This window comes from Alloalcanivorax gelatiniphagus, from assembly GCF_005938655.1.
GTDB classification, from domain to species: Bacteria; Pseudomonadota; Gammaproteobacteria; order Pseudomonadales; family Alcanivoracaceae; genus Alloalcanivorax; species Alloalcanivorax gelatiniphagus.
On sequence record NZ_VCQT01000045.1, the window covers coordinates 221,270 to 277,564 of the forward strand.

The following is a 56,295-nucleotide window of genomic DNA, read 5'->3' on the forward strand; positions in this document are numbered from 1 at the left end:
CGATTTCCGCGTAGCTCACATCGCGGCCCGCCTGCACCAGCGCGTTGACGATCTCGCGGCTGCGCTCCGGCGCGAACCGCCAGTCGGAGTTGAACGACATCACCAGGAACTTGCAGCGGGTCTGCTCCATGGCTTTTTCCAGGGAGTGGTCGTAGTCCCGGGCCGGGTCGAAATAGTCCAGCGCCTTGGTCATCAACAGGTAGGTGTTGGCGTCGAAGTTGCGCGAGAAGGTCTCGCCCTGGTGGCGCAGATAGGATTCCACCTGGAATTCCACGTCGAAGCCGAAGTGGAACCGTCCGGAGCGCAGATCACGGCCGAACTTCATGCGCATGGCGTCGTCGCTCAGGTAGGTGATGTGCCCGACCATGCGCGCCAGGATCAGCCCCTGGCGGGGGTAGGTGTCATGCAGGTAATAGCGCCCGCCGTGGAACTGGGGATCGGTGAGGATCGACTGGCGCGCCACCTCGTTGAAGGCGATGTTCTGCGCCGACAGCTTGGGCGCCCCGGCGATCACCACCGAGTGGCGCAGACGCGCGGGGAAATCGATGGCCCACTGCATCGCCTGCATGCCGCCCAGGCTGCCGCCCACCACCGCCGCCCACTGATCGATGCCCAGGGCGTCGGCCAGGCGGGTCTGGCTTTTTACCCAGTCCTTCACCGTCATCATCGGGAAATCCGGGCCCCACAGCTCGCCGGTGTCCGGGTTGCGGGACAGCGGGCCGCTGGAGCCGTGGCAGCCGCCCAGGTTGTTGGGGCAGACCACGAAGAAGCGGTTGGTGTCGATGGGCTTGCCCGGGCCGATGCAGCTGTCCCACCAGCCGGGTCGCTTGTCGTCCTCGCCGTGATAACCGGCGGCGTGGTGATGGCCAGACAGGGCATGGCAGATCAGGATCGCGTTGGACTGATCCGCGTTGAGCGTGCCATAGGTCTCGTACACCAGATCGTAGGCGGGCAGCACACGCCCGCATTCCAGCTCAAGCGGCTGGTCCACGTGCAGGGTCTGGGGCTGGACCAGGCCCACGGAGTCCTGGGGAATCGATTCGGGCATTTCGGCTAACCATCCAAAGGTGGGCAAAGTCTATCGACCGCCCCCCGGCCGTGCAACGCGGCCGGCCGCTTTCCGGGGCGTGGTTGTTTTGCAGTTTTTTAAGGGGTGTTGCCGGGACCCTGGCCGGGAAAGGTCTAGCATGGGCCATCATGCACGCAACAGGAGTACGTCATGAACACCCAAGCCTTGAATGGAAAGCGGGTGGCGATCCTTGCCACCGACGGTTTCGAGGAATCCGAATTGTCCGTGCCCAAGGCCTCCCTGGCCGGCCACGGGGTCGATGTGGACGTGATCGCCCCGCAAGGCAAGGCCGATGGCATCCGCGCCTGGGCGGAAACCGACTGGGGCGAAACCTATGAGGTGTCGCGCACCCTGGACCAGGCCAGCGCCGCGGACTACCACGCCCTGGTGCTGCCCGGCGGTCTGTTCAACCCGGACGCCCTGCGCCTCAATGAAGACGCCCTCAAATTCGTGCGTGCCTTCTTCGACAGCGGCAAACCGGTGGCGGCGATCTGCCACGCGCCCTGGGTATTGATCAACGCCGGTGTGGTCGAGGGGCGCAAGATGACCTCCGTGGCCTCGGTGGCCCAGGACCTGAAGAACGCCGGCGCGCACTGGGAAGACAGCGAAGTGGTGGTGGACAACGGTCTGGTCACCAGCCGCACGCCCAAGGATCTGGACGCGTTCTGCAAACGGCTGGAAGAGGAACTGGCCGAAGGCCGGCATGATGGCCAGCATAGCTGACCCTGGAGAGGCCGGGGCGCCGACCGGCGCCCCGGGCCGGCGCTCAGAACAGCGGGCTGTAGGCCCTGTCGTCGGCCTCCTGGACCGGGCGCACGCTGGCGTTCAGCACCCGGTGCACGCGCTGGCACTCCGGCTCCCGGTCCACATCCACCAGAATCAGGTATAAGCCACGGCGGATGTCCTTCATGTACGGCTTCAGATGTCGGTTGGCCTGGGAAATGCCCCACATGCCGCCGGTCCAGGCGCCCTGGGCGCCGAAGAACAGCACGCACAGCATCACGCCGAACACGCCGATATCCACGCCCCAGGGGTCGATGCCACTGAGCGCCCAGCCCGCCAGCAGGCCCAGGGCGGCGCCGAGCAACGCGCCATAGAAGCCGTTGCTCATCAGATTGGTGTCCTCCCAGGGCGTGGAGGCGTGGATGCCTTCGGCCTGGAGGCGGCCATTGTCGCGGCTCACCACCCAGACGCGGCTTTCGTCGACGCGGGCCCGTTTGAGACCGTTCAGAGCAACCTTCACCTGATCCAGGCTGCGTACCAGGTAATACACGCGGTACATGGTGATATCCTCCTTGGAATGATGCCGGTGACCCGTTGCCGGGGCCGGCGCCTTCCTGAGTGCTCTGATCTCCTTATGGTTTCACCATGGGCGCCGGAGTACCGGGAAACAAGGGGTTTTTACGAGGTTTTAAGGGGAGACGGATGAGCAATCCGGACACACGGGTGCGCTCCGGCGATGACCGGGCCACCCTGTCGCGGCTGTACGCATTGGTGGCCAATGACGAGGACGCACGCACCTGCACGGACATCAGCGAGCAAGCCTGCCGGGAGGTGCCCGGCAATTTCTTCAAGATCATTCTGGCCAATCTGCTTTCCAAAATCGGCGACCTGCTGATCAACCCGAAGACCGTGCTGGCCTGGCTGATCGGCGCGGTGGGCGCCCCCGCCGCCCTGGCCGGGGCCCTGGTGCCGATCCGTGAATCCGGTTCGCTGATCCCGCAGTTGTTGATCGGCGCCTGGGTGCGCCGCCATCCGGTGCGCAAGGGATTCTGGGCCCTGGGGGCGGTGTTGCAGGGCCTGTGCGTGTTCGGCATGGCGCTGGCGGTGTGGCACTGGCAGGGGCTCGCCGCCGGGCTTGCCATTGTCGGCCTGCTGGTGATCTTCAGCCTGGGGCGCGGGTTCTGCTCCGTGGCCATGAAGGATGTGCAGGGCAAGTGCATTCCCAAATCCCGCCGTGGCCGCCTCACCGGCCTGGCCTCCACCCTGTCCGGCCTGGCCACCCTGGCGGTGGGGGTGTTTTTGTTCGGCTCCGATCAGGAGCCGGGCCTGCTGTTCTACACGGTGTTGCTGGCGGCGGCGGGGCTGGCCTGGTGGTTGGCGGCGGCGGTGTTCGCCCGGGTGGATGAATTCGAGGGGGAAACCGCCGGTGGCGGCCACGCCTTCCGGGAAGCCCTGGCCAGCCTGAGCCTGTTGGTGGACGACCCGCCATTCAGGAACTTCGTGATCGCCCGAGCCCTGCTGATGACCTCGGCGCTGGGCTCGCCCTTCCTGGTGGTGCTGGCCCAGGAACGGGGCCAGGGCGCGGCCCTGCTGGGCGGCTTCCTGATCGCCTCCAGCCTGGCCAGCACCCTCAGCGCCACGGTCTGGGGATACATGGCCGACGCCTCCAGCCGCCAGGTGATGATGCGCGGTGGCGGGCTGGCGGCCCTGGTCTGTCTGGGCGTGGCGGCGGTGGCGCTGTGGGCGCCACAAAGCGATCGCCTGGCCTGGTTCTACCCGGTGGCCTTCTTTGTGCTGTCGGTGGCGCACTCCGGGGTGCGTATCGGTCGCAAAACCTATCTGGTGGACATGGCCGGTGGCACCAAGCGCACCGATTACACGGCGGTCAGCAACACCGTCATCGGCGTATTGCTACTGGTGGTGGGCGGCATCAGCACCGGCGTTTCGGTGACCGGCGCCCAGTGGGCCCTGGTGTTCCTGGGATTGATGGGCGCCCTCGGCACCTTCTGGTCCTGGCGCCTCAAGGAAGTCTGATCGCGGCTCAAACCAAACGCGATAACCGCCGGTCCCACGCCCCTCTGCGTTCTGTAGGAGCGGCTTCAGCCGCGATACCACCGGCCCGACGCCCCTCCGTAGGAGCGGCTTCAGCCGCGATAAACCACCCGCCGGCCCGCCACTAATACGATCAGAAGTGCGCGCACAGGGTGAGCCCCCGCGAATCGCACACGGGCTCCTCCTTGATGCGCCGCCGTCGCGGCGATTCAGGTGGACCCCATCGCCCCCACGCCGGCCAGCGGCGAAATCGGGATTTACCTTTTATAACGTTTTTGTGTAAGTTTCGGCGCTCTTAAATAAAAAACGATGTTGGAGGGATCCCAATGAAAAAATCACTTTTGCTTGCTACCACCGCCGCCCTGGCCTTTTCGCCGCTGGCCGCCCAGGCCGAATCCAGCTTTCTGTTCGGTGCGGCCGTCGCCCGTGATCAGAGCAACGCGGACGACTTTTTCGAGGATGCGGTGAGCGGCGCGGTCGATGCCGACTCGCCGGACGCGGAAATGGGCGGGGATGTATACGTGGGCCTGGCGGCCAACGATATCTTTACCTTCCGGTTCGGCTACCGGAAATTCGGTGACGCGGAAGCCGATGTCCTGGGCGGCATCGGTAAATTCGAGGTGGAAGCGGACGGTTTCTACGTGGCCGCCGACGCCATGTTCCCGCTGACCCCGTCGTTTTACCTGGGCGGCACCCTGGGCATCCAGAACGCGGACATTACGTTCCGCGTGCGCGGCCCGGGTGGCTCTGACAGCATGGACGACGACGCCCGGGACTTTTTCTACGGCCTGCGGGCGGCCTGGCTGCTCAGCGAACAGGCCGGGGTGACCGCTTCCTACAGCCGCTACTCCTTCGAGGCGGATGACGTCAGCGAAGACCTGGAATACGACAGCCTGGCCGTGGGCCTGGAATACCGCTTCTAGTCACCCCGCCGCCTGATACGGCGCCGTGGCCCTCGCTACGGCGCCGTTCGTTCAAACAGCAAATCCCACACTCCGTGGCCCAGGCCGGCGCCCCGGCGCTCGAACTTGGTTTCCGGGCGCCAGGCCGGCCGGTCCGCGAATTGGCCCGCGCCGGCCCGGTTCTTGAAGCCATCGGCGCCGGCCATCACTTCCATCATGTGCTCGGCGTAGTTTTCCCAGTCCGTGGCCATGTGCAGCACCCCGCCGGGGCGCAGCTTGCGGCCCACCAGGGCCACCCAATCCGGCTGCACGATGCGGCGTTTGTGGTGCTTCTTCTTGTGCCAGGGATCGGGGAAATACAGCTGCACCCGTTCCAGGCTGCCGTCGGCAATGCACAGCTTGAGAATATCCACGGCGTCATCGCAGTAGCTGCGCACATTGCCCAGCCCGCGCTGCTCGATTTCGATTAGCAGCGCGCCGACGCCGGGGCGGTGCACCTCGATGCCGATAAAATCCTTGTCCGGTTCCGCCTCGGCCATGGCCGCCAGGGAGGCGCCCATGCCGTAGCCGATTTCCAGCACCCGGTCCGCGTCCCGGCCGAACACCGCCACCGGGTCCAGTTCACCCTGGCCCCGTTCCAGGCCGAAGCGCGGCCACAGGGTGTCCAGGGCGCGGCGCTGGCCGGCGGTGAGGCGGCCTTCGCGCAGCACGAAACTGCGCACCCGGCGCATCACCTTGCCGGTTTCCGGGTCCTTGTCCTGGTGCAGAAAATCGAGCATGTGGGGCGATCCTTTCGATTCAAGGCTTGGTCAGGACACCAGGCCTTCGGAGGGCGACGACGGGTTGGCGAAAGCGCGCTTGGGCATGCGCCCGGCCAACAGGCCCTCGCGGCCGGCTTCGATGGCTTTCTTCATGGCGCTGGCCATCAGCACCGGATTGCGGGCGTGGGCGATGGCGGAGTTCATCAGGATGCCGTCGCAGCCCAGTTCCATGGCCAGGGTGGCGTCACTGGGGGTACCCACGCCGGCGTCGACGATGATCGGCACCTTGGCCTCTTCCATGATCAGCAGAATGTTGTGCGGGTTGAGCACGCCCAGGCCGGAGCCGATCAGGGAGCCCAGCGGCATCACCGACACACAGCCCATGTCTTCCAGTTCCTTGGCGACGATCGGGTCGTCGTTGGTGTAGACCATCACGTCGAAGCCGTCGTCCACCAGCTGCTGGGCGGCGCGCACGGTATGGGCGATGTTCGGGTACAGGGTTTTCTGGTCGCCCAGCACTTCCAGCTTCACCAGCTTGTGGCCGTCCAGCAGTTCCCGGGCCAGCTTGCAGGTGCGCACCGCGTCCTCGGCGTTAAAGCAGCCGGCGGTGTTGGGCAGGATGGTGTATTTGTCCGGGCTGACGAAATCGAGCAGGTTGGGCTCGCCGGCCTCCTGGCCCAGGTTGGTGCGGCGCACCGCCACGGTGACGATCTCCGCGCCGCTGGCTTCCACGGCCTGGCGGGTTTCCTCGAAATCCTTGTATTTGCCGGTGCCGATCAGCAGCCGGGACTGGTAGGTTTTGCCTGCGATATGAAGCGGGTCGGACATGGTGGGTTCCAGCGTTGGTTCGGTGATTCGGTGGTGTTCATTGTAGCGGGCGGGCGCCCGGTGTTCCCGGCGTTGTGGCTGTCCATTCTACCAGGCCGTGCCCGCCATTCCTGGCGCGGCGCCGTGCCGGTCGGAGCGCCCGGCCCGGACTTCCTGTCCGGTGGGTAAATCGCGCGGTGAGGCGCGATTTACCCACCGCCAATAGCGTGCACGATCTCCACCACGTCACCGTCGTTGAGACGGTGCTGGCCGTGCTCGCTCTTGGGCACGATGTCCCGGTTCACTTCCACCGCCAGCCGGCGGCCCTGCAGCTGCAATTGAGCCACCAGGTCCGCGACGGTGGTGCCGTCCAGGGTCAGCGGGTCGCCGTTTACGGTCAGGGCAGTCATGGTCGTGCTCACTATCCGTGGTTGGGGGTGGGGTGCCGATCAGCCGTGGGCGCGCCACAGGGACCAGGCCAGCCACAGCCAGCCGATGATCAGCGCGGTGCCGCCCAGCGGCGTGATCGCGCCCAGCCATTTCTGGCCGCTCAGCACCAGCGCATAGAGGCTGCCGCTGAACACCAGCGTGCCGGCGAACAGAATCCAGCCGGCGGTGACCACGCCGGCGCCGGCCTGGCGGGCCAGCAGGCCCACCAGCAGCAGCGCCAGCGCGTGGTAGAAATGGTATTGGCTGGCGGTGCCCCAGACTTCGAGCATGCCGGCGTCGACCCGGTTTTTCAGCCCGTGGGCGCCGAACGCCCCGAGTGTGACCGCCAGGGCGCCGTTCAGGGCCCCCAGTACAAGCAGGTATTTCATGGTCACCGCTGTGTTGATGGGTGGAGCGCCGATTGTACTGGAAATTGGCGCCTGGCGGGCGTCCTTCAAGCCCTGGGATCGGGGTTTAGCGGGAAGCCTCGCTCCAGCCAGGGCGCGGCTCAGGGCGCCGGGCCCTTGGTAGGAGCGACTTTAGTCGCGATGACGATGGCACCCAGAGGATCGCGGCTGAAGCCGCTCCTACAGCAATCCCCAACCCACACAGCTCCGCGTCCCGGATAGAGATCCCCCGCATCGATTTCCCGCCAAAGCGCGATGAACCAAAAAAAAGCCCCGGCAGGGGGGCCGGGGCAAGGGGTACTCGGCTTCGCCGGCCGCCTCAGGCGGCGATGGCGTTGCGAAGCTTTTTCAGCGCGTTGTTTTCAAGCTGGCGAATCCGCTCGGCGGACACGCCATATTCATTGGCCAGCTCCTGGAGCGTGGCTTTCTGGTCGGCCAGCCAGCGGCGTTCGAGAATGTCGCGGCTGCGTTCGTCCAGGGTCATGATCGCGGAGCCCAGCTGGCGGGAGCTGCGCTCCTGGTCGTCCTGCTCGGCCACCAGATCCGCCGGGTCGCTGTTATCGCTGTGCAGATAAGCGGCCGGTGACGGGATCGGGTTGTCCTCGTCGTCGTTGGTGGGGCCGTCGAAGCTGGCGTCAAAGGCGCCCAGGCGCCCTTCCATTTCCTTCACCTGGGCCGGGGTTACGCCCAGATCATCGGCCACCCGTTGCGCTTCCTCGGTGGTGAGCCGGGCAAGACGCTTTTTCTGGCCGCGCAGGTTGAAGAACAGCTTGCGCTGGGCCTTGGTGGTGGCCACTTTCACGATGCGCCAGTTCTTGATCACGTACTCGTGAATTTCCGCCTTGATCCAGTGCACCGCGAAGCTCACCAGGCGCACGCCTTTTTCGGGATCAAAGCGTTTCACCGCCTTCATCAGGCCCACGTTGCCTTCCTGGATCAGATCGCCCAGCGGCAGGCCGTAGCCGGTGTAGCTGCGCGCGATGTGCACCACGAAGCGAAGATGGGCCAGCACCATGTTACGGGCGGCGTCGAGATCTTCCTGGAAGTACAACCGCTCGGCCAGCTGCCGCTCTTCGTCGACGCTGAGCACCGGCACCGAGTTGACCGCGCGGATATACGCATCCAGGTCATGTCCTGGAACCGCCAGCGGCAACGCCTGGGCCTGTTGCAGTTGTTGGGTTGTCATTTCCCTTCTCCCTGGTTCTATTGGGACGGATATTAGCACTCGGGTAATAGGAGTGCTAATAGCCTGAATAGTTCCCTGCCATTCGTTTCATCAATGGCCCCGGGGGCAGTATCGATGGGAACGGGCACCGTTTCGGTGATGCCCATCAACATCGACTGTGAATCCCGGGAGGAATTCCCACTTTAGGGAAAAGAAGGGCCCGCGAGGGTAAAGAAACGCAAAACCGGCCCCCGGGCGGGGGCCTAGAACTGGGGTTCGATGTCGCCCAGGTGACGGCTCACCGCCAGCCAGGCCCCGAGCAGCCCCAGGGTGCCGCTGAACAGCGGTAAAACAAACACGGTGGATGGGCTCATGCCGGTAAGCGAGTGTTCACTTTCGTAGAGCCGCAGCAGCTCGTCGATGGGGCCGCCCAGCCACCACAGCGCCAGGCTCACCAGGATCAGCGCCAGCACGCCGCCGGCGAAGCCCACGCAGAAGCCGCTGTACAGGAACGGGCGGCGCACGAAACCGTCAGTACCGCCGACGATCTTGATCACCACGATCTCCTCCCGGCGGCTTTCGATGGCCAGCCGAACGGTGTTCACCACCACCAGCACCACCGCCAGGGCCAGGCCCAGGGTAAGCACGCTGATCATCCGGTCGCCCAGCTCGATAATGGCGTGCAGGCGCCGCACCCAGGCCACGTCGAGCTGGGCGTTGTCGACCTCCGGCACCGCGTTGAGCCGTCGCTGCAGGGCCTCCACCTGGCCTGGCGCCACGTTCTCCGGATAGACCACGATCAGCGGCGGCAGCGGGTTGTCGGGCAAGGCTTCCAGCACGTCGCCGAAGCCGGACAGGGTCTTGAATTCGTCCAGGGCCTGGGCGCGGGTGATCACCTCGGTGCGCGCCACCGTGTCGAACCCGTCCCACTCCCGGGCCAGGGCCCGCTGGCGGTCCTCGGCGGTGTCCAGTTTGAGGAACACGGACAGGTGCGCCTGGCCGTCCCAGCCCTTGGTGATGACGCGGGCATTGTCCATCAGCACCGCCAGCCCGGCGGGCAGCGCCAGGGCGATGGCGATCACCAGCACCGTCATCAGGGCGGCGGTGGGTGCCGCCGCCATGCGGCCCAGGGCATCGCCCAGGGAATCCCGGTGATGCTGGCGCCAGGCGGTGAGGCGGTCGCCCAGGGAGGTGCGGGTGCTGCGCGCGCCGGCGGGCCGGCGCTGGCGAGTGTTACGGGCCACGGCGGTCCTCCCGGGGGCGGGCGAAAAGGGCCAGGTCCTGGTCGCGCTGGGAGACGCCTTCCTCGCCATCGTGGATCAGCCGGCCCTCGCGCAGGGTCAGAAGGCGGTGCCGGTAGCGGGCGATCAGCGACAGGTCGTGGGTGGCGATCAGCACCGCCACGCCGACCCGGGCGAAATCGTGGAACAGGTCCATGATCTCGGCGCTCAGCGCCGGGTCCAGATTACCGGTGGGCTCGTCGGCGAGCAGCAGCGGCGGCTTGTTGACCACCGCCCGGGCGATGCCGATGCGCTGCTGCTCACCGCCGGAGAGCATGATCGGGTTGAGCTTTTCCTTGTCCAGCAGCCCCACCTTGTCCAGGGCCGCGCGCACCCGCTTGCCGATATCGGCCCGGGCGAAGCCGGCGATCACCAGCGGCAGGGCCACGTTGTCGAACACACTGCGGTCGAACAGCAACTGGTGGTTCTGATGCACCATGCCGATCTTGCGGCGCAGGAAGGGGATATGCCGGCTGCCCACCCCGGTCAGGTTCTGGCCTTCCACGAACACCTGCCCCTGGGTGGGCCGTTCGATCATCATGATCAGCTTCAGCAAGGTGGACTTCCCCGCCCCGGAATGCCCGGTCAGGAAGGTCAATTGCCCGGCGGGCAGCTCAAAACTGATCTGCCGCAGGGCGTCCTTGCCGTTCGGGTAGCGTTTGCCGACCCGGTCGAATTTGATCATGTAGGTCCTTGGGACAGTTGAAAGTTACAAGTTAAAAGTTACAACGCGAGGCAAGGGCGTAGCGCTCTCAAACGTTTCGGCTGCGCGCTGCGAGCGGGCGCGGGCACGGCCTTTCCGACCCGGCCGCCGTGCCCCGCGCCTTGTAACTTTTAACTTTCAACTTGTAACTCACCCGGCCACATCTTCGAACAACGCCTGCACGAACTCCTCGGCGTTGAAGGGGCGCAGGTCCTCGAGCTGTTCGCCGACGCCGATAAAGCGGATCGGCAGGCCGGTGCGTTTGGCCAGAGCGAACAGGATACCGCCTTTGGCGGTGCCGTCGAGTTTGGTCAGCACCAGGCCGGTGACGCCGGCGGTGTCGCGGAATTCCTGGGCCTGGTTGATGGCGTTCTGGCCGGTGCCGGCGTCCAGCACCAGCAGCACCTCGTGGGGGGCCTCCGGGGACAGTTTTTTCATCACCCGGGTGACCTTGGAGAGTTCTTCCATCAGGTTGCCCCGGGTGTGCAGCCGGCCGGCGGTGTCGGCGATCAGCACGTCGGCGCCCCGGGACTGCGCCGCCTGCACCGCGTCATAGACCACGCTGGCGGAGTCCGCGCCGGTGTGCTGGGCCACCACCGGGATGTCGTTGCGCTCGCCCCATACCTGCAGCTGCTCCACGGCGGCGGCGCGGAAGGTGTCGCCGGCGGCCAGCATCACGCTCTTGCCCTCGGCCTTGAAGCGGCAGGCCAGCTTGCCGATGGTGGTGGTCTTGCCGACCCCGTTCACGCCCACCATCAGGATCACATAGGGTTTCTTGCCCGGGTCGATTTCCAGGGGCACGTCCACCGGCTCCAGCAGCTTGCGCAGTTCTTCCTGCAGGGCTTCATAGAGGGCGTCGGCGTCCACCAGTTCCTGGCGGCCCACCCGTTCGGTGAGGTTGGCGATGATGGTGTCGGTGGCTTCCACGCCCACGTCCGCCACCAGCAGCTGGGTCTCGATCTCCTCGAAGATCTCGTCGTCGATTTCCTTGGCGCCCACCAGCAGGTCCGCCAGGCCCTTGCCCAGGTTCTTGCTGGTCTTGCTCATGCCCTGCTTCATGCGGGTCCAGAAGCCGCCGCCCTCGTCGGCGGCGGCCGGGGCCGGCGCCTCGCGGGGCGGCGCTGGCGGCGCGGCGGGCTCGGACCGTACTGGTTCAGACCGCACCGGCTCGGGTCGGGCCGGCTCGGAGGGCGCGGATTCAGGGGCCCGCGGCTGGCCGGCGTCGGCTTCCGGTGGGCTGTCGGCATCGGGCTCCGGCCGGTCGCTGGACGGCGCCGGGTCCGGCCTGTCCTCTGGCTTGCGCCGGAACATGCGCGAGAAGAAGCCGCCTTTCTGTGCTTCCTCGTTGCGATCGTCGTCGCGGGCGTCGTCGGTCATCGGGTCGGATCCTGTGGGGTCGAATGCGGGGCGGTCGGTATGCTACCACCATGGGGCCGGGCAAAAAACGCCGGCCGGCCGGTGGCTGCTAATGGGCCCCGGCCGGCGCCCCGCGTCCGGCCACGCCCCGGCGGATGATAAACACCAGCGGCACCATGCACAGGAACAGAATCGCCATGAATTTGAACACGTCCAGGTAGCCCAGCATGCTCGCCTGGTTGAGCAGGTCATGGTAGAGCAGGCCGTGGCTGGTCAGGTCGCCGGCGCCGGTGGCCTGGCCGATCTGGTGCATCTGGTCCTGGTAGGCTGGGTTGTAGGGCGTGATCTCCTCGGCCAGCCGCGATTGATGGAACTGGCTGCGCCGGGCCAGCAGGGTGGTGGACAGGGAAATACCGATGCTGCCACCCAGGTTGCGGGCCAGGTTGATGATCGCCGAGGCGTCGTTGGATTTTTCCATGGGCAGGCCGTCGTAGGCGGCGGTGCTGATCGGAATGAACAGGAAACCCAGCGCCGACGCCTGCAGAACCCGGGCCATCATGATGGTGTGGTAATCCGCCTGCAGGCTGAAGCCGGTCATGGTGTACAGGCCGATGCCGCTGACCAGGAAGCCGAACCCGATCAGATAGCGGGTCTGCACCTTGCCCACCAGGCGCCCCACCAGGGGCATCAGGCAGATAATGGCGATGCCCCCGGGGGTCAGCACCAGCCCCGCCTGGGTGGCGGTGTAGCCCATCAGCTCCTGCACATACAGCGGCAGCACCGCGGTGCTGGCCAGCAGCACGAAGCCGAGAATCATCATGAACAGGTTGGCCACCGCGAAGTTGCGGTTGCGGAACAGGTGCACGTCGACGATCGGGTTGCGGTCGTACCACTCCCAGATCAGGAAGGCGATCAGGCCCACCGCCGCCAGGCAGCTCATGGTCAGGATAAAGCCGGAATGCCACCAGTCGTCCTGCTGGCCCCGGTCGAGCATGATCTGCAGGGCGCCCAGGCCCACCACCAGCAGGCTGAAGCCGATCAGGTCCACCCGGGGCCGCTTGCCGCCCCGTTTGTCCCGGGCCTGGCGCATGTAGTCCGGGTCGCGGATCAGGGCCTGCACCAGGGGAATCAGGATCAGCCCCACCGGCAGGTTGATCAGAAACACCCAGCGCCAGGAGAAATGGTCGGTGATCCAGCCGCCCAGGGTGGGGCCGATGGCCGGTGCGAACACCACGGCGATGCCGTACATGGCGAACGCCATGCCCCGTTTCGCCGGCGGGAAGGCGTCCGACAGGATCGCCTGGGACACCGGTTGCAGGCCGCCGCCGGTGATGCCCTGCAGGCAGCGGAACAGGATCAGCGTCCCCAGGGTCGGCGCCAGGCCACAGGCCAGGGAGGTGACCGTGAAGCCGGCGATGCAGATCATGAAGAAGCGTTTGCGGCCGAGCAGGTTGGACAGCCAGCCACTGATCGGCAGCACCACCGCGTTGGTCACCGTGTAGGAGGTGAGCACCCAGGTGGCCTCGTCGTGGGTGGCGGACAGGCCGCCGGCGATGTGCAGCAGGGCCACGTTGGCGATGGAAATATCGAGTACTTCCATGAACGCGGCGATGGCCACCACCGGCGCGATCACCCAGGGGCTGACGCCCTTCTTGCCCCCCGGCGTGGCGCCGGCCGGCGCGGAGTCAACGGGCATGGCGATTCTCCTCGTTCATGCCGGGCTCAGGACGCCGGGGCGTCGTCGCCCCGGTTGGCGGCCAGGATGCGGGCGATCATGGCGTCCACTTCACTCTGGTCCCGTTGGTACACCGAGGTTTCAAAACGGGCGCCGCTGACCGGGCTTTCCGCCAGCATCTGGCCGTCCCGGCCCCGGGTTTCCACGGTGGCCTCCATGGACAGGCCCACGCGCAGCGGGAAGCCCTCCAGGTCCTCCGCGTCCAGGCGGATGCGTACCGGCACCCGCTGCACCACCTTGATCCAGTTACCGGTGGCGTTCTGCGCCGGCAGCAGCGCGAAGGCGTTGCCGGTGCCGGCGGCCAGGCCGGCCACCTTGCCGTGGTAAAGGTGGTCGTCGCCGTACAGGTCGGCGGTGAGCTCCACCGGCTGGCCGATACGCACGTTGTTAAGGTCGGTTTCCTTGAAGTTGGCGTCCACCCACACCTGTTCCAGGGGCACCACCGCCATCAGCTTGCTGGCGGGCTGCACTTCCTGGCCCACCTGTACGCCGCGCTGGGCCACATAGCCGTCGGCGGGGGCCAGGATGCGGGTGCGCTGCAGGCGCAGCCAGGCCTGGCGCAGGCTGGCTTCCGCCTGCTGCACCTGGGGGTGATCGTCCAGGGTGGTGCCGGCCACCGCCGCGCGGCTGCCGGCCAGTTGGTGGCGCGCTTCCTGGTAGGAGGCGCGGGCGGTTTCCAGTTGCGTTTCCGCGTGTTGGAAATCCTGGGTGGAGATGCCGCGTACCCGCTTCAGATCCCGGGCCCGCTGGTAGTCCCGGCGGGCCTGTTCCAGGGACGCCTTGCGCAGGGTCACGGTGGCTTCCAGGCGGTTCGCCTGGTCGAACAGCTGACGCACCTGGCGCACGGTCTGGGCCAGATTGGCCTTGGCCTCTTCCAGGGCCACCCGGGCGTCGGTGTCGTCCAGGGTGATCAGCAGGTCCCCGGCCACCACCCGGTCGGTGTCTTCCGCGTGGATCGAGACCACCGTGCCGCTGATTCGGGGGGAAATGCTGACCACGTTGCCGCCCACGTAGGCGTCTTCGGTGGTGATGTGGAAGCGTGCCCAGAGGAACCAGTAGGCGCCGTAGCCGGCGGCGGCGATCACCACCACCACGGCGAGGATCAGCAGCAGGCGTTTGCGTTTGCCCGCATTATTGTTGTCGACGTTGTTATGGTCGGTGTTGCCGTTGGGGTCTTGGGTGTCGGGGGCGTGACCGGTGTGGTCCGGGTCGGTGTGCGTGTCTTGCTCGGCCATGAAAGGTCTCCGGCGATCAGGGGGCGGCCGGCGCGGCGGCCGTCCGGTCGTTCCGTTCAGGGGTGGCGTCGCGCTGGGGAGCGTCCCACCAGCCGCCGCCCAGGGCGTGGTACAGGGCGGCGGTATCCACATAGCGCTGGCGCACCGCGTCGATGCGCGACAGCAGCGCCTGGTTGTAGCGTTGCTCGGCGCTGAGCACGTCCAGGTAGCCGGCGGCGCCGGCCCGGTACTGCTTGCGCACCAGCGCCAGGCTGTCCCGGTTGGCTTCCAGGGAATGGTCGCGGGCCTCCAGGGCATCGGCATCGCGCTCGATGGCGTCGAGCACGTCGGCCACCTGCACGAAGGCGCCCAGCACGGTATCCCGGTAGCGGGCGTATTCCGCTTCCCAGGCCGCTTCGGCGGCTTTTTTGTTGGCGCGCAGGGTGCCGCCATGGAACAGCGGCGCGGTGATGTTGGCGCCCAGGCTCCAGACCTTGGCCGCCGGCTCGAACAGGGCGTCGCCGTGGTTGGCCAGCGTGCCCAGGCTGGCGGTGAGGCTCAGGCTCGGATAGAGCCGCGCGGTGGCCAGGCCCACCTGGGCGTTGGCGGCGTGCAGGCGCTCCTCGGCGGCCAGGATGTCCGGACGCTGGCGCACCAGTTCCGAGGGCAGGCTCAGTGGCAGGTCCGCCGGCAGGTTCAGGTCCTTCAGGGACAGGGGCGGGGCCTGGAAGGTGGCCGGGTCGGCGCTCACCAGTTGCGCCAGGGCGTGTTCGGTGACCGCCAGTTGGTGGCGCAGGGCGGGCAGGCCGGCGCGGGTGTCGGCCAGTTGCGCGCGGGCGCGCAGCACATCGGCGAAGGCCACCGAGCCGGCCTGCTCCTGGTCGCCGAGCAAGCTGGCCTGATCGCTTTGCAGGTTGACGATGGCCTCGCTGGCGGCGACCCGGTCGCGCAGCGCCGCCAGGCGCACGGTGGTTACCACCACGTTGTCCACCAGCGTCAGCATGCTGCCGCGCAGCAGGTTTTGCGCGTAGGCCACCTGGGCCGCCTGGGCCTCGGTCTCCCGGTCGGAGGCGCCGAACGGGTCCAGGTCGTAGCTCAGGGCCAGGCGCGTTTCATAGAGATTGAAGACGCTGTTGAACATGGGATTGTCCTGGCCGATCCGGGCGCCGTTGGAGCGCTGGCGGGTGGCGCCGCCGGACAGGTCCAGGTCGGGCAGATCGGCGCCGGACACCGCTTCCAGCTGGTGGGCGGCCTGGCGCAGGCTGGCCTGGCTGGCGCGCAGCGACGGGCTGTTTTCCATGGCCTGGTGGATCAGGTCGTTGAGAACCGGTGAGCCGAACAGCCGGTACCAGTCGGCGGCGATGGGCGCCCCGTCGGTAAAGCGCTGGGCCTGGCCGCCGGGGCCGTCGACATGGGCGGTGTCGCCCTGCGGGGCGGACACCTGATAGTCGCCGGCCAGATCGTCCGCCGGGGACCGGAAATCCGGCCCCAGGGTGCAGGCGGCCAGCGACAGCGCCGCCAGCACGGCGGTGGCCAGCTGGCGCCAGCGGCCGGGTGCGGAAGGAAAGTTGGGCATGAAGGCCTCCCCATCAAGTCGGGCAACATTCTTGAGCAGTCCAATGACAAAATCAATCGATTGAATTAATATCGGCTGCTCCCGAATATCCGGAACCCAGCATGGCCCAGCAAAGCGCCGGGTCGGGCCAGCGCCCGGCCTCCGAACCGTCACGCAGCGAAGCCACCCGCAAACGGCTGGTGGACGCCGGCCTGCGGCTGTTCAGCCGCCAGGGCTTCGACGCGGTCAGCACCCGCGCCCTGGCCAACGCCGCCAAGGCCAACCAGGCCGCCATCCCCTACCATTTCCAATCCAAGGAAGGGCTGTACCAGGCGGTGGCCTGGCGCATCGTGGAAATGGTGCGCCCGGCCATGGAACCGGCGGTGCTGGAAGTGCACCAGCGCCACGCCGGCGGCGTCACCGACCTGGTTCAGGCCCGCGAGGACGTGGCCCTGCTGGTGGGCGCCCTGCTCGATAAAATCCTCAGCCAGCGCCACAAGTACGAGATCGGCTACTTCCTGCTGCGCGAACAGATGCAGCCCACCGCCGCCATGGACATTCTCTACGACGAACTGATCGAGCCGGTCCACGAGCTGCTGGCGCGGCTGGTGGGGCCGCTGCGTGGCAAGCCGGCCACCGATCCGGACGTGATCATCGAGGTGCAGGCCCTGTATGGTGAGGCCATCGTGTTCGGCGTGCACCGGACCACCCTGATCCGGCGGCTGGGGGTAGAGGCGCTGGACGAAGATCACCTGGCGCGCATCGTGCGGGTGGTGCGCGAAACCCTGCTGCGCCAGTTTCCTCTGTAGCCGGAAGCCGGCGCGGGGGAAACTTCCCGGCGCCGCGCCAGTCCTACCCGGTGACCCGGCGGCGGCTCGCGTCGGCGGGGCCTTACCATCATAATCGCCGGTTCCCTGACCCCGGTTGTTCAGAGGAAAGCGCATGAAAGTATTGTGGATCGCCCTGGCGTTGAGTGTTCTGACGGTCTCCGCGCGGGCGGACCTGCCCACCCATGAGTTCCAGCTCGACAATGGCCTGAAGGTGCTGGTGCGCGAGGACCACCGCGCGCCGGTGATCACCGTGATGATCTGGTTCAAGGCCGGCAGCATCGACGAGGCGCCCTACGAAACCGGCGTTGCCCATCTGCTGGAACACATGATGTTCCGCAACAGCAAGCATCTGGCCCCCGGGGAATTCGCGCGGCTGGTGGCCCGCTACGGCGGCGCCAACAACGCCTTCACCAGCTACGACTACACCGCCTATTTCCAGCAGTACGAAGCCTCGCGGTTGCCGCTGGCCCTGGAGCTGGAGGCCGAGCGGCTCAAGAATCTGCGCATCGAGGACGACGACTTTTACCGTGAGCTGCAGGTGGTGATGGAAGAGCGCCGCCAGCGCACCGACGACCAGCCGTTCGCCCTGGCCCAGGAGAAATTCCAGGCGGTGGCGCGGCCCGGCACCGGTTACGCTCACCCGATCATCGGCTGGCGCGACCAACTGGCCCAACTGAAACCGGAACAGGCGCGCAGCTGGTACCAACGCTTCTACGTGCCCGGCAACGCCACCTTGGTGATCGCCGGTGACGTGACCGAATCCCAGGTGCGGCCGCTGGTGGACAAGTTCTTCGGCGACATGGCCGCCGGCGAAACGCCGCCGCGCCCCAAACCGACCCTGGACCCGCCCGCCGGCGAGCGCCGCATGACCCTGCATCTGCCGGTGCGGGTGCCGGCCCTGTTCATGCAATACAACGTGCCCTCGCTGACCACCGCCGAGGACCCGGCCACTTTCTATGCGCTGACCATGCTGGCCGGGGTACTGGACGGCGGCCTCAGCGCCCGGGTGGAAAGCCAACTGGTGCGCGGCCAGCGCCTGGCCGCCGGTGCCGGCGCCAGCTATGACGGCCTGCAGCGCGGCAACGGCACTTTCAGTTTCTCCGCTTCGCCGAATCCGGGCGTCACGCTGGAGCAGCTGGAGCAAGGCTTTGAGGAGCAGGTGCGCCGGATCGCCGAGCAGCCGCCGAGCGCCGAGGAAATGGACCGGGTGCGGGCCGGCGTGCTGGCCGGGCAGGTGTTCCAGCGGGATTCGGTGATGGGCCAGGCCATGGAGCTGGGCCGCCTGTCGGTGCTGGGCGTGGACTGGCGCCTGTCCGAACAGTTCGACGAGAACCTGGAGAAAGTAACCCCGGCGCAGGTGCAGCAGGCCGCCCGGGACTGGCTGGTGGCTGAACGCAGCGCCGTGGCCTATGTATATCCGCCGGAGCCGCCCGCCGAGGCGTCACCATCCACCCGTCAGGAGGCGTCGCAATGATCGTCTGGAAACCCTTCGCCGCCGCCCTGTGCGCCCTGGCCCTGGCCGGCTGCGCCAGCTTTCCGACCACCGCCGCCCGGGTCGAACAGGCCAAGCCGGCGGCCCCGGAACTGACCATTCAATCCTGGACCACCGACCAGGGCGCCAAGGTGCTGTTCGTGCCCTCCGACGCCCTGCCGATGCTGGACGTGCGCCTGGTGATGAACGCCGGCGGCGCCCGTGACGGCGACCAGCCCGGCCTGGCCTCCATGACCAGCGCGCTGCTCGGCGAGGGCGCCGAGGGGCTGACCGTGGACGATATCGCCCGGGGCTTCGAGGACCGGGGCGCCAGCTTTTCCACCGGCAGCTACCAGGACATGGGCGTGATCAGCCTGCGCACCCTGTCGCGCCCGCAATGGCGGGACGACGCGGTGAATCTGCTGGCCCGGGTGATCGGCTCCCCCAGCTTTCCCCAGGACGCCCTGGACCGGGTTCGCACCCGCGCCCTGCAGGGCCTGAAAATGGACCGCCAGGTGCCCGGGCCCCAGGTGGAAAAAGCGTTCCAGCAGGTGGTCTTCGCCGGCCACCCCTACGGCCACCCGGAGTCCGGCACCCTGGAGAGCCTGCCCGGCATCACCCGCGCCGACGTGCAGCGCTTCTACCAGCGCTACTACGCCGCCGGCAACACGGTGATCGCCCTGGTCGGCGACGCCAGCCGCGAGCAGGCGGAGGCGATTGCCGCGCGCCTGAGCGAGGCGCTGCCGGAGGGTGGCCCGGCGCCGCGACTGCCCCGTGCCCAACGCCTCACGGAGCGCACCGTGGAGCATATCGACTTCCCCTCCAACCAGACCCATATCCTGATCGGCAACCAGGCCACCTGGCGTGGCAATCCGGACCATGTGGCCCTGTACGTGGGCAACTACATCCTCGGTGGCGGCGGCTTCGCCTCCCTGCTCACCCAGCAGGTGCGCGAGGAGCACGGCTATGTGTACGGCGTGTCCAGCTACTTCCAGCCGATGGCCGGCGGCGGCCCGTTCCGCCTGCAATTGCAGACCGCCAACGACAACGCCGACCAGGCCCTGGGGCTGACCATGAAAATCCTGCGTGACTTCATCGCCAACGGCCCCACCCAGGAGCAGCTCGACAACGCCAAGGCCAACATTCTTGGTCGTCGGGCACTGGAAACCGCCGACAACAGCGATATCATCGGCCAGCTCGGCGCCATCGGTTTCTACGACCTGCCGCTGGATTACCTCCAGCGCTTCAATGAGCAGGTCGAAACGGTCACGGTGGCGGACATTCGCAACGCGTTCCAGCGTGCCCTGGACGCCGATAAGCTGGCCATCGTCAGTATCGGCCCGCGCGCGCCGGACGTGCCGCAAGGCGCACAGGATGAAACCCAGGGGCAAAACCAGTAAGGGTCAGGTTCGCATCATCGGCGGTGAGCGCCGCGGGCACCGGCTGCATTTCGTCGACCAGCGCGGCGATCTGCGGCCGTCCTCGGACCGTATGCGCGAAACGCTGTTCAACTGGCTGCAAGCGGATGTGCCCGGCGCCCGGGTGCTGGACCTGTTCGCCGGCTCCGGCGCCCTGGGCGCCGAGGCCCTCAGCCGGGGCGCGGAACACGCCGCCCTGGTGGAGCGCAAACGCGAGCGCTGCGCTGACCTGAGCCGGCAACTGGCGCCTCTGTTCGGCGACCGGGTGAAGGTACACTGCGCCGACGCGCTCAAATGGCTGCCGCGCTGCGCCGACCGCTTTGACCTGGTGTTCATCGACCCGCCCTATGATCTGGGACTGGCGACCCCGGCCTGCGCCGCCCTGGAAGACCTGGGCCTGCTCGCCAACGACGCCCTGATTTACGTGGAATCCCGCCGCCAGGCGGACCCGCCGGCGGTACCGGACGGCTGGGAGTTGGTGCGCGAAAAGGACGGCGGTGACGTCCGCGCCCGGCTTTACAGAAAAGAGTAGCTGCAAGCCACAAGCTGCAAGCCGCAAGACCGGGATACGCCAGCGGTCCGGCCAGGCTTGTCGCTTGTGGCTTTTCGCTTGTTGCTGAATTTGGAGGTGAATTTTGGGGCTTGCCATAGGCGCGGTGATCGCCGGGCTGATTTTGCTGATCTGGAGCGCCGACCGGTTTGTCGACGGTGCTTCCGCCACCGCCCGCCATGCCGGCATGCCGACCCTGCTGATCGGCATGCTGGTGATCGGTTTCGGGACCTCCGCCCCGGAGATGGTGGTCTCGGCGCTGGCCTCCCTGGACGGCAATCCCGGGTTGGCGTTGGGCAATGCCTATGGCTCCAACATCACCAATATCGCTTTGATTCTCGGGCTCACCGCCGTGATCAGCCCGATCGCGGTGCACTCCACCGTGCTGCGCCGGGAGTTGCCGGTGCTGGCGGTGATCACCCTGGTGTCCGGCTACCAGCTGCTGGATGGTCAGGTGAGCTTCCGTGACGCCCTGGTGCTGCTGGCGGTGTTCGTTGGGCTGATGGGCTGGTCCGTTTACCAGGGCATGAGCGGCAAGGGCGACCCCCTGGGTGGCGAGGTGGAAGCCGGGCAGGAAGCTGAGCCCATGCCCCTGGGCAAGGCCCTGTTCTGGCTGCTGCTGGGGCTGGTGCTGCTGGTGGTCAGTTCGCGGCTGCTGGTGTGGGGCGCGGTGACCATCGCCACCTCCCTGGGGGTCAGTGATCTGATCATCGGCCTCACCGTGGTGGCGGTGGGCACTTCCCTGCCGGAACTGGCTTCCAGCCTGGCCGCGATTCGCAAGAACGAACACGATCTGGCGCTGGGCAATGTGCTAGGCTCGAACCTGTTCAACACCCTGGCGGTGGTGGGCATTGCCGGCGCCATCACGCCGGTGCCCACGGAGCCCGCGTTGCTGTATCGGGACTGGGTGGTGATGGCGGTCCTGACCCTGGCCCTGTTTGTGTTTGGCTACGGCTTCCGGGGCGCCGGCAGCGGCCGCATCAACCGCCTGGAAGGCGGCGTGCTGGTGGCCGCCTATCTGGGCTACACCGGTTATCTGATTTTCACCCTGGTGGTGGCCGCCGGCGCGGCCGCCTGAGCGGTTGCGCAAGCCGGCCGCGCGGATAAGGAGAACCAATGCGTTCGCCGCTTGAACAAAAGTCCTTCCTGGCCTTGTTGCTGGTGGTGAGCATCGGCTTCCTGTGGCTGCTGAAGCCGTTCTTCGCGCCGATTTTCTGGGCCTGCGCGGCGGCGCTGATTTTCTTCCCGATGCAGAAGAAACTGCTGACCAAATGGCCCGGCCGGCACAGCCTGGCGGCCCTGGCCACCCTGCTGGTATGCACGGTGCTGGTGGTGATTCCGGTGCTGGCGGTGGCGACTTCCTTCGTCACCGAGGGCGTGGCCACCTACCAGAAACTGCAGCAAGGCAATCTGGACCCGCAGAAATACATCGACACCTTCCGCACCGGTTTCCCCTCCGCTTACCACCTGCTGGAACGGGCCGGCGTGGAATTCGGCAACCTGGGCCAGCAACTGATCGAAGGCATCAAGAGCGCCGGCCAGTTTCTCGGCAAGCGTGCCCTGGCGGTGGGCCAGAACACCTTCCAGTTCTTCATCGACCTGGGCCTGATGCTCTACCTCACCTTCTTCCTGCTGCGCGACGGCCCCAAGCTGGTGAACATGCTGATCCGGGCGCTGCCCCTGGGCGATGACCGGGAGCGGCTGCTGTTCAAAAAATTCGCGGAAATCACCCGCGCCACCATCAAGGGCAATCTGGTGGTGGCGGCGGTGCAGGGCTTGCTCGGCGGCCTGATTTTCTGGTTTCTCGGCATCCCGGCGGCGGTGCTGTGGGGCGTGGCCATGGCGTTGCTGTCCCTGATTCCGGCGGTGGGCGCCAGCCTGATCTGGCTGCCGGTGGCGCTCTATCTGTATGCCGTGGGCGAGATCGGCGACGCGGTGATTCTGACCCTGTTCGGTGCCCTGGTGATCGGCCTGGTGGACAATCTTCTGCGCCCAATTCTGGTTGGCCGGGATACCAAATTGCCCGATTATGTGGTGCTCTATTCCACCTTGGGTGGTCTGTCCTTGTTTGGCATCACCGGTTTCGCCCTGGGCCCGCTGATGGCCGGCCTGTTCGTGGCGTTCTGGCAGATTTTCATCCAGGAATTCAACACGGAACCGGTGCCGGAAGAGCCCGGTCCCGATGATCAACAGCAAGAACAGGGAAGTAATCCCGGGAGACAACCATGAATCTGTTCTATGTCATGCCGGTTCTGGTGGCGGCGGCGGTGGCAAGCAGTTGCGGCGACGACGAGGATGGCGGCTTCGGCGGTTCCCTGCGTTCCGACGCTTCGGTGTTCTATTACAACCAGATCACCAGCAATGGCGCCGCCGATCAGAGCCTGTTGACGGTGGATGTCTCGCTGACCGGGGAAGATGACAGTGACAGCGCTTCCGGTATCGGCTATTCGCGCGGTGATGAAGGGCCGGAACTGCGGGTCCGTATCGATGACGCCAATGACAACGATGACAACAGCGTGTCGTTGGCGGGCGAGAACAGCAGCGGTCGGCTGTTCCGCACCCGGGTCGATTTGGTGAACAACAAGAACTACACCGCCGTGTCCTACGGTGATACCGGTTTCAATACCGATATCGCGCTGTTTGAACAGGATGGCGGTGAGGTGAGTTCCGGTGCCCGTTTCCGGGTTATCAACACGGTGGACCCGGAAGATCTGGACGCCAGAGGTTTCTCTCTGCGTTACAACGACGCCGGCACCGGCAATTACTTCTCCACTGGCTTGCGCCTGGGGCAGGCCACCGAATACCAGAGCACCAATGCCAGCAGCCTCAATCTGGTGGTGGCGCGGACCGGCGTCAATCCGGAGGAACGGTTCGCCCGGGTGAATTGCTCGCTCAGCGGTTCCCGAACCTATGATGTGATCCTGGCCTCCGAGGATCCGTTGAATCCACCGCTCAGTGAGAGTGAAGCGGATGGTGCCCTGGTGTTGTACTGCCATCCTCAAGAGAGGAACTGAAGGTAACGGAACCGAGCAACCATTCCCGTCATTGTGTTTCCCGCGCCAGCGGTTAGCATGGCCCGGATCCGTTAGCCGGGGGAACCGTCTTGCCCGCCATTCATACCCGCGAGCCGGCGCTGATATTGCGCGCCGGCGCGCAAGCCCGACAGCACCTTCTTGATCACGGCCTGCGCGCCGAGGACGTGGACATCGTGCCCGGCGCCGCCGGCGGACCCAAGGCGGTGGGCCTGGCCGGCCTGGACCGGGCGGTGTTCGGCGACTTCCTACCCCGGGCGCCGCGCCGGCGCACCCTGATCGGCGCCTCCATTGGCAGCTGGCGGTTCGCCGCCGTGGCCGGCGCCCGGGACGGCCGCGAGGCGGCGCACCGGCTGGCGCGGCTGGCTGATCTCTACACCTCCCAGCGTTTTCCCAAGGGTGTCACACCCCGGGAGGTGTCCCGCCGCTGTGAGAAGATGCTGGCGGATCTGCTCGCCGACAGCGACGACCGTATCCTCACCAACCCGGATTACCGGCTGGTGGTGGTGGTGATCCGCAGCCGGGGCGTGATCCGGGGCGACCGGCCCCTGGGACTGGGGCTCGGCCTGGCCGGGGTGATCGGTGGCAACCTGGTCAGCCGCCGAGCCCTGGGCGCCTTTATGGAACGGGGCCTGGCCTACACCGGCGAACCGGAGCTGCCCCTGGAAGCGCTGCGCGACTTTACCACCCACGCCATCCCCCTGGATGTGCAAAACCTGCGCGCGGTACTGCTGGCCAGCGCCGCCATCCCCATGGTGCTGGAAGGGGTGCGCGACATCCCCGGCGCGCCGCCCGGGGTGTACCGGGACGGTGGGCTGCTGGATTACCACCTGGACCTGCCCTACCGCAGCGAGGGGCTGGTGCTCTATCCCCATTTCACCGACCGGGTGATACCGGGCTGGTTCGACAAGCCGCTGCGCTGGCGCAATGGCGACCCGGGCCGGCTGGCCCGCACCCTGCTGGTGGCGCCGTCGGCGGACTACCTGGCCCGCCTGCCCAACGGCAAGCTGCCGGATCGCTCCGACTTCAAGCGCTACCTGGGCGACGACCCGGGCCGGGAGCGAACCTGGCGCCAGGCCATCGACGAAAGCCGGCGCCTGGGCGACGAGTTTCTGGAGCTGGTGGAAACCGGCAAGCTTGCCGACCGGCTTATGCCTTTGTGATTGTCGCGACTAAAGTCGCTCCTACGGCGGGTCGAAAGCGCCTGTAGGAGCGACTTCAGTCGCGATCTCTCCCGCCGCCGTCATCCCCCCGACCCGACGCCGATCACGTCCCCCTTCCTGTGTTAGGCTTGCCGCTCCCGTTACCGCCGGAGCCCCAGTGCGCCACGCCGACGCCTCCCTGACCCGTCAAATCTGGCAGCAGACCTGGCCCATGACCCTGGGCGTGATGTCGTTGCTGGGCTTCAACCTGGTGGACAGCGTGTTCGTGGCGCGCCTCGGCACCGAGCCCCTGGCCGCCCAGTCGTTCACCTTTCCCCTGGTGTTTCTCACCATCGGCGTGCAGGTGGGCATGGGCATCGCCATTGCCGCGCTGATCTCCCGGGCCATCGGCGCCGGCCAGGGCCATCGCGCCGGCCGGCTGGGGGTGCTGGTGCTGATCGGCGGCGGCGCGGTGATGGCGGCGCTGTTGTGGCTGCTGTGGGCGATTCAGGACCCGGCGTTCGCCCTGCTCGGCGCTAGCGAACGGCTGCGCGATGTGATCCGGCCGTTCTGGAGCGTGCAGGTGTTGGCCTCATGGACCGGTGCCATGGCCTACTTCGGCTACAGCCTGTTCCGTGCCCACGGCAACACCCGTTTCCCCGGCACCATGATGATACTCACCAGCCTGGTGAACCTGGCCCTCGATCCGCTGCTGATTTTCGGTTTCGGGCCGGTGCCCGCCCTGGGCCTGGAGGGGGCCGCCTGGGCCTCGCTGGCGGCGTTCGCCACCGGTGGCCTGACCACCGCCTGGTTCCTGCGCGGGCGCGGCTGGCTGGAGCGCGACGGGGTACTGGCGGAGGCCCGGGCGTCCGCCGGGCCGTTCGCCCACATTGCCGGCCCGGCCATGGTCAGCCAGTTGATGCCGCCCCTGGCGGCGATGCTGGCCACCGGCCTGGTGGCGCGGCTGGGGGAATCGGCGGTGGCCGCCTGGGGGCTGACCAGCCGGCTGGAGAGCTTCTCCATCGTGCTGGTGCTGGGCATGACCATGGCGCTGCCGCCCTGGCTGGGCCGCTGTTACGGCGCCGGCCGCTGGCAAGAGGTGGAGCGGGTGATGGCCGCCGCCGCCCGCATGGTGGTGATCTGGCAACTGGTGCTGGGGGTGCTGGCGGCACTGTGCGCCGCGCCCCTGGCGGCGCTGCTGGTGGAGAGCCCGGCGGTGCGTGACGCCCTCACCCAATTGATCCGCTTCCTGCCGCCCAGCTACGGCCTGCTGGGCGTATGCATGCTGGTGGTGTCGGCCAGCAATGCCCTGGGCTGGCCCATGCGCGCCATGCTGATTTCCTTCCTGCGTTTGTTCGCCTGTTACCTGCCGCTGTTGTGGCTGGGGGCCTGGCTGGGCGGCCTCACCGGCCTGGCCATCGGCGCCGGCGCCGGCAACCTGCTGGCCGGCGCCATGGCCTGGGCTTTCTACAAGAAAGGCCTGCGCCGCCACCTCGAGACCTCCCCGTAGGAGCGGCTTCAGCCGCGATCACCGGTGGGTGTGATGATCAACGCCGGATCGCGGCTGAAGCCGCTCCTACCGGGAGGGCGGTGCCGGCGTGCGCTTGGCTTGTGGCGGTGGACTGGTTATGGTCTCCGCGAAAATCAATTCCAATAAAGGACCTCCGGGTCCCTTTTTCAGCGAGGGAGAGTGTATGTCTGTTTCATTGTCATGGCGGAAACCGCTGGCGGCGGCGCTGTTGCTGGCCACGGCGGGAGCCCAGGCGGCCAGCGGGCTGAACGAACGGGTGGCGGAACTGGCCGAAGCCCAGGGGGACCAGCTCGAGAGCACCTTCAAGCACCTGCACGCCAATCCGGAACTGGGTTTCCAGGAAACCGAAACCGCCAAGATGGTCAGCAAGCGCCTCAAGAAGCTCGGCTACAAGGTGCACACCGGCATCGGCGGCACCGGCGTGGCGGCGGTACTGAAAAACGGCGACGGGCCGGTGGTCATGTTCCGCAGCGACATGGATGGCCTGCCGCTGCAGGAAGACACCGACCTGGATTACGCCAGCCGCAAACAGGTGACCCTGGACGACGGTAGCAAGGTGCATGTGGCCCACGCCTGTGGCCACGATGCCCACGTGAGCTGGTTGCTGGGCATCGCCAAGGTGATGCGCGATACCCGGGACGACTGGTCCGGCACCCTGGTGCTGGTGGCGCAGCCGGCGGAAGAACTGCTGGAAGGCGCCCAGGCCATGGTCGACGACGGCCTCTATGACCAGGTGCCCAAGCCGCAACTGCTGATCAGTGCCCACGTCTTCCCGGCCTGGCCCTCGGGCACGGTGGCGGTGCGCGCCGGTCGTCGCATGGCCGGCAGCGACCAGCTGGATGTCACCCTGCACGGTGTCGGCGGCCACGGCTCCACGCCGCAGCTCACCATCGACCCGGTGGTGATGGGCGCCCGCTCGGTGATGGCCTACCAGACCATCGTCAGCCGCAACGTGGACCCGCAAAAACCGGCGGTGCTCACCGTGGGCGCCAGCCAGATCGGCGAAGCCAATAACGTGATCTCCGCCAGCGGTGTGCTGAAACTGAACCTGCGCTGGTACGAAAAATCGGTGCGCGATCAGATGATCGAAGCGATCAAACGGGAAACCAACGGCATCGCCCTGGCCGCCGGCGTGGCCGACGACAACATGCCGGAGTACACCTTCAAGGGGTACTCCGAGCCGGTCTACAACGACGAAGCGCTGGCCAAGCATGCCCAGCAACTGCTGGCCGCCGGTCTTGGCAAAGGCGCGGTGATGCCCGGCTTCCCGCCGGTGATGGGCTCCGAGGACTTCCCCATGCTGGTGGCCGGCATCGAGGACACCCAGACCCTGTTCATGGAAGTGGGCGGCGGGCCCGCGGACGTGGTCAAGAACTACATGGCCACCGGCAAACTGCCGCCGATGAACCACAATCCCAAGTTCGAAATCATCGACCCCCGCCGGGTGATCACCACCGCCATCGAGGCCAACAGCCTGCTGCTGCTGGACGCCCTGGCGCCGCAATAACCGACGGACCCGGGCCGGGCGGTTTCCGCCCGGCCGCATCCACGGCTCTTGCCGTTACCGTAGGAGCGGCTTCAGCCGCGATCCGGCGTTTGATCATCATGCCAACGCCGGATCGCGGCTGAAGCCGCTCCTACAACCATCCCCGCGAACCATCCCCGCGAACCATCCCCGCGAACCATCCCCGCGAACCATCCCCGCGAACCATCCGTGCTTTCAGACGCTGCGCAGATGATGCGCGTGGTAGCGCAGGTGGTCGTCGATAAAGCTGGCGATAAAGAAGTAGGAATGGTCGTAGCCGGGGCGCAGTTCCAGGGTCAGCGCAATGCCGGCCTCCTGGCAGGCCGCTTCCAGCGCTTGCGGACGCAGCTGACCGTCCTGGTAGAAGTTGTCCGCCTCACCCTGATCCACCTTGATCTCACCCACCCGGGCGCCGGCGGCGATCAGTTCGCAGGCATCCCACTGTTTCCAGCTTTCCCGGTCATTGCCCAGGTAGCCGCCAAACGCCTTTTCGCCCCAGGGGCATTGGGTCGGGTTGGCGATGGGCGCGAACGCGGACACCGAAGTGTAGCGGTCCGGGTTCTTGAGCGCGCAGATCAGCGCGCCATGGCCGCCCATGGAATGCCCGCTGATCGCTTGCCGGCCATTGAGCGGGAAGTGCTCGTGCACCAGCGCCGTCAACTCCTCGGTGACGTAGTCGTACATCCGGTAGTGCTTGTTCCAGGGCGCTTGCTCGGCGTTCAGGTAGAAGCCGGCACCGGAGCCGAAGTCGTAGCTGTCGTGCTCACCGGGCAGGTCGGTGCCGCGCGGGCTGGTGTCCGGACACACGAACGCCAGACCCAGCTCCGCCGCCACCCGCTGGGCGCCGGCTTTCTGGGTGAAGTTCTCGTCCGTGCAGGTCAGCCCGGACAGCCACCACAGCAGCGGCACCTCATGCTCCTCCGCCGCCGGCGGCAGAAAGATGGCGAACACCATCTCGCAACCCAGCACCTTGCTCTGATGCTTGTAGCGCTTCAGCCAACCGCCGAAGGATTTGTTGGCCGAAACCAGTTCCAGTTCGTTGGAGGTCGTCATCGGTGACTCCCTTGGTCATATTCGAAACATGCGGAGCGCACCGTAGGAGCGGCTTCAGCCGCGATCAGCCCGGGCGTAGTGAGCGGGCTGATCGCGGCTGAAGCCGCTCCTACAGAGCAAACCTGCCTCAGTACAGAATGACGGAGCGGATGCTCTTGCCTTCGTGCATCAGATCGAACGCTGTGTTGATGTCATCCAGCGGCATGGTGTGGGTGACGAACTCGTCGATCTTGATTTCGCCTTTCATGTAGCGGTCCACGTAGCCCGGCAGTTCGCTGCGGCCTTTCACGCCGCCGAAGGCGGAGCCTTTCCAGACCCGGCCAGTGACCAGCTGGAACGGGCGGGTGCTGATTTCCTCGCCGGCGCCGGCCACGCCGATGATGATGGATTCACCCCAGCCCTTGTGACAGCACTCCAGGGCGGAGCGCATCACATTGACGTTGCCGATGCACTCGAAGGAATAATCCACGCCGCCGTCGGTGAGTTCGACGATCACTTCCTGGATGGAGTTGCTGTACTTGGTGGGGTTGACGAAGTCGGTGGCGCCGAACTGGCGGGCCATCTTCTCTTTGTCATCGTTGATGTCGATGGCGATGATCCGTTCCGCCTTGGCCATCACCGCGCCCTGGATCACCGACAGGCCGATGCCGCCCATGCCGAACACCGCCACCGTGGAACCGGGCTCCACCTTGGCGGTGTTGAGCACCGCGCCGATGCCGGTGGTGACGCCGCAGCCGAGCAGGCAGATCTTGTCCAGCGGTGCTTCCTTGCTGACCTTGGCCAGGGACACTTCCGGCACCACGGTGTACTCGGAGAAGGTGCTGGTGCCCATGTAGTGGTGCAGCATCTTGCCGTTATGGGAGAAGCGGCTGGTGCTGTCGGGCATCAGGCCCTTGCCCTGGGTGGCGCGCACCGCGGAGCACAGGTTGGTTTTGCCGGACAGGCAGAATTTGCACTTGCCGCACTCGGCGGTGTACAGCGGAATCACGTGGTCACCGGGCTTCACGCTGGTGACGCCCTCGCCCACTTCCTGGACGATGCCGGCGCCCTCGTGGCCGAAGATGGAGGGGAACAGCCCTTCCGGGTCCTTGCCGGACAGGGTGTAGGCGTCGGTGTGGCAAACGCCTGTGGCGACAATCTGCACCAGCACTTCACCGGCCTTGGGGCCGGCCACATCCACTTCCTCGATGACCAGCGGCTTGCCCGCTTCCCAGGCCACGGCGGCTCTTGATTTCATGGTTTTCTCCCTTGGCGATGTTCGGGTATCGCGGCTGAAGCGGTACGCCGCCCGGCCGCTCCTGCCGTCTGGCAGGGCGGACGTAGGAGCGGCTTCAGCCGCGATACCCCGCGATGAACGTTGGCGCCCATGGTAGAGCAGCGCCGGCCCCCGGATTAAGGCATCATGGCGCAATAGATTATTGCTGGGAGACAACAATGCAGCACTGGGACCGTATCGAGGCCTTTGTCGAGGTGGTACGGCACGAATCCTTCGCCGGTGCCGCCCGCGATCTGGGGGTCTCCAGCTCCCATGTGAGCCGGCTGGTGGCGCGGCTGGAGAAGGAACTGGGCACCCAGCTTCTCTACCGCACCACCCGCCGCCTGGGGCTCACCGACGCCGGCGCGGTCTACTACGAACACTGCGCGCAACTGTTCGACGGCTTCCAGGAGGCGCTCACCGCCATCAGCGACTACCAGCAGCAGCCCAAGGGCGTGCTCAAGCTGACCTGCGCCACCACCTTCGGTGAAAAATTCATCGCCCCCCTGGTCAACGACTTTCTGGCCGCCCACCCGCAGCTGTCCGTGCGCATGGACTTCACCAACCGCCGGGTGGACATCGTCGATGAGGGCTTCGACGTGGCGATTCGCACCGGCGCGCTGCCCGACTCCACCCTGATCGCCCGCAAGCTGTGCCCGCGCCGGGAATACGTGGTGGGCTCCGCCGGCTATTTCGACCGGCACCCGCGCCCCCACACCCTGGGTGAACTGGGCGGCCACAACTGTCTGCTCGGCTCCACCGATCACTGGGCGTTCGACGTGGACGGCCAGCACCGCACCTGGCGGGTGCAGGGCAACTGGCGGGCCAACTCCGGCCTGGCCCTGCTGGACGCGGCCGCCAAGGGGCTGGGGCTGGTGCAGCTGCCGGACTATTACGTGCGCGACGGGCTCGCCGACGGCTCCCTGGTGTCGGTGCTGGACCAGTACGCCTGTGGCCACACCGCCGTGTGGGTGGTCTACCCCCGCCACCGGCACCTGTCGCCCAAGGTGCGTCAGTTCGTGGATTTTTTGGTGGACGGCATGGCGGATCGCGGCTAAAGCGGTACGCCGCCCGGCCGCTCCTACCAGGTTTGTAGGAGCGACTTCAGTCGCGATCAACCTTGAAAGGTGCTTCCTTCGCCGTCAGGTACACCCTGTCGATGGATTAAGGAGAGACCATGGCTAAGGCAAATATTCCGGCTCTGGGGCTGGGCACCTTCCGCCTCAAGGGCGAGCAGTTGATGGGCAGCATCCATAAGGCCCTGGACCTGGGCTACCGGCACATCGACACCGCCCAGATGTATGAGAACGAGGAGACCGTGGGCGCCGCCCTGGACGCCCATGAGGTGCCCCGCGAGGAGGTGTTCCTCACCACCAAGGTGTGGCACGACCGCCTGCGCCACGACGACCTGCTGAAAAGCCTGCAGGAAAGCGTTAACCGCCTGCGCACGGACAGCGTGGACCTGGCGCTGATTCACTGGCCCAGCCCGGACCATCAGGTGCCCATGGATGAATACATCGGCGCCCTGGCGGAGGCCAAGGCCAGTGGTCTGGCGCGCCAGATCGGGGTGTCCAATTTCACCGTCACCCAGCTGGAACAGGCGCTCAGCGTGCCCGGCGGCGAGCATATCGTCACCAACCAAATCGAGGTGCACCCCTTCCTCACCAACCGCAAGGTGGTGGAGGCGGTGCAACGGGCCAACCTGACGGTGACCGCCTATATGCCGCTGGCGGTGGGCAAGGTGATGAAGGACGACACCCTTAAGCGGTTGGCGGAGAAGTACCAGGTGACCCCGGCGCAGCTGGTGCTGGCCTGGCTGCACGGGAAGGACATCGTGGTGATCCCCTCGTCCACCAGCGAAGAGCATATCAAGGCCAACAAGGAGGCCCTGGACCTGACCCTGGAAGATGACGATATCGCCGCCATCGAAAGCCTGGACCGGGGCGAGCGCATCGCCGACCCGGATTTCGCCCCCGATTGGGACTGACCGCCGGGGCCCGCCGGTAGCCGGGCTGTCAGGCCACCGGGCAGGGCGGCCCGCCGCCGCTCATTGTTCCCCGGGGGCGTTCAGGTAGCGCTCAAGAAACCGCAGCCCCGCCTTTTCCGCGCCGCCACCGAACAGGAAGGTGGCCACATGGCCGCGGCCCTTCAACAGGTAAAGCTCGCTGTCCACGCCGTTGGCGCGCAGCGCCTGGTAAAGATCCTCGGCGTGGTCCTCGGGCACGGTGCGGTCCCAGGTGCCGTGGTACAGAAACATGGGCGGCGTATTCGGCGTCACCGAGGTCACCGGCGAGGCCTGGGCATAGACCGCCGGGATCCGCCGCTGGTCGCCGCCCAGGAATTGCGGCACCAGCTCGCCACCTTTGAACTTGCGCAGGTCGCTGGGCGTGCCGCCGGCCACCACCGCCTTGGGCCGGGTCACCGGCCCGCCATGGGGCTGGTTCAGGGGGTTGTCCGCGTCGCTGGCCACGGTGGCCAGCAGCGCCACCAGGTGGGCGCCGGAGGAGTACCCCCAAGCGCCCACCCGGGTCCGGTCTATGTCGTACTCATCGGCGTGCACGTGCAGCCAGCGCATGGCCATCTGCAGATCCTGAAGCTGCGCCGGGAAGGTGTAGGTCGGGGCGAACCGGTACTCGATGTTCACCGCCACCAGACCGTGCCCGGCCAGCCAACGGGACAGGTCCTCCATGTCCGCCGGCGAGCGCCGCGCCCAGCCGCCGCCATGCACCACCAGCACCGCCGCGTAATGGCCGGCGGCCTTGGGCCGGTAAACGCTGGCGTGCAGGGCCTGGGGCCAATCGTCCGGGGTATAGACCCGGTCGCGCACCACGGTGATCGGCACCGTATCGGGCAGCGCCGCCGGGTCGCCGGTGGGGGCGCCGAGATGGCGGACACAGCCGCTCAGGGTCAATACCAGTGCCAATAACGGCAGAGCCGGAGTGAGCAGACGCATGGTGTTTTCCTTGGCGTTTCGTCCATGGGCAAAACGCCATGCTGGCCCGGCGCGGATCAAGGCCGGGTGACGGTCACTCCAGGAAGGTGGGGTCGTCCACGATCATGCCCAGGCTCAGGGCCCCCGGGCCCAGGTTGACCGCCCCGGTCAGGCCCATGGGGGTGAGCAGCAGCGCCACGTCCTTGGCGCGGGCCGCCTCGGTAAGCTTGTCGAAGCCGGGCATCTGGCGAATCAGATTTTCATCGCCCGCATAGCTGATGCAGATCACCGGCGCGCTCAGGCCGCGCTCGATACAGCGCACCGCATGCCGGAACATGGCCTCCGCGCCGGCGTCGAAGCCGCGCATCTTGGCCACCGGAAAGGTCTCGTCCTGGCGCGCGCACAGCACTGGTTTGATATCCAGCGCATTGCCGAGCAGGGCGCCGGCCCAGCTCACGCTTTTGTCGCCCCGCTTCTTGGCGCGCTTGTGCAGATAGTAAATGTCCGGCACCACCGCGTAGCCGGTGGCCTGGCTGGCCAGCACCTCCACGGTCTGGCGGATCTCGGTGATCTTCATGCCGGATTCGATCAGCCGCGCGGTGGCCGCCGCCAGCACGCCCTGGCCGGCGAACAGGGTCTGGCTGTCGGTGACGCGCAGCGCGAACGGACCTTCCACCCCGGCCTGTTTCCGGATCGGTTTGTACTCGCGGAGGATGGCGTGGGAGGCCTCGGTGGCGTTGGCGAAAATCGGGCTGCGGCTTTTCGGTACCGTCTGCACCAGGGCGTAGTCGAAATCCAGCACCACTTTTTCCAGGAACAGGGTCTTGATCTGTTCCATGGTGAACGGCACGGACTCGGCGCCGTGGGCTTTCTCGGCGGCCTCGGTGGCATAGAAATGGCGGGTGCGCAGGGGGTCGCGGTCATCGACGATGAGCTGCTCCCCGAGTCGGATGGAGACCGGCAATACCAGCAAGCCATGGGCGTCGATAAAGGACTTGGGCAGGTCACAGCCGGAGTCCACCACCAGGCCGATTCTCATCGTTATTATCCCCCAAGGTGTTTAAAAGGAGTCTAACGAAAAAGCGGGGGGCTGCAACTCAATGGCGAGAAACGCAACGGCGCGCCGGAGCGCGCCGCGTACCGCGTGTTACTAGAGACCCAGATTGTCCAGGATGCGCAGGATCGGCGCCGCCTGATTCATGGTGTAGAAGTGCAGGCCCGGCGCGCCCATGGCGAGCAGACGTTCGCACAGGCGGGTCACCACTTCCTCGCCGAACGCCTTCACCGCCGCCTCGTCGTCCTGCAGGTCGGTGAGCCGGCCGCGCAGCCAGCGCGGAATGTCGGCGCCGCAGTTGTCCGAGAAACGGAACAGGTTGGCCACGTTGAGGATCGGCATGATGCCCGGATACACCGGCGCGTCGCAGCCGCGACGGCGCAGCTCGTCCATGTAGTAGCCGTAGGCGTCCGCGTTGTAGAAGTACTGGGTGATGCCGCTGTCGGCGCCGGCCGCCACTTTCCGTCTGAAGTGGTCGATGTCATCGCCGAAGCTGCGTGACTGCGGGTGATTCTCCGGATAGGCGGCCACTTCCAGATGAAAATGATCGCCGGTCTCGGCGCGGATCAGCGCCACCAGGTCGTCCGCGTACTTCACTTCGCTTTGCGCGTAGCCCATGCCCGAGGGCAGATCGCCGCGCAGGGCGACGATGCGGGACACGCCTTTTTCCTTGTAGCCGTTCACCAGCTCCATGATTTCGTCACGGCTCTGGCCGATGCAGCTCAGATGCGGGGCGGTGTCCGGATGCTGCTCGCGCAGCAGGTCCACCATGTCCCGGGTATTGTCCCGGGTGGAGCCGCCGGCGCCGAAGGTGCAGGAAAAAAATTCCGGCTTCTTCACCAGCAGCTTTTTCTGGGTGTTCAGCAGCTTCTCACGGCCCTGGTCGGTCTTGGGCGGGAAGAATTCAAAGCTGATGCGTTTGCTCATGATTGAAAAGCCTTAATAAGCTCGGCGTGCCCCCGTGTAGGAGCGGCTTCAGCCGCGATCCGACCCCTGGATATCGCGGCTGAAGCCGCTCCTACACAGGGGAAGCGACCGGGCGTCTGGATCAGTACTTGTAGTGGTCGGGCTTGAACGGGCCGTCGGTGCCGACGCCGATGTAGTCCGCCTGGTCCTGGGTGAGCTTGGTGATCACGCCACCGAAGCCCTGCACCATGTAACGGGCCACTTCCTCGTCCAGATGCTTGGGCAGCACTTCCACCTTGAGCATTTTTTCCTTCACGGCCTCGGAATGGCCGGCGTAACCCTGGTCGAACAGGTACATCTGGGCCAGCACCTGGTTGGCGAAGGAGCCGTCCATGATGCGGCTGGGGTGGCCGGTGGCGTTGCCCAGGTTGACCAGGCGGCCCTCGGAGAGCAGCAGCAGGAAGTCGGCGTTCTTCTTGTCGCGCCATACCTTGTGCACCTGGGGCTTCACTTCTTCCCATTCCCAGGTTTTGCGCATGAAGGCGGTGTCCACTTCATTGTCGAAGTGGCCGATGTTGCACACCACGGCGCCTTTCTTCAGCGCCGTGAGCATGTTGGCATCGCACACGTTCAGGTTGCCGGTGGTGGTCACCAGCAGGTCGGTGTTGCCCAGCAGGGCCTTGTCCACGGAGGCTTCGCTGCCGTCGTTGACGCCGTCCTTGTAGGCGCTCACCACCTCGAAGCCGTCCATGCACGCCTGCATGGCGCAGATCGGATCGATCTCGGTGATCTTCACGATCATGCCTTCCTGACGCAGGGACTGGGCGGAACCCTTGCCCACGTCGCCGTAGCCCACCACCAGCGCTTTCTTGCCGGACAGCAGGTGGTCGGTGGCGCGCTTGATGGCGTCATTGAGCGAGTGACGGCAACCGTATTTGTTGTCGTTCTTGCTCTTGGTTACGGAGTCGTTCACGTTCACCGCCGGCACTTTCAGGGTGCCTTTTTTCAGCATGTCGTAGAGACGATGCACGCCGGTGGTGGTTTCCTCGGTGATGCCGTGGATGTTGTTCAGCATCTCCGGGTAGGTGTCGTGGATGTAGGCGGTCAGGTCGCCGCCGTCGTCCAGGATCATGTTGGCTTCCCACAGGTTGCCGTCACCGTCCCGGCAGGTCTGCTCGATGCACCACATGTACTCTTCCTCGGTTTCGCCCTTCCAGGCGAACACCGGCACGCCGGCGGCGGCGATGGCGGCGGCGGCGTGGTCCTGGGTGGAGAAGATATTGCACGAGGACCAGCGCACTTCCGCGCCCAGTTCCTTGAGCGTTTCGATCAGCACCGCGGTCTGGATCGTCATGTGGATACAGCCGATGATGCGGGCGCTTTTCAGCGGCTGCTCGGCACGGTATTTGTCACGGATCGCCATCAGTGCCGGCATTTCGGTTTCCGCGATTTCGATTTCCGAGCGGCCCCATTTGGCCAGGGAAATATCCGCGACTTTATAATCCTGCAACGCTTCTGCTTTTGCGTTCATTGCTTTCTCCATTCGTGGTTAGCGAATGGGCGCCGTTGTTCGTTTCCACCCCCGTTTCATCGAGCCTCGCGGTTACCCGCTGCAGCGCCCCTCGATGACGATGGGGTTGTCGGTTGTCGCCGTAGGAGCGGCTTCAGCCGCGAAGGGCGCGTATTCGCGGCCGGTGTTCCGCGGCTGAAGCCGCTCCTACGGGTTTTGATTTACGTTTCTGGCTTACAGGGCGCTTTTCAGCGCCTCGGCCTTGTCGGTGTTCTCCCAGCTGAAGCCTTCCCGGCCGAAATGGCCGTAGCTGGCGGTGGGCCGGTAGATCGGCCGGCGCAGGTCGAGCATCTCGATGATGCCGCGCGGGCGCAGGTCGAAGTGTTCGCGCACCAGCGCCACGATCTGTTCGTCGGGGATCTTGCCGGTGCCGAAGGTGTTCACCGAGATCGAGGTGGGTTCGGCCACGCCGATGGCGTAGCTCACCTGAATCTCGCACTTGCTGGCCAGGCCGGCGGCGACGATGTTCTTGGCCACGTAACGGCCGGCGTAGGCGGCGGAGCGGTCCACCTTGGACGGGTCCTTGCCGGAGAAGGCGCCGCCGCCGTGGCGGGCCATGCCGCCGTAGGTGTCGACGATGATCTTGCGGCCGGTCAGGCCACAGTCGCCCATCGGGCCGCCGATCACGAAGTTGCCGGTGGGGTTGATGTGGTAGAGGGTCTTGTCGTGCAGCCATTCGGCGGGCAGCACCGGCTTGATGATCTCTTCCATCACCGCTTCGCGCAGCTCGGGCAGCTTGATGTCCGGGGAGTGCTGAGTGGACAGCACCACCGCGTCCACCGCCACCGGTTTGCCGTTTTCGTAGCGCAGGGTCACCTGGCTTTTGGCGTCCGGGCGCAGCCAGTTCAGGCGGCCGTTCTTGCGCAGCTCCGCCTGGCGCTCCACCAGCCGGTGGGAGAAATAGATCGGCGCCGGCATCAGGGAATCGGTTTCGTCGGTGGCGTAGCCGAACATCAGGCCCTGGTCACCGGCGCCCTGTTCCTTGTTGTCCGCCTCGTCCACGCCCATGGCGATGTCCGCGGACTGCTTGCCGATGCCGTTGAGCACCGCGCAGCTGGCGCCGTCGAAGCCCACGTCGGAGCTGTCGTAGCCGATATCCAGGATCACCTGACGGACGATGTCTTCCAGCTCCACGTAGGTGTTGGTGCGTACTTCACCGGCGACGATGGCCATGCCGGTTTTCACCATCGTTTCCACCGCCACCCGGGCGTGGGGATCGTCGGCGATGATGGCGTCCAACACCGCGTCCGAGATCTGGTCGGCCATTTTGTCCGGATGGCCTTCGGAGACCGACTCGGAGGTAAAGATGGAATACTCACTCATAAGGGGGTCTCCCGTGGTTCGATTGAGTGTTGGCGGCCTTTGGGCCACGAGTTGCAAGTTAAAAGTTGAAAGTTAAAAGGGCGGCTTCGAGCGCGGGCACGGCACATGGCCGGCAAGGCGTTGCTCGCGTTTTAACTTTCAACTTGTAACTTTCAGCCGATCTTTTCAAAACTCCTGACCTGCACCTGAAAGCCGTTGCGCATGGCCAGGAACAGACTCTCGCGCAATACCAGCCCCGAGCGGCCGGCCCAGGTCACCAGATCGGCCTCGTCGAAGCCGAGCCAGAAATCCCCGCAGGCATCCACCGCCCAGCGTTGATCGTGACGGCATAAATCAGTGACCACCAGCACGCCGCCCTCGTTCAGTTGCGCCGCCGCCGCCTTGAGGGCGCTGGCCGGCGAGGGCAGGTGGTGGAGCACCATGTTAAGCACCACCGCGTCGACCCGGGGTAAACGCTCGCCGTCCTGGGGCCATTCGCCGGCCACCAGGGTCACATTGTCCAGTTTCGCCTGGCGCACCCGGCGGCGGGCCAGCGCCAGCATGGCGTCGCTGTTGTCCAGCCCCAGCACCTGCTCGAAGCGCGCCGCCAGGGGCGCCAGAAAGCGGCCATCGCCGGGGCCGATCTCCAGGGCCTGCCGGGCCGGGGTGGCGGCCAGGGCCCGGTCGAGCAGCTCGCAGGCCTGCTCGGCGTACTGCTCGTAGTCGGCGATCAGCTCCTGCTGGCGCGACAGGTCGTCGGCATGGCGGGCGAAAAAGGCCCGGCTCTGGGCCGCCCGCTGGGCCTGCACCCCGGCCAGCCGTTCGGCGGTGCCGGTGTCGAGCGCCGCCTCGTCCAGCTCCTCGAACAGGGCGCCGTGCAGCCTTTCCGTGGGCACCCGGGGCGGTGGCAGCCGCCGCCGATAGAAGATCGAATTGCCCTCCCGGCGCTTCTCCACCAGCCCGGCCTGGGCCAGCACCTTGAGGTGGTGGCTCATGCCCGACTGCTTCATGGCCATGATCTCGCACAGCTCCAGCACCCCGAAGCTGTTCTGGCCCAGCACCTGCAGCACTTCCAGGCGCAACGCATCGCCCGCTGCCTTGAGGAAGGCGGCCAGGGTGTCCAGGGGCTGTTCCAGCGGTGCCGCATCGGTGGTCATAACGGGCGAGTCTAAAGGAAGCGGAAGTCTGCATCAAAGTTTATTGATATAGGTCGCGGAGCCGCAAGCTACAAGCTTCAAGCTACAAGCGCCGACCTGCTTGCGGCTTGGAGCTCGCAGCTTGTGGCGGGGCAAAACCCGGGCGCATCGCGCCCCGGGGTTTGCCCCCACCCCGGGCTTCGGCGACAATAGCGCCCCCTTTCCCCAGCGCTGTTCAAAAATTACCCAGGAGACGTGCATGTCCTCTGCTCCCGCTGCCCGTGATCTCGCCAACGCCATCCGCGCCCTCAGCATGGATGCGGTTCAGAAAGCCAACAGTGGCCACCCCGGTGCGCCCATGGGCATGGCGGACATCGCCGAGGTCCTCTGGCGCGGGTTCCTGAAGCACAACCCGGCCAACCCGCACTGGGCCGACCGGGACCGCTTCGTGCTCTCCAACGGTCACGGTTCCATGCTGCTCTACAGCCTGCTGCACCTGACTGGCTATGACGTGAGCCTGGATGACATCAAGAACTTCCGTCAGCTGGGCAGCCCCACCGCCGGCCACCCGGAATACGGTGACGCGCCGGGCATCGAGACCACCACCGGCCCGCTGGGCCAGGGTTTCGCCAACGCCGTGGGCATGGCCCTGGCGGAGAAGGTGCTGGCCGCCCAGTTCAACCGCGACGGCCATAACATCGTCGACCACAACACCTTCTGCTTCCTGGGTGACGGTTGCATGATGGAGGGCATCTCCCACGAGGCGGCGTCCCTGGCCGGCACCCTGGGCCTGGGCAAGCTGGTGGCGTTCTACGACGACAACGGCATCTCCATCGACGGCGAGGTGGAAGGCTGGTTCACCGACGACACCGTGGCCCGTTTCCGCGCTTACGGTTGGCACGTGATCCCCAATGTGGACGGCCACAGCCCCCAGGAAGTGAAACTGGCGGTGGAGAACGCGCTCAAGAACGGTGATCAGCCCACCCTGATTTGCTGCAAGACCGTGATCGGCTTCGGCAGCCCCAACAAACAGGGTAAGGAAGAGTCCCACGGCGCCGCCCTGGGCGAAGAGGAAATCACCCTGACCCGGGACGCCCTGGGCTGGCACCACGCCGCCTTCGAGGTGCCGGAAGACATCTACCAGGCCTGGAACGCCCGGGCCGACGGCGCCAAGGCGGAGGCCGACTGGCAGGCCCGGTTCGACGCCTACAAGGCCGAGCACCCGGAACTGGCCGACGAGTTCCTGCGCCGCCTGGCCGGCGAACTGCCGGCCACCTTCGAGCAGCAGGCCGATGATTTCATCGCCCAATGCCAGCAGGCCATGGACAAGGTGGCCACCCGCAAGGCCAGTGAGCAGGCGCTCAACGCCTACGGCCCGGCCCTGCCGGAACTGACCGGCGGTTCCGCCGACCTGGGCGGTTCCAACAACACCGTCTGGAAGGGCTGCAAGTCGATCAGCGCCGGTGACGCCAGCGGCAACTACATCCATTACGGCGTGCGCGAGTTCGGCATGACCGCGATCATGAACGGCCTGTGCCTGCACGGCGGCGTGCGCCCCTACGGCGGCACCTTCCTGACCTTCATGGAATACGCCCGCAACGCGGTGCGCATGGCGGCGCTGATGCACCAACCCAACATCCTGGTGTACACCCACGATTCCATCGGCCTGGGCGAGGACGGCCCCACCCACCAGCCCATCGAACAGATCGCCAACCTGCGCATGACCCCGAACCTGAGCACCTGGCGGCCCTGCGACACGGTGGAAACCGCGGTGGCCTGGAAACACGCCATCCAGCGCGCCGACGGCCCCACGGCGCTGATCTTCTCCCGCCAGGGCCTGCCCTGCATAGAGCGCGACGACACCGTGCTCGGCAATGTGGCCAAGGGCGGCTATACCCTGCTGCAGACCGGCGAGGGCCAGCCGGAGGCGATCATCCTGGCCACCGGCTCCGAAGTGGAACTGGCGGTGAACGCCGCCCGTGCCCTGGGCGAGCAGGGCAAGAACGTGCGTGTGGTATCCATGCCCAGCGTCGACGCCTTCCTGGCGCAGAGCGCCGACTACCAGGAGCAGGTGCTGCCGTCCGCGGTGCGCGCCCGGGTGGCGGTGGAAGCGGCCATCGTTGATTACTGGTACCGCTTCGTGGGCCTGGACGGCAAGGTGATCGGCATGCACGGCTACGGTGCCTCGGCGCCGGCCGGCGACCTTTACAAACACTTCGGCATCACCGCCGAGGCGGTCCGCGACGCGGTGGAGACGTTGCTTTGAGGCGCTGTAATCCGGCGCCCGGCGTTCGGCCTTTATGTTGAAAATCGCGATCAACGGCTACGGCCGCATCGGCCGCTCCTTCGTGCGCGCGTTCGCCGAGCGCGAGGCGGCCGGCGAACGGCCGCCGTTCACCCTGGTGGCGATCAACGACCTGGGCCGCGCCGAGGATCTGCTTTACCTGACCCGCTACGACACCGCCCACGGTCGTCTCGACGCCCCGGTGACCCTGGAAGACGGGCGGCTGCGTATCGGCGGCCAGAACCCGCGCCTGTTCAGCCAGGCGCGCCCGGAAGACCTGCCCTGGGGCGAGCTGGGCGTGGATCTGGTGCTGGAATGCTCCGGTCATTTCCGCGCCCACGGTGACGCCTCCCGGCACCTGAACGCCGGCGCCGGACGGGTGATCATCGGCGCGGTGCCCTTCGACCGTGCCGACCAGACCATCGTTTACGGCGTCAACCACCGGGACCTGAAGGCGGACAGCCGGGTACTGTCGGCGGCCTCCTGCACCACCCATTGCGTGGCACCGGTGCTGGCGGCCCTGGACCGTGAATTCGGAGTGCGCCAGGCCCTGATGAAGGAAATCCACGCCTACACCTCGGACCAGACCCTGCTCGACCACGTGCACCGGGACCCGCGCCGGGGCCGCGCCGGCGCGCAGAACATCATTCCCACCACCAGCAGCGCCATCAAGGCGGTGCAGGCGGTGCTGCCGGCGCTGGCCGGCCGCGTGGACGGCCACTCCATCCGGGTGCCCACCCTTAATGTGGCGATGGTGGCGCTGACCCTGCTGCTGGAGCGCACCCCCGCCGCCGGCGACCTGAACCCCTGGCTCAGGCGCCTGTCCCAGGAACAACCGGAACTGATTGGGTACAATGACGAGCCTTTGGTGAGCGTGGATTTCAACCACCGGCCGGAGTCCGCCGTGCTCGACGCCACTCAGACCCGGGTGCAGGGTGAGCTGGTGCAGGTGGTGGCCTGGTACGACAACGAATGGGGCTACGCCAACCGGCTGATCGACTGGGTGGCGGCGATGGCGTCCGACACCGGGAAGACCGCGACAAACTGAACGTTTAGAGCCATCCTGGAAGATGGTATTACGAGGTAAGAGGAATCATGAATTTCAAACGCATGACCGACCTGGATCTGCAAGGGAAACGGGTGCTGATCCGCGAAGACCTGAACGTACCGGTCAAGGACGGCAAGGTGACCAGCGACGCCCGTATCCGCGCCTCGCTGCCGACCATCGAGCAGGCACTGAACGCCGGTGCCCGGGTCATGCTGCTCTCCCACCTGGGCCGCCCCACCGAGGGCGAGTACGAAGAACAGTACTCGCTGAAACCGGTGGCGGAGCACCTGGGTGAGCTGCTGGGCCGGCCGGTGCCCCTGGTCAAGGACTGGCTCGACGGCGTGGACGTGGAAGCCGGCCAGGTGGTGTTGTGCGAGAACGTGCGTTTCAACAAGGGCGAGAAGAAGGACGACGAGGAGCTGGCCCGCAAGATGGCGGCGCTGTGCGATGTCTATGTGATGGACGCCTTCGGCACCGCCCACCGCGCCCAGGCCTCCACCCATGGCGTGGCGCGCTTCGCGCCGGTGGCCTGCGCCGGCCCGCTGCTGGCCAATGAACTGGACGCCCTCAGCAAGGCGCTGCTGGAACCGGCCAAGCCGCTGGTGGCCATCGTTGGCGGCTCCAAGGTCTCCACCAAGCTGGAAGTGCTGGACGCCCTGGCCGACAAGGTGGATCAGCTGATTGTCGGTGGTGGCATCGCCAACACCTTCCTGGCCGCCGCCGGTCACCCGGTGGGCAAGTCCCTGTGCGAACACGACCTGATCCCGGCGGCCAGGAAGCTGGCCGAGAAGGTGCACATCCCGCTGCCGGTGGACGTGGTGGTGGCCAAGGAATTCGCCGAAACCGCCGAAGCCACCACCAAGACGGTGGACGAAGTGGCCGAGGACGACATGATTCTGGACGTGGGCCCGCAGACCGCCCATGTGTTCGCGGCCCTGATGAAGGAAGCCCGCACCATCGTCTGGAACGGCCCGGTGGGCGTGTTCGAGTTCGACCAGTTCGGTGAGGGCACCAAGGAACTGGCGGAAGCCATCGCCGACAGCGAGGCGTTTTCCATCGCCGGCGGCGGCGACACCCTGGCGGCGGTGGACAAATACGGCATCGCCGACCGCATCAGCTACATTTCCACCGGCGGCGGCGCCTTCCTGGAATTCGTGGAAGGCAAGACCCTGCCGGCGGTGGCGGTCCTCGAGGAACGGGCCCGGGACTGAAATCCAAACGGACAACCAGAGGGAAAACATCATGGCTCTGATCAGCATGCGTCAATTGCTGGACCACGCCGCCGAGCAAGGCTACGGCGTGCCGGCGTTCAACGTGAACAACCTGGAACAGATGCGCGCCATCATGGAGGCCGCCGACCAGACCAATTCCCCGGTGATCGTGCAGGCCAGCGCCGGTGCCCGCAAATACGCCGGCGCCCCCTTCCTGCGCCACCTGATCCTGGCCGCCGTGGAGGAGTTTCCGCACATTCCGGTGGTGATGCACCAGGACCACGGCACCAGCCCCTCGGTGTGCCAGCGCTCCATCCAGCTGGGCTTCTCCTCGGTGATGATGGACGGCTCCCTGGGCGAGGACGGCAAGACCCCCACGGACTATGACTACAACGTGGAAGTGACCCGCCGCACGGTGGAAATGGCGCACGCCTGCGGCGTGTCCGTGGAGGGCGAGCTGGGCTGCCTGGGTTCCCTGGAATCCGGCCAGGCCGGTGAAGAAGACGGCATCGGCGCCTCCGGCACCCTGACCCATGAGCAGATGCTCACCGACCCGGAAGAAGCGGCGGAGTTCGTCAAGGCCACCAAGGTGGACGCCCTGGCCATCGCCATCGGCACCAGCCACGGCGCCTACAAGTTCACCCGGCCGCCCACCGGTGACATCCTGGCCATCGAGCAGATCAAGGCGATCCACGCGCGCATCCCGGACACCCATCTGGTGATGCACGGCTCCTCCTCGGTGCCCCAGGACTGGCTGAAGATCATCAACGAGTACGGCGGCGAGATCCCGGAGACCTACGGCGTGCCCGTGGAAGAAATCCAGGAAGGCATCAAGCACGGCGTGCGCAAGGTCAATATCGACACCGACCTGCGCCTGGCCTCCACCGGCGCCATCCGCCGCTTCCTGGCCAACAACACCGCCGAATTCGACCCGCGCAAATACCTGAAGGAATCGGTGGCCGCCATGCGCGACATCTGCATCGCCCGCTATGAAGCCTTCGGCACCGCCGGCAACGCGGACAAGATCAAGCCGATCAACCTGGAAGACATGTTCGGCCGCTACGAAACCGGCGAACTGGACCCTCGCGTCAAGTAAATCCCCGCCTCAACGTAACAAGACCGGGCCGGCGACCGCCGGGCCGGTCTTGTTATTATTCTGTTGATCTGTAACTCTTTGCCCCAAGACCACGGCGGACCCAGGAGTAACAGAATGAGCGCAACCAAGGACAAAGCCGGCGCCGACACCCCCGGCCAGCGTGGCCCCGCCGACCATGAGCGCCGCGAGCAGATCCTGGCGGTGGCCGACGACCTGTTCAAGGCACACGGCTACCGCAAGACCTCGGTCACCGACATCGCCCGCGAGATCGGCGTGTCCGGGGCCTATTTGTATAAGTTCTTCGACTCCAAACAGGCCATTGGCGAGGCGGTGTGCGCGCGCGCCCTGGCGTCCATGGACGACGCCCTGCGCGCGGTGGTCGAGCGCGACCAGCCGGCCACCCAGCGTCTGCGTGATATGTTGAAAACGTTGTTGGAGGAGGGGCTGAGGCTGTTCCTGAAGGAGCGCCGCATGCACGACATCGTGGTGGTCTCCATTGAAAACCAGTGGGCGGTCACCGAGGAGCACAACCAGGCGGTCTACGACGCCATCAAGCGCATCGTCTCCGACGGCCGCGAAAGCGGCGAGTTCGAACGCAAGACCCCCCTCGACGAAGTGTGCATGGCGATCCGCATCACCGCCGCCGCCTACGCCCATCCGGTGCTGCTCAATCGTCTCGGCGACACCGATGAAATGGAAGTGAAACTGTCCGCGGTCACCAACCTGATCCTGCGCAGCCTGGCGCCCTGAGTCGATACTGGCCGGCTATGGTGGCGATAGTTTTTACCTGGAAGGTTATAAGTTGACAGAACTGTAACTTGTAACCATACTGGCACCATCAAGCGTGGGAGGCCAGACAGAGAGCGGTCCCGCCACGCGAAGGGAAACACCCCAATTTGCGAGGTAAGGACCATGAAGAAAGCACTGATGATTCCGTTCGCCATTGCCGCCCTGAGCGCCGCCCCCCTGAGCTTCGCCCAGGCCAACGACTACCTGGCCCAGCGCCAGGGCCTGGACAACCCGGCTTACATCCAGGCGGTTGCCCGGCGGGCCATCGCCGACGGCGAGCAAGCCCGCGCCAATGGTCTGACCCAGGGTCAGGCCCGCGATTACCTGGCCGAGCGCCAGGATCTGGACCAGGGTGCCGCCATCGCCGACGCCTACCGCGATATCCAGGACCAGCAGGCCGTGGTGAAAGTGGAAGGCAATCCGGAAGGCACCCGCGCCGACTACCTGGACGAGCGCCGCAGCCTGGACAACCAGGATCACATCCAGCGGGTGCTGTTCGGTCAAAGCTGAATTCGAGTGCGCTGATTCGAATAGCTGATTTTCGAGGCGGATAACGCCTCCAGGTTTTACCCCCCCCCTCGCCCCGACCCCCCGTCGGGGCTTTTTTTATCGTGAAAATCGATCAGGCGGCCCCGCGCCTGCCCTCCGCGCCCGCTGTAGGAGCGGCTTCAGCCGCGATCAGCCCCGGCGCCATCGTCATCGCGACTGAAGTCGCTCCTACCCAGGCGGCCCGGGGGGGGCACACAGCTCCACTTCCGTCGCGGTTTCGGCGGCGGGGTTTGTTGTAGGAGCGGCTTCAGCCGCGATCAGCCCGGTGCCATCGTCATCGCGACTGAAGTCGCTCCTACGGTTTCCCCCGGAAGGAGCCGCGACCCGGCTGGAGCGAGATTTCCCGGCAGGGCGTGATAAACCTTTTTTATCGATCACCGGCCGGCCTTTTTCTTCGTGGCGCGGAGCGCCTATCATCGGGGTCCGATTGATTGATTGAAGCCGCCATGCCGTTTCCCTTTACCCGCGACGAAGTCCTGCAGCACTGGCAGCCCCTCAACTGGGAAGCCTTCGATCCCCTCAACGAAAGCTCGCGGCGCTACGCCCATTACTACGGCATCGACTTCGACGCCCGCCTGCCGGAACTGCAGCATGGCTTTGGCTATTTCGAGGCCGCCGGGCACACCATCAGCGTGCACGCCTGGCGCCCGCCGGCGCCGCGCGGCACGGTATTGATCTGCCACGGTTACTTCGATCATGTGGGGCTCTACCGGCACATCATCGGCCACGTGCTGGAACTGGGCTACGCGGTGCTGGCCTATGACCTGCCCGGGCACGGCCTCAGCTCCGGGCCGCGCGCCGCCATCGACGATTTCCGCATCTACCGGGAGGTGCTGGAACAGTGCCTGTCCCTGGCGGACAACCACTTCCCGCGCCCCTGGAACGTGATCGGCCAGAGCACCGGCGGCGCCATCGTCATGGATTATCTGCTGCACCACGGGTTCGACCGGGACGACAACCCGTTCGCCAACATCATCCTGCTGGCGCCGCTGGTGCGGCCGTTCAAGTGGGGCACGGCGCGCTGGCTGCACACCCTGGTCAAACCCTTTGCCCGCTCCATCAAGCGGGTGTTCACGGTGAATTCCGGCGACCCGGACTTCCTCGACTTCCTGGAGAACAAGGACCCGCTGCAGGAACATCGCCTGCCGGCCCGCTGGGTCACCGCGCTGAAGCGCTGGTTGCCGGGCTTCGAGGCGGCGGAACGGGTGAAAATTTCACCGGTGGTGATCCAGGGCGACCGGGACGAGACCGTGGACTGGCGCTATAACCTGAAGGTGATCCGCGCCAAGTTCGAGGACCCGGACATCCACATGCTGGAAGGGGCCCGCCATCACCTGGCCAACGAGCGGGACGAACACCGGGAGCGGATCTTCGCCATCATCGACCGCTACCTGGCCTGAGCCCCGGGCGGGGGGCGGCTGAGGGGCCCTGCTGGCGGTCTTTTCAGGCCCCGGGCTGTGTAAAAGAACATTAATTTCCCTGACCTGGGCCGCCCTTTCACTTAAAAATTGCCTAGCACCCACCATGTTATGCGATACATTGTCAGGGGCCGGTCACTTATACTGATGACCGGTACCGACAAAAAACGTGATACCCGCCGTGCAGTCGCCGAGGGAACGACCTACCGTTTTCGGCATCTCGGACGGGCTATATCAGGCTTGTGAAAGCCGAGGCTAAGGAGAGGACCATGAAAAAGACTTTGCTTGTTTCCGCCATCTTGTCCGTTTCCGGTGCGCTGATGGCACCGATGGCTCTGGCGCAGAACACTAATATCGACAGCCAGGACCATATCCGCAAGGAATACAACAAGGCCATGGAGAACGAGAGCCAGGCCAAGGAAATGAACAAGACCGGTGATCCGGAATATCGCCAGGAGCGCAAGAACATCGACTCGCAGCAGAACATCAGCGACGAGTACCACAAGGCGATGAAGAACGAGCGTGAAGCGGCCGAGCGCAAAGGCGCCGGCATGCAGAACGAAGCTAAGCAGCACCTGGAAGAGCGCAAGAACATCGACACCCAGGAGCACATCAGCAAGGAATACCAGAAATCCATGGAAAACGAGAAGAAATAAGCACGCTTTCTTCTCCATGAAAAAGGGGCCCCGAGGGGCCCCTTTTTTGTGGTGGTGGGTTGGGTTACTCCTGGGTCGAGGTGCTCTGGTAGCTCAGGTTGATGCCGCCCACCGGGATGGTCAGGTTCACCTTGCCACCGGGCAGCACCTGGGCCGCCGTGATGTCCAGGGTCACGTCCTTGGCCTGCTGGTTCTCCAGGGCGATGAACAGCCGGCCATCGGGCAGGAAGTCCAGAGTGCCTTCCAGGGTGATCTGGTTGATCGGCAGGCTTTTCACGTTGTGATCCAGCGGCGGCGGCAGGCTCAGCGCCGGCGCGTCGAACAGCAGGTCGAACTGGATCACGAAGCGCGGCGGGTCGCCGGCGGCCGGGTTTTCACCGGGCAGGATGTAGCCCACCGGCGGCCGGGTACGGTTGCCGTTCTCGTCCGGCTGGTAGCGCACCCGCATGATGTTCGGCCCGGTGGCGGTGGGCAGCGGAATCAGACCCAGCTCGCCGAGCTGGCCGAGCACCGGATCTTCCAGTCCCAGCAGGTCCAGCACATCGCCCAGGGTGGTGAGCACGCCATCCAGCACGCCGCCCAGCAGCGGCAGCTCGCTCAGCGAGGTGTCGCCGTTGGTGGTGTCCACTTCCACGCCGATGACGGCGGTGGCGTCCAGATTGGTGAGCGTCACCGTGGTCGGATAGATGCGCACCGCCACGCCGCCCTGGCCACGGCTCAGCTCCGGCGGCAGGTCCGGCTCTTCCTCGTAGCCGAGAATGTCGGTATTCAGGGCGCCGGCGATGTACAGCAGGCGCTGGGCGTTGCAATCCTCCTGTTGGCCTTCGCCGTAGGGCGGCACGCCGCCGAAGCCGCAGCCGGTGTTGGCGGCCACCACCAGGCCGTCGCCGCTGTCGCCTTCCCGGGGCAGGATGCGGGTGGCGTTGGAGGGCGTGGGGGCGTTGTTGTCGGTGATCGGTGACTCACCCTCGTCCACGGCGAAGTTGGCGTTCACGTCCACGGTGGGCAGATTGCTCAGCTCCTGGAAGACGTCCAGGTTGGCCGCCGCGCCCCGGAACACGATGTCCATGTCCGGGCCGCCGGAGGTGCGGTCACCGCCCTGCAGCAGGGCGGTCTGCAGCGGCAGACCCGCCTCGGAGCACAGCGCCTCGCCAGCGCAGCCGCTGGCTTCCGAAGCCAGGGTATAGCGGTACAGCGCCCCTTGTTCCCAGGGCTGGTCCGGCAGGAAGGTGATGGCACGGGGTTCGATCTGCAGCAAACCGGGCACGGTGCCCAGGCAGGTGCCGCTCTGGTCGATACGTTCCACCCGCACGCCGCCACTGCCGCAGGTCTCGCCCAGGGTCAGGGTGGCCGGGTCCATGTTCTGCGAGAAGCGCACGCGGATCGGGCGGTTCGCCGGCATCGGGTCGATGGGCAGCCGGTCCAGCACCACCTGCTCGCTGTCGGAGCTGGAGGAGAGGCACACACCCTGGCTGCCCTTGCCGTTGAAATCACTGAGGTTCAGTTCATCGCTGCTGGCGCAGGGGAAGCCCGGGTACACCACCATGGCGAACGGGCCCCGCTCCACGCTGGTGCCGTCTTCGCTTTCCACGTACTCCGGCAGGGAGAAGGTCAGGGTGTCGCCGCTGTTGACCCGGTCGATGGGTTGCAGCGGGTTGCCGGCCAGGTCGGTGATGCCGGAGGTGGCGGTCACCGCGTACTGCACGCCGAAGTTCACCGGGTCATCCGGGTGGATGATCAGGGCGTTGCCGTTGAGCTGCCAGGAGAACGGCTCGGTGGCGCCGCCCTTGGTGAGCCGCAGGGTGCCGTTCTCGGTGATGCTGAGCGGGTTCAGGGTTTCGTCGAACTGCAGCACGATGGGTTCGCCGGGGATCATGCGGTCGGCGAATTCTCCCGGTTGCCAGGACAGCCGCAGCCGGCCGTTCTGGGTCACCGCCTGCAACTGCGGGCCGGTGTTGTCCTGCTCCGGCGCCGGGGCGTTGATCTGGTCCTCGTAGGATTCCATGCGGAAGCTGAGCAGGCCGTGGTGGTTCTCGATGCCCAGCACCCGAGGCTCCACCACGGTCAGGGCGTCGGCGCGCAGCCGGCCGTCGCTGACGCTGGCCTGGCCGATCAATTCCAGATGCAGCAGGTTCTGGGTAAAGGCACCGTTGGCGCGTGCGTCGGCGGTGGTGGTGGCCACGTCCATGTACAGGCGCAGGTTACGCGGCGCATTGGGGTTGTTGGAGTTGGGGTTGGGGAACAGATAGCCGGTGGCGTCGGTGATCATTTCCACCGTCAGCGCGCCGGAATCGAAGCCCACCGGCACCTGGCCGCCGATAAATACTTCCAGGGCATCGCCCACCAGGCGGGAACCCCGCGCCACGCGCAGCGGCGTGACCTGCGGGAAGTTGGGCTGGAACGCCAGTTCGCCGAACACATTGCCGGTCTGTTTGGAGGCGGTCTGGTCCTGCAGCACGGTGCCCTTCACCGGCACGCAGTTGATCGGCTCGCCGGTCAGCGGCGAAGTGCGCACGTTCTGGTCCAGGCAGCCCAGGTTGGGGTCCGCCGCCGGCACCTCGGTGACCAGCGTGGCCCGCTCGCCGGTGGGCGAGGCGGTGTTGCGCGGCTGCACTTCCCGCTGGAACGGCTCGATGGTTTCGTCGAAGCGGCTGCGCAGGCCCGCCACGGTGAGCCGGTAGGTTTCCCCGGGGGTCATGTCCTGCAGCGGGTCCACGGTGAGGGCGTTGCCCTTGGCCACCAGCACCGCCGGCACCAGTTCGTCACCGCGCATCAGCTTGACGGTGTCGCCGTAGACCGCGCTGTTCTCATCCAGCGGATGGCTGACGCGCAGCCGGAACGAAGAGAAGTCCACGGTCATGAACTGTTCGTCGTCCGGGAAGATGCTGGCTACCTGAAACGCCGGGGTCTCTTCCTGCAAATTCACCGGCCCTTCCAGGGCCGGGCGGGTGGTGAACTCCAGCACGCCGTCGTTGGGGAACACCACTTCGTCGCCGTTGAGCGTCACGTCACGCAGGGTGACACCGTAGCCGGTGATCGGCTGCAGCGCCTCGGTGGGCTGCAGCACCACGCCCCGCCCCCCGTCCACCGGGCGCAGATCGAACTGCACCGGATTGCCGTCGGCGTCGGTGAACCGGAAGTTGGCCTTGCTGGTGTCCACCGGTGCGCCGAAGCGCAGCACCACCGGCGCGGTGGGCGCCACGTTGCGCTGTTGATCCAGGGGGTAGGAGTAATACAGCGCTTCGCTGCTGGTGGGTGAGCGCGGGGTCAGTCCGCCGCCGCCGCCACCGCTGCTGCCACCACCACAGGCGGCCAGCGCCAGGGCGGTGCCAAGAGTGGCTATTGTCAGAGTAGGACGCATGGGAGCACCTCGTTATTGGAGTTATTGCTTCATATGCAATTCATAAAGCAAAAACGGGGGGCTCTGCCGTATGAAAAAGGTTGGAAAGCGTACAAGGAAGCAGGGGAAGGTTGCGGAACGTAGCGGGCGGGTAGCGCAGTGTTGCGGCACGGTAAAGCAGGGCGGATGAGGAGCCAAGCTCGCGGCTGAAGCCGCTCCTACGGGGGTTGCAGGAGCGGCTTTGGCCGCGATCAATCAGTAAACCGACACTCCGCCGCCTTCGCCCACCAGCACCACGTCCGCCGGACGGCGGGCGAACAGGCCGTTGGTGACCACGCCGGTGATGTTGTTCAGGGTGGTTTCCAGCTCGATGGGGTTGAGGATATCCAGGTTGTGCACGTCCAGGATCAGGTTGCCGTTGTCGGTGACGAAACCTTCCCGGTACTCCGGCCGGCCGCCCAGGGCCACCAGCTTGCGGGCCACGTGGGAGCGGGCCATGGGAATCACTTCCACCGGCAGCGGGAAGCGGCCCAGCCGCTTGACCTGCTTGGAGGCATCGACGATGCAGATGAACTCCCGGGCCACCGCCGCCACGATCTTCTCGCGGGTCAGGGCGCCGCCGCCGCCCTTGATCATCTCGCGGTGCTCGTTGACCTCGTCGGCGCCATCCACGTACACCGGAAGACGATCCACATCGTTCAGCTCCAGCACCGGGATGCCATGGCCGCGTAACCGCTCGGCGGTGGCCTCGGAACTGGCCACGGCGCCGGGGATGCGGTCCTTGAGCGCGGCCAGGCCGTCGATGAAATGGTTGGCGGTGGAGCCGGTGCCCACGCCCACCACTTCGCCTTCCACCACGTAGCGAAGAGCCGCCTCGGCCACCTGCTTTTTCAGCGCGTCCTGATCCATTCGAACTTTCCTGTCTGAGTCGCGGCGGATTATACGGGCCGACGGCGATTGGATACAGGATGAAGGATGCAGGCGCGCGGGAAAGGCCGATGGACGCTCCGGCCCCGGGGCCCGTAAACTAGCGGTTTTACCTTTCCGGACTTTCCATGCCTGCGATGCTTGATCAATACGTGAAACGGATTCTCCAATCCCGCGTCTACGACGTGGCCCATGAAACCCCGATCCATGCCGCGCCGATGATTTCCAAGCGCATTGGCAACCGGGTGTTGCTCAAGCGGGAGGATCTGCAGCCGGTGTTTTCGTTCAAGCTGCGTGGCGCCTACAACAAGCTGGCGGCCCTCACCGACGAGCAGCGCGAGCGCGGGGTGATCTGCGCCTCCGCCGGTAACCACGCCCAGGGGCTGGCCCTGGCCGCCAGCGCCATGGGCGTGCGCGCGGTGATCGTGATGCCGCGTACCACCCCCGAGATCAAGGTGAAGTCCGTGCGCCAGCGCGGCGGCAAGGTGGTGCTGCACGGCGACGGCTTCGACGAGGCCCTGGCCCATGCCCGCAAGCTGGAAGAGAAGGAGGGGCTGACCTTCGTGCACCCCTACGACGATCCGGATGTGATCGCCGGCCAGGGCACCGTGGGCATGGAAATCCTGCGCCAGCAAAGCCGTGATCTGGACGCCATCTTTATCCCGGTGGGCGGTGGCGGTCTGGCGGCGGGCATCGCCGCCTATGTGAAGTACGTGCGCCCGGACGTCAAAATCATCGCCGTGGAGCCGGAGGACGCCGCCTGCCTGAAGGCCGCCTTGGAGCGCAAGCGCCGGGTGACCCTGTCCGAGGTGGGTCTGTTCGCCGACGGCGTGGCGGTCAAGCAGATCGGCAAGGAGACCTTCCGCATCCTGCGCGACCATGTGGACGAAGTGATCACCGCCACCACCGATGAAATCTGCGCCGCCATCAAGGATTCCTTCGAGGATACCCGGGCCATCTGCGAGCCCGCCGGGGCGCTGGCCCTGGCCGGCCTCAAGAACTGGGTGCAGAAGCACGGCGTGGAGAACAAGACCCTGGTGGCGATCCAGAGCGGCGCCAACGTGAACTTCGACCGCCTGCGCCATATCTCGGAGCGCTCCGAGGTGGGCGAACAGCGCGAGGCGATCCTGGCGGTGACCATTCCGGAAAAGCCCGGCGCCTATCGTAACTTCCTGCAGGTGGTGGGGCGCCGCAGCATCACCGAGTTCAACTACCGTTATTCCGGTGAGCACGAGGCCAACATCTTTGTCGGCATCCAGATTCGCCCGGGTGGCACGGACCTTGCTCCCCTGTTGGAAGAACTGCGCGAAGCGGGTTATCCGGTGGTGGATATGACCGGCAACGAAATGGCCAAGCTGCACATCCGCCATATGGTGGGCGGCCATACCTCACGCCAGGACCTGGACGAGATGCTGTTCCGGGTGGAATTTCCGGAGCGGCCGGGGGCCCTGCTGAAGTTCCTGCTGTCGCTGGGCCAGAAGTGGAACATCAGCCTGTTCCACTACCGTAACCACGGTGCCGCCTACGGGCGGGTGCTGGTGGGCTTCCAGGTGCCGTTCGGCGACCGGGGCAACCTGCGCAAGGACCTGAAGAAGGTGCCTTATCCGATGGTGGAAGAGAGCGATAACCCGGCCTATCGACTGTTTTTGAACTAAAACGGGGCATCCCGGGTCCCAACTTCCGTTGCCTTTTTACGGATTTTACGTTACGCATGGATGTGCGTAACAGGCGCCGTGAAGCTGGTGAGTTGGCCGGTAGTTTTGTTAAGAAGCGTGAGGATCAGGCTGTAACTGCTTGACCTCGCGGGCTTTTTCTGGAGAATTTTGATCCACATCTCATGCTGTTACGAAAAATGTCGTATCATGTCAGATCTTTCGCCCTCGCTGGGCACGGGGATACGGGAAACGCCGCATCGGCGCCACGGTACCAACCGGCTGGCGCCATACAAAGCGGGGTTCCGTTGAATACAGTACCGCGCCGCGGGACCGTTCCGGTCGCCGGCATTGTTATTTGGGGATTTGCAGCACAATGAAGAAAAAGCCCGACGCCCTCGTCGTTCTTGCTTTTGTTTTTGCTCTTGGGGTTCTGGTCAGCACGCTGACCCACGGTGGTAACGACGCCGATCTGGAACGCTTCGCCAACTCGGCGGGCGTCAAGATCAGCGTATCGAATCCGTGACCACCTGATCCAGCGGCCGGTCCCAGACCGCCTCGTCGACACGGGGCAGCCGCTGGAATTCAAACGCCACACCGATCAAATATGGACGCCGGGGCCGGCGCGCCAGATCGGCCAGTGCGCGGTCGTAAAAGCCACCGCCCATGCCCAGCCGGTGGCCCCGGTCATCGAACCCCACCAGCGGCACCAGGATCGCATCCAGCGCCCAGGCCGCCCGAGCCCGCTCGCGGCGGGCCGGCCCGCCGATGCCGAACCGGTTGGCGCGCAGCCGCCGCTGGCGCCGCCACAGCCGGAAATGCATCCGACCCCGATGCACCCGGTCCAGCGCCGGCAGATACAGCCGCGCCCCCTGGAAGCGGCCCGCCGCCAGCCCCGGCAGCGGGTCCATCTCGCCATCCCCGGCCAGATACAACGCCACCTCGCCAAACCGCCGCGGGCCCAGCGCCCGGGACAGATTGCGCGCGAAACGCCGCTGCGCCCGCCGCCGCTCGCCGGCGGGCACCGCACGGCGCCGCGCGCGCAGGGCTCGCCGCAGGGACGCTCTTGAAGGTCTGGAATGGCTCATGGGGAGGCGATCAATGACGGGGCGGGCGCCCCTTTCAACTTTTAACTTTCAACTTGCAACACGTTCTTGATGGGCACCGCCATCGCGGTCCAATGACCGCTCCTACAGGGCGCTTGCCCGAAATAAAGCGTGCCTCCCGAACCGCCGCTGCGGGTGTGGCCCTTGAACCGAAAGGTTCAAGGCGGGAACCTCAGGCTAATGCCCTTAGGCTTTCCGCTCGGAGGCGGACATGCGCACAGGCACGCCAATTCGATCCCCTTTGGGTAAAGCATCGGCTCAGGGACATAACCCGGCTGGCGCACGGTCCAGGAAGCACTTGGGAAACAGTATAGCAGGGAGGAACGGGTCGGTCAGGGCTTGACAGGCGTGGGTGTCTGGCTTTCTTCGAAGGCGCGGATTTCATTTTCCAGCCGGCTCAGCAGGCCTTCCACCCGGGCGTCGCTGTCGGCGTCGCTGTCCAGGTGCTCGCGGGCCTCCAGCAGTTCGTGGCTCATGTTCAGCGCCGCCATGATGGCGATGCGCTCCAGCCCGATCACATTGGCCTGGCGTACCTCGCGCATCTGATCATCCAGATAGCGGGCGGCGCGCAGCAGGTTGTCCTGCTCGCCGGGCGGGCAGGCCACGCGGTACTCCTTGTCCAGCAGATGTATCACCAGGGAGCTGCCGCTCATGAATCCTCCTGCTCCAGGGACCGCAGGCGCGTTATGATGGCCTCCACGCGGCTTTTCGCCAGATCGTTTTTCTTGATCAACTGGGCGCGCTCGTCGAGCAGGCGGGTTTCCCGTTCGCGCAGCAGACGGTTCTCCTGGCGCAGGTGCGCGGAGATTCGCAGCAGCTCGTCCACACGGGCCTCAAGTTGCTGGAGTTGTTGATCCGTCGTCATGGCAAATTGGTCGCTGTTCGCCTAATGTTACGCCCCTGGGTTAAGCCCCCGATCCGGGCCCTTTTCCCCGCCTTTGACGGGTTTTTGTACTATAGGTGGGGCCCCAGGAAGGGTCAACGAAATTCCAAGGTGCGAGAAAGACTTAGCGCCGTTTCCGAGAACCGTTACTGAAGAGTCCGATGTCTGATCTGCCCGATTTTGAACGCCTTGCCCAGAACGCCTCCGCCGCCGGTCTGGCCACCTCCCCCAGCGAGCTGCACGGGGTCATCTGCGGCCTGCTGGCCACCGGCCACGGGCAGGAAGATGCCGCCCTGCTGGGGATTCTCGCGGCCCACGCCGAGCAGCCCGAGGGGCTGGGCGGCGACCTGGCCGGTGACCTGATTGAATGGCGCGACGCCGCCAGCGAGGGGTTCGCCGGCACCGGCCTGGACCTGGCCCTGCTGCTGCCCGGCGACGAGGAGGAGCTGGGCCTGCGGGTGGCCGCCCTGG

Annotated in this window: 52 protein-coding genes, 1 other RNA gene and 1 riboswitch (2 of these 54 only partly in view); of the genes, 26 read left to right on the plus strand and 27 right to left on the minus strand. The window is 66.1% G+C overall.

The genetic code is table 11. The features are described 5' to 3' along the window. A protein-coding gene (metX, locus tag FGS76_RS16800) for a homoserine O-succinyltransferase MetX (RefSeq protein ID WP_138773799.1) crosses the window boundary here: on the minus strand, positions 1-1,048 show its 5' portion. 107 nt of this gene lie to the left of the window's left edge; only the first 1,048 of its 1,155 coding nucleotides appear in the window; the start codon lies at positions 1,046-1,048; the stop codon falls past the left edge of the window. A 171-nt stretch (positions 1,049-1,219) separates the two neighbouring features. Between metX and FGS76_RS16805 the strand changes: the two genes are divergently transcribed. Further along, complete coding sequence (locus tag FGS76_RS16805; protein WP_138773800.1) at positions 1,220-1,792, plus strand: type 1 glutamine amidotransferase domain-containing protein; 573 nt, start codon at positions 1,220-1,222, stop codon at positions 1,790-1,792. Between the two features lie 43 nt (positions 1,793-1,835). On the opposite strand, the gene FGS76_RS16810 is transcribed toward FGS76_RS16805, so the two are convergent. Continuing rightward, positions 1,836-2,351 (minus strand): hypothetical protein, encoded by a 516-nt coding sequence (locus FGS76_RS16810; RefSeq protein ID WP_138773801.1) that lies wholly within the window; start codon positions 2,349-2,351, stop codon positions 1,836-1,838. A 143-nt stretch (positions 2,352-2,494) separates the two neighbouring features. Here FGS76_RS16810 and FGS76_RS16815 point away from each other — a divergent pair, with 143 nt between their 5' ends. Together FGS76_RS16815 and FGS76_RS16820 are read left to right on the plus strand one after the other, a co-directional pair. Then, positions 2,495-3,826, plus strand: coding sequence for an MFS transporter (locus FGS76_RS16815; protein ID WP_138773802.1), 1,332 nt, complete (start codon positions 2,495-2,497; stop codon positions 3,824-3,826). Between the two features lie 344 nt (positions 3,827-4,170). Then, the gene (locus FGS76_RS16820) at positions 4,171-4,767 is read left to right on the plus strand and encodes an outer membrane beta-barrel protein (RefSeq protein WP_138773803.1); all 597 of its coding nucleotides are present in this window, start codon (positions 4,171-4,173) and stop codon (positions 4,765-4,767) included. Between the two features lie 35 nt (positions 4,768-4,802). Here FGS76_RS16820 and trmB read toward each other — a convergent pair whose 3' ends face one another. From trmB to FGS76_RS16875, 11 genes are all read right to left on the minus strand, one after another. After that, positions 4,803-5,525 carry a tRNA (guanosine(46)-N7)-methyltransferase TrmB gene (gene trmB / locus FGS76_RS16825; RefSeq protein ID WP_138773804.1) on the minus strand — a complete coding sequence of 241 codons (723 nt, stop codon included), beginning with the start codon at positions 5,523-5,525 and terminating at the stop codon, positions 4,803-4,805. Positions 5,526-5,555: 30 nt separating this feature from the next. After that, on the minus strand, positions 5,556-6,335 hold the full coding sequence (locus FGS76_RS16830) for a thiazole synthase (RefSeq protein WP_138773805.1): 780 nt from the start codon (positions 6,333-6,335) through the stop codon (positions 5,556-5,558). 188 nt (positions 6,336-6,523) lie between these two features. Beyond that, entirely contained in the window at positions 6,524-6,724 is a 201-nt protein-coding gene (gene thiS, locus FGS76_RS16835; RefSeq protein ID WP_138773806.1) for a sulfur carrier protein ThiS, read from the minus strand. A gap of 39 nt (positions 6,725-6,763) precedes the next feature. Continuing rightward, positions 6,764-7,132 (minus strand): DUF423 domain-containing protein, encoded by a 369-nt coding sequence (locus tag FGS76_RS16840; RefSeq protein ID WP_138773807.1) that lies wholly within the window; start codon positions 7,130-7,132, stop codon positions 6,764-6,766. 337 nt (positions 7,133-7,469) lie between these two features. Continuing rightward, positions 7,470-8,336: an RNA polymerase sigma factor RpoH gene (gene rpoH / locus FGS76_RS16845; protein WP_138773808.1), complete on the minus strand. Its 867-nt coding sequence runs from the start codon at positions 8,334-8,336 to the stop codon at positions 7,470-7,472. 242 nt (positions 8,337-8,578) lie between these two features. Then, positions 8,579-9,559: a permease-like cell division protein FtsX gene (gene ftsX / locus FGS76_RS16850; protein ID WP_240692584.1), complete on the minus strand. Its 981-nt coding sequence runs from the start codon at positions 9,557-9,559 to the stop codon at positions 8,579-8,581. Then, complete coding sequence (ftsE, locus tag FGS76_RS16855; RefSeq protein WP_240692585.1) at positions 9,549-10,280, minus strand: cell division ATP-binding protein FtsE; 732 nt, start codon at positions 10,278-10,280, stop codon at positions 9,549-9,551. Before ftsE ends, ftsX begins: the two co-directional genes overlap by 11 nt. A 168-nt stretch (positions 10,281-10,448) precedes the next feature. Continuing rightward, positions 10,449-11,675: a signal recognition particle-docking protein FtsY gene (gene ftsY, locus FGS76_RS16860; protein WP_138773810.1), complete on the minus strand. Its 1,227-nt coding sequence runs from the start codon at positions 11,673-11,675 to the stop codon at positions 10,449-10,451. An 88-nt stretch (positions 11,676-11,763) separates the two neighbouring features. Further along, positions 11,764-13,350 (minus strand): DHA2 family efflux MFS transporter permease subunit, encoded by a 1,587-nt coding sequence (locus FGS76_RS16865; RefSeq protein WP_138773811.1) that lies wholly within the window; start codon positions 13,348-13,350, stop codon positions 11,764-11,766. Positions 13,351-13,376: 26 nt separating this feature from the next. Beyond that, the gene (locus FGS76_RS16870) at positions 13,377-14,624 is read right to left on the minus strand and encodes an HlyD/EmrA/EmrK family protein (RefSeq protein WP_138773812.1); all 1,248 of its coding nucleotides are present in this window, start codon (positions 14,622-14,624) and stop codon (positions 13,377-13,379) included. Positions 14,625-14,640: 16 nt separating this feature from the next. Then, positions 14,641-16,179 carry an efflux transporter outer membrane subunit gene (locus tag FGS76_RS16875; protein ID WP_138773813.1) on the minus strand — a complete coding sequence of 513 codons (1,539 nt, stop codon included), beginning with the start codon at positions 16,177-16,179 and terminating at the stop codon, positions 14,641-14,643. Between the two features lie 101 nt (positions 16,180-16,280). Between FGS76_RS16875 and FGS76_RS16880 the strand changes: the two genes are divergently transcribed. From FGS76_RS16880 to FGS76_RS16925, 10 genes are all read left to right on the plus strand, one after another. Continuing rightward, complete coding sequence (locus FGS76_RS16880; RefSeq protein ID WP_138773814.1) at positions 16,281-16,967, plus strand: CerR family C-terminal domain-containing protein; 687 nt, start codon at positions 16,281-16,283, stop codon at positions 16,965-16,967. Between the two features lie 133 nt (positions 16,968-17,100). Beyond that, the gene (locus FGS76_RS16885; RefSeq protein ID WP_138773815.1) at positions 17,101-18,462 is read left to right on the plus strand and encodes a M16 family metallopeptidase; all 1,362 of its coding nucleotides are present in this window, start codon (positions 17,101-17,103) and stop codon (positions 18,460-18,462) included. Then, positions 18,459-19,859 carry a M16 family metallopeptidase gene (locus FGS76_RS16890; RefSeq protein ID WP_138773816.1) on the plus strand — a complete coding sequence of 467 codons (1,401 nt, stop codon included), beginning with the start codon at positions 18,459-18,461 and terminating at the stop codon, positions 19,857-19,859. Before FGS76_RS16885 ends, FGS76_RS16890 begins: the two co-directional genes overlap by 4 nt. Then, the gene (gene rsmD, locus FGS76_RS16895; protein ID WP_138773817.1) at positions 19,834-20,409 is read left to right on the plus strand and encodes a 16S rRNA (guanine(966)-N(2))-methyltransferase RsmD; all 576 of its coding nucleotides are present in this window, start codon (positions 19,834-19,836) and stop codon (positions 20,407-20,409) included. Before FGS76_RS16890 ends, rsmD begins: the two co-directional genes overlap by 26 nt. 103 nt (positions 20,410-20,512) lie before the next feature. Beyond that, positions 20,513-21,505: a calcium/sodium antiporter gene (locus tag FGS76_RS16900; RefSeq protein WP_138773818.1), complete on the plus strand. Its 993-nt coding sequence runs from the start codon at positions 20,513-20,515 to the stop codon at positions 21,503-21,505. A 38-nt stretch (positions 21,506-21,543) separates the two neighbouring features. Continuing rightward, positions 21,544-22,656 carry an AI-2E family transporter gene (locus tag FGS76_RS16905; protein WP_138773819.1) on the plus strand — a complete coding sequence of 371 codons (1,113 nt, stop codon included), beginning with the start codon at positions 21,544-21,546 and terminating at the stop codon, positions 22,654-22,656. Further along, positions 22,653-23,441 (plus strand): hypothetical protein, encoded by a 789-nt coding sequence (locus FGS76_RS16910; protein WP_138773820.1) that lies wholly within the window; start codon positions 22,653-22,655, stop codon positions 23,439-23,441. Before FGS76_RS16905 ends, FGS76_RS16910 begins: the two co-directional genes overlap by 4 nt. 89 nt (positions 23,442-23,530) lie before the next feature. Then, the gene (locus FGS76_RS16915; protein WP_138773821.1) at positions 23,531-24,622 is read left to right on the plus strand and encodes a patatin-like phospholipase family protein; all 1,092 of its coding nucleotides are present in this window, start codon (positions 23,531-23,533) and stop codon (positions 24,620-24,622) included. A gap of 211 nt (positions 24,623-24,833) precedes the next feature. Continuing rightward, a complete protein-coding gene (locus tag FGS76_RS16920) occupies positions 24,834-26,111 on the plus strand; it encodes an MATE family efflux transporter (protein ID WP_138773960.1) in 1,278 nt (425 codons plus the stop codon). 184 nt (positions 26,112-26,295) lie between these two features. After that, positions 26,296-27,639, plus strand: a complete 1,344-nt coding sequence (locus tag FGS76_RS16925) for an amidohydrolase (RefSeq protein WP_138773822.1) — start codon at positions 26,296-26,298, stop codon at positions 27,637-27,639. A gap of 213 nt (positions 27,640-27,852) precedes the next feature. Here the strand turns inward: FGS76_RS16925 and fghA are convergent, their stop codons facing one another. Together fghA and FGS76_RS16935 are read right to left on the minus strand one after the other, a co-directional pair. After that, positions 27,853-28,710 carry an S-formylglutathione hydrolase gene (gene fghA / locus FGS76_RS16930; RefSeq protein ID WP_138773823.1) on the minus strand — a complete coding sequence of 286 codons (858 nt, stop codon included), beginning with the start codon at positions 28,708-28,710 and terminating at the stop codon, positions 27,853-27,855. Positions 28,711-28,837: 127 nt separating this feature from the next. After that, positions 28,838-29,947, minus strand: coding sequence for an S-(hydroxymethyl)glutathione dehydrogenase/class III alcohol dehydrogenase (locus FGS76_RS16935; protein WP_138773824.1), 1,110 nt, complete (start codon positions 29,945-29,947; stop codon positions 28,838-28,840). A 197-nt stretch (positions 29,948-30,144) separates the two neighbouring features. Here FGS76_RS16935 and FGS76_RS16940 point away from each other — a divergent pair, with 197 nt between their 5' ends. Then, positions 30,145-31,023, plus strand: coding sequence for a LysR family transcriptional regulator (locus FGS76_RS16940; protein WP_138773825.1), 879 nt, complete (start codon positions 30,145-30,147; stop codon positions 31,021-31,023). A 119-nt stretch (positions 31,024-31,142) separates the two neighbouring features. Continuing rightward, a complete protein-coding gene (gene dkgB, locus FGS76_RS16945; protein ID WP_138773826.1) occupies positions 31,143-31,952 on the plus strand; it encodes a 2,5-didehydrogluconate reductase DkgB in 810 nt (269 codons plus the stop codon). Positions 31,953-32,012: 60 nt separating this feature from the next. Here the strand turns inward: dkgB and FGS76_RS16950 are convergent, their stop codons facing one another. From FGS76_RS16950 to FGS76_RS16975, 6 genes are all read right to left on the minus strand, one after another. Beyond that, positions 32,013-32,918 carry an alpha/beta hydrolase gene (locus tag FGS76_RS16950; protein ID WP_138773827.1) on the minus strand — a complete coding sequence of 302 codons (906 nt, stop codon included), beginning with the start codon at positions 32,916-32,918 and terminating at the stop codon, positions 32,013-32,015. Between the two features lie 73 nt (positions 32,919-32,991). Then, positions 32,992-33,936: a DegV family protein gene (locus FGS76_RS16955; protein ID WP_138773828.1), complete on the minus strand. Its 945-nt coding sequence runs from the start codon at positions 33,934-33,936 to the stop codon at positions 32,992-32,994. A 111-nt stretch (positions 33,937-34,047) separates the two neighbouring features. After that, positions 34,048-34,878 carry a methylenetetrahydrofolate reductase [NAD(P)H] gene (metF, locus tag FGS76_RS16960; protein ID WP_138773829.1) on the minus strand — a complete coding sequence of 277 codons (831 nt, stop codon included), beginning with the start codon at positions 34,876-34,878 and terminating at the stop codon, positions 34,048-34,050. Positions 34,879-34,999: 121 nt separating this feature from the next. Continuing rightward, entirely contained in the window at positions 35,000-36,388 is a 1,389-nt protein-coding gene (gene ahcY / locus FGS76_RS16965) for an adenosylhomocysteinase (RefSeq protein ID WP_138773830.1), read from the minus strand. 20 nt (positions 36,389-36,408) lie between these two features. Then, positions 36,409-36,487: riboswitch (S-adenosyl-L-homocysteine riboswitch) on the minus strand. Positions 36,488-36,601: 114 nt separating this feature from the next. Continuing rightward, complete coding sequence (metK, locus tag FGS76_RS16970) at positions 36,602-37,750, minus strand: methionine adenosyltransferase (protein WP_138773831.1); 1,149 nt, start codon at positions 37,748-37,750, stop codon at positions 36,602-36,604. A 152-nt stretch (positions 37,751-37,902) separates the two neighbouring features. Next, entirely contained in the window at positions 37,903-38,886 is a 984-nt protein-coding gene (locus tag FGS76_RS16975; RefSeq protein WP_138773832.1) for an ArsR/SmtB family transcription factor, read from the minus strand. Positions 38,887-39,124: 238 nt separating this feature from the next. On the opposite strand from FGS76_RS16975, the gene tkt reads away from it, so the two are divergent. From tkt to FGS76_RS17015, 8 genes are all read left to right on the plus strand, one after another. Continuing rightward, complete coding sequence (gene tkt / locus FGS76_RS16980) at positions 39,125-41,131, plus strand: transketolase (protein ID WP_138773833.1); 2,007 nt, start codon at positions 39,125-39,127, stop codon at positions 41,129-41,131. A gap of 34 nt (positions 41,132-41,165) precedes the next feature. Further along, positions 41,166-42,197: a type I glyceraldehyde-3-phosphate dehydrogenase gene (locus FGS76_RS16985; protein WP_138773834.1), complete on the plus strand. Its 1,032-nt coding sequence runs from the start codon at positions 41,166-41,168 to the stop codon at positions 42,195-42,197. Between the two features lie 47 nt (positions 42,198-42,244). Then, positions 42,245-43,408 (plus strand): phosphoglycerate kinase, encoded by a 1,164-nt coding sequence (locus tag FGS76_RS16990; RefSeq protein ID WP_138773835.1) that lies wholly within the window; start codon positions 42,245-42,247, stop codon positions 43,406-43,408. A 31-nt stretch (positions 43,409-43,439) separates the two neighbouring features. Further along, positions 43,440-44,504 carry a class II fructose-bisphosphate aldolase gene (fba, locus tag FGS76_RS16995; RefSeq protein ID WP_138773836.1) on the plus strand — a complete coding sequence of 355 codons (1,065 nt, stop codon included), beginning with the start codon at positions 43,440-43,442 and terminating at the stop codon, positions 44,502-44,504. A gap of 114 nt (positions 44,505-44,618) precedes the next feature. Continuing rightward, complete coding sequence (locus FGS76_RS17000) at positions 44,619-45,254, plus strand: TetR/AcrR family transcriptional regulator (protein WP_138773837.1); 636 nt, start codon at positions 44,619-44,621, stop codon at positions 45,252-45,254. A 162-nt stretch (positions 45,255-45,416) separates the two neighbouring features. Beyond that, entirely contained in the window at positions 45,417-45,803 is a 387-nt protein-coding gene (locus FGS76_RS17005) for a hypothetical protein (RefSeq protein WP_138773838.1), read from the plus strand. A gap of 470 nt (positions 45,804-46,273) precedes the next feature. Next, positions 46,274-47,242, plus strand: a complete 969-nt coding sequence (locus FGS76_RS17010) for an alpha/beta hydrolase (RefSeq protein WP_240692586.1) — start codon at positions 46,274-46,276, stop codon at positions 47,240-47,242. A gap of 287 nt (positions 47,243-47,529) precedes the next feature. Beyond that, on the plus strand, positions 47,530-47,916 hold the full coding sequence (locus FGS76_RS17015) for a hypothetical protein (protein WP_138773840.1): 387 nt from the start codon (positions 47,530-47,532) through the stop codon (positions 47,914-47,916). A 64-nt stretch (positions 47,917-47,980) separates the two neighbouring features. On the opposite strand, the gene FGS76_RS17020 is transcribed toward FGS76_RS17015, so the two are convergent. After that, positions 47,981-51,277 carry an Ig-like domain-containing domain gene (locus FGS76_RS17020; protein WP_138773841.1) on the minus strand — a complete coding sequence of 1,099 codons (3,297 nt, stop codon included), beginning with the start codon at positions 51,275-51,277 and terminating at the stop codon, positions 47,981-47,983. 234 nt (positions 51,278-51,511) lie between these two features. After that, positions 51,512-52,165, minus strand: a complete 654-nt coding sequence (rpiA, locus tag FGS76_RS17025) for a ribose-5-phosphate isomerase RpiA (protein ID WP_138773842.1) — start codon at positions 52,163-52,165, stop codon at positions 51,512-51,514. Between the two features lie 155 nt (positions 52,166-52,320). Here rpiA and ilvA point away from each other — a divergent pair, with 155 nt between their 5' ends. Further along, positions 52,321-53,838, plus strand: a complete 1,518-nt coding sequence (gene ilvA, locus FGS76_RS17030; RefSeq protein WP_138773961.1) for a threonine ammonia-lyase, biosynthetic — start codon at positions 52,321-52,323, stop codon at positions 53,836-53,838. Between the two features lie 373 nt (positions 53,839-54,211). Beyond that, positions 54,212-54,361 (plus strand): hypothetical protein, encoded by a 150-nt coding sequence (locus tag FGS76_RS19490; RefSeq protein ID WP_170214502.1) that lies wholly within the window; start codon positions 54,212-54,214, stop codon positions 54,359-54,361. On the opposite strand, the gene FGS76_RS17035 is transcribed toward FGS76_RS19490, so the two are convergent. The 4 genes from FGS76_RS17035 to FGS76_RS17050 all read right to left on the minus strand — a co-directional run bounded on the left by FGS76_RS17035 (position 54,342) and on the right by FGS76_RS17050 (position 55,806). Next, positions 54,342-54,923, minus strand: coding sequence for a 5-formyltetrahydrofolate cyclo-ligase (locus FGS76_RS17035; protein ID WP_138773843.1), 582 nt, complete (start codon positions 54,921-54,923; stop codon positions 54,342-54,344). The genes FGS76_RS19490 and FGS76_RS17035 overlap by 20 nt on opposite strands. Positions 54,924-55,052: 129 nt before the next feature. Continuing rightward, positions 55,053-55,238: non-coding RNA, 6S RNA (gene ssrS, locus FGS76_RS17040), on the minus strand. Positions 55,239-55,273: 35 nt separating this feature from the next. Beyond that, positions 55,274-55,594: a cell division protein ZapA gene (locus FGS76_RS17045; protein ID WP_138773844.1), complete on the minus strand. Its 321-nt coding sequence runs from the start codon at positions 55,592-55,594 to the stop codon at positions 55,274-55,276. Further along, positions 55,591-55,806, minus strand: coding sequence for a TIGR02449 family protein (locus FGS76_RS17050; RefSeq protein ID WP_138773845.1), 216 nt, complete (start codon positions 55,804-55,806; stop codon positions 55,591-55,593). The genes FGS76_RS17045 and FGS76_RS17050 overlap by 4 nt, the downstream gene beginning before the upstream one ends. Positions 55,807-55,985: 179 nt before the next feature. On the opposite strand from FGS76_RS17050, the gene FGS76_RS17055 reads away from it, so the two are divergent. After that, a protein-coding gene (locus tag FGS76_RS17055) for a UPF0149 family protein (protein ID WP_138773846.1) crosses the window boundary here: on the plus strand, positions 55,986-56,295 show its 5' portion. Its footprint extends 272 nt past the window's final position; 310 of the gene's 582 nt are visible here — the first part of the coding sequence; its start codon is at positions 55,986-55,988; its stop codon lies beyond the right edge, outside the window.

Coding starts and splice junctions, on each gene's coding strand:
- FGS76_RS16805 (WP_138773800.1), top strand. CDS start 1,220: ATGAACACCCAAGCCTTGAATGGAAAGCGGGTGGCGATCCTTGCCACC.
- FGS76_RS16810 (WP_138773801.1), bottom strand. CDS start 2,351: ATGTACCGCGTGTATTACCTGGTACGCAGCCTGGATCAGGTGAAGGTT.
- FGS76_RS16815 (WP_138773802.1), top strand. CDS start 2,495: ATGAGCAATCCGGACACACGGGTGCGCTCCGGCGATGACCGGGCCACC.
- FGS76_RS16820 (WP_138773803.1), top strand. CDS start 4,171: ATGAAAAAATCACTTTTGCTTGCTACCACCGCCGCCCTGGCCTTTTCG.
- trmB (WP_138773804.1), bottom strand. CDS start 5,525: ATGCTCGATTTTCTGCACCAGGACAAGGACCCGGAAACCGGCAAGGTG.
- FGS76_RS16830 (WP_138773805.1), bottom strand. CDS start 6,335: ATGTCCGACCCGCTTCATATCGCAGGCAAAACCTACCAGTCCCGGCTG.
- thiS (WP_138773806.1), bottom strand. CDS start 6,724: ATGACTGCCCTGACCGTAAACGGCGACCCGCTGACCCTGGACGGCACC.
- FGS76_RS16840 (WP_138773807.1), bottom strand. CDS start 7,132: ATGAAATACCTGCTTGTACTGGGGGCCCTGAACGGCGCCCTGGCGGTC.
- rpoH (WP_138773808.1), bottom strand. CDS start 8,336: ATGACAACCCAACAACTGCAACAGGCCCAGGCGTTGCCGCTGGCGGTT.
- ftsE (WP_240692585.1), bottom strand. CDS start 10,280: ATGATCAAATTCGACCGGGTCGGCAAACGCTACCCGAACGGCAAGGAC.
- ftsY (WP_138773810.1), bottom strand. CDS start 11,675: ATGACCGACGACGCCCGCGACGACGATCGCAACGAGGAAGCACAGAAA.
- FGS76_RS16865 (WP_138773811.1), bottom strand. CDS start 13,350: ATGCCCGTTGACTCCGCGCCGGCCGGCGCCACGCCGGGGGGCAAGAAG.
- FGS76_RS16870 (WP_138773812.1), bottom strand. CDS start 14,624: ATGGCCGAGCAAGACACGCACACCGACCCGGACCACACCGGTCACGCC.
- FGS76_RS16875 (WP_138773813.1), bottom strand. CDS start 16,179: ATGCCCAACTTTCCTTCCGCACCCGGCCGCTGGCGCCAGCTGGCCACC.
- FGS76_RS16880 (WP_138773814.1), top strand. CDS start 16,281: ATGGCCCAGCAAAGCGCCGGGTCGGGCCAGCGCCCGGCCTCCGAACCG.
- FGS76_RS16885 (WP_138773815.1), top strand. CDS start 17,101: ATGAAAGTATTGTGGATCGCCCTGGCGTTGAGTGTTCTGACGGTCTCC.
- FGS76_RS16890 (WP_138773816.1), top strand. CDS start 18,459: ATGATCGTCTGGAAACCCTTCGCCGCCGCCCTGTGCGCCCTGGCCCTG.
- rsmD (WP_138773817.1), top strand. CDS start 19,834: ATGAAACCCAGGGGCAAAACCAGTAAGGGTCAGGTTCGCATCATCGGC.
- FGS76_RS16905 (WP_138773819.1), top strand. CDS start 21,544: ATGCGTTCGCCGCTTGAACAAAAGTCCTTCCTGGCCTTGTTGCTGGTG.
- FGS76_RS16910 (WP_138773820.1), top strand. CDS start 22,653: ATGAATCTGTTCTATGTCATGCCGGTTCTGGTGGCGGCGGCGGTGGCA.
- FGS76_RS16920 (WP_138773960.1), top strand. CDS start 24,834: ATGACCCTGGGCGTGATGTCGTTGCTGGGCTTCAACCTGGTGGACAGC.
- FGS76_RS16925 (WP_138773822.1), top strand. CDS start 26,296: ATGTCTGTTTCATTGTCATGGCGGAAACCGCTGGCGGCGGCGCTGTTG.
- fghA (WP_138773823.1), bottom strand. CDS start 28,710: ATGACGACCTCCAACGAACTGGAACTGGTTTCGGCCAACAAATCCTTC.
- FGS76_RS16935 (WP_138773824.1), bottom strand. CDS start 29,947: ATGAAATCAAGAGCCGCCGTGGCCTGGGAAGCGGGCAAGCCGCTGGTC.
- FGS76_RS16940 (WP_138773825.1), top strand. CDS start 30,145: ATGCAGCACTGGGACCGTATCGAGGCCTTTGTCGAGGTGGTACGGCAC.
- dkgB (WP_138773826.1), top strand. CDS start 31,143: ATGGCTAAGGCAAATATTCCGGCTCTGGGGCTGGGCACCTTCCGCCTC.
- FGS76_RS16950 (WP_138773827.1), bottom strand. CDS start 32,918: ATGCGTCTGCTCACTCCGGCTCTGCCGTTATTGGCACTGGTATTGACC.
- FGS76_RS16955 (WP_138773828.1), bottom strand. CDS start 33,936: ATGAGAATCGGCCTGGTGGTGGACTCCGGCTGTGACCTGCCCAAGTCC.
- metF (WP_138773829.1), bottom strand. CDS start 34,878: ATGAGCAAACGCATCAGCTTTGAATTCTTCCCGCCCAAGACCGACCAG.
- ahcY (WP_138773830.1), bottom strand. CDS start 36,388: ATGAACGCAAAAGCAGAAGCGTTGCAGGATTATAAAGTCGCGGATATT.
- metK (WP_138773831.1), bottom strand. CDS start 37,750: ATGAGTGAGTATTCCATCTTTACCTCCGAGTCGGTCTCCGAAGGCCAT.
- FGS76_RS16975 (WP_138773832.1), bottom strand. CDS start 38,886: ATGACCACCGATGCGGCACCGCTGGAACAGCCCCTGGACACCCTGGCC.
- tkt (WP_138773833.1), top strand. CDS start 39,125: ATGTCCTCTGCTCCCGCTGCCCGTGATCTCGCCAACGCCATCCGCGCC.
- FGS76_RS16985 (WP_138773834.1), top strand. CDS start 41,166: ATGTTGAAAATCGCGATCAACGGCTACGGCCGCATCGGCCGCTCCTTC.
- FGS76_RS16990 (WP_138773835.1), top strand. CDS start 42,245: ATGAATTTCAAACGCATGACCGACCTGGATCTGCAAGGGAAACGGGTG.
- fba (WP_138773836.1), top strand. CDS start 43,440: ATGGCTCTGATCAGCATGCGTCAATTGCTGGACCACGCCGCCGAGCAA.
- FGS76_RS17000 (WP_138773837.1), top strand. CDS start 44,619: ATGAGCGCAACCAAGGACAAAGCCGGCGCCGACACCCCCGGCCAGCGT.
- FGS76_RS17005 (WP_138773838.1), top strand. CDS start 45,417: ATGAAGAAAGCACTGATGATTCCGTTCGCCATTGCCGCCCTGAGCGCC.
- FGS76_RS17015 (WP_138773840.1), top strand. CDS start 47,530: ATGAAAAAGACTTTGCTTGTTTCCGCCATCTTGTCCGTTTCCGGTGCG.
- FGS76_RS17020 (WP_138773841.1), bottom strand. CDS start 51,277: ATGCGTCCTACTCTGACAATAGCCACTCTTGGCACCGCCCTGGCGCTG.
- rpiA (WP_138773842.1), bottom strand. CDS start 52,165: ATGGATCAGGACGCGCTGAAAAAGCAGGTGGCCGAGGCGGCTCTTCGC.
- ilvA (WP_138773961.1), top strand. CDS start 52,321: ATGCTTGATCAATACGTGAAACGGATTCTCCAATCCCGCGTCTACGAC.
- FGS76_RS19490 (WP_170214502.1), top strand. CDS start 54,212: ATGAAGAAAAAGCCCGACGCCCTCGTCGTTCTTGCTTTTGTTTTTGCT.
- FGS76_RS17035 (WP_138773843.1), bottom strand. CDS start 54,923: ATGAGCCATTCCAGACCTTCAAGAGCGTCCCTGCGGCGAGCCCTGCGC.
- FGS76_RS17045 (WP_138773844.1), bottom strand. CDS start 55,594: ATGAGCGGCAGCTCCCTGGTGATACATCTGCTGGACAAGGAGTACCGC.
- FGS76_RS17050 (WP_138773845.1), bottom strand. CDS start 55,806: ATGACGACGGATCAACAACTCCAGCAACTTGAGGCCCGTGTGGACGAG.